This window comes from Asticcacaulis sp., assembly GCF_051956075.1.
Lineage (GTDB): Bacteria > Pseudomonadota > Alphaproteobacteria > Caulobacterales > Caulobacteraceae > Asticcacaulis.
Window position 1 is genome coordinate 56,490 of sequence record NZ_JBQCGA010000009.1, and the last position, 55,988, is coordinate 112,477.

Annotated in this window: 51 protein-coding genes and 1 tRNA gene (2 of these 52 cut by a window edge); 35 read left to right on the plus strand and 17 right to left on the minus strand. The window is 63.4% G+C overall.

Features of this window, described 5'->3' with window-relative positions; translation table 11 throughout:
- The 3 genes in view from ACTHLA_RS02590 to ACTHLA_RS02600 are tightly spaced (each overlapping or abutting the next) and all read left to right on the plus strand, a layout consistent with a single transcriptional unit that may run on beyond the window.
- On the plus strand, positions 1 to 112 hold the 3' end of the coding sequence (locus ACTHLA_RS02590; RefSeq protein WP_440185079.1) for a glycosyltransferase. Its footprint begins 1,193 nt before the window's first position; the window shows 112 of its 1,305 coding nt (coding positions 1,194-1,305); the start codon falls outside the window, past its left edge; its stop codon occupies positions 110 to 112.
- Entirely contained in the window at positions 109 to 282 is a 174-nt protein-coding gene (locus ACTHLA_RS02595; RefSeq protein ID WP_440185082.1) for a MarR family transcriptional regulator, read from the plus strand. The genes ACTHLA_RS02590 and ACTHLA_RS02595 overlap by 4 nt, the downstream gene beginning before the upstream one ends.
- Positions 273 to 425 (plus strand): hypothetical protein, encoded by a 153-nt coding sequence (locus ACTHLA_RS02600; RefSeq protein ID WP_440185085.1) that lies wholly within the window; start codon positions 273 to 275, stop codon positions 423 to 425. Before ACTHLA_RS02595 ends, ACTHLA_RS02600 begins: the two co-directional genes overlap by 10 nt.
- A 2-nt stretch (positions 426 to 427) precedes the next feature.
- Here the strand turns inward: ACTHLA_RS02600 and ACTHLA_RS02605 are convergent, their stop codons facing one another.
- Positions 428 to 2,317, minus strand: a complete 1,890-nt coding sequence (locus tag ACTHLA_RS02605) for a methyl-accepting chemotaxis protein (RefSeq protein ID WP_440185087.1) — start codon at positions 2,315 to 2,317, stop codon at positions 428 to 430.
- Between ACTHLA_RS02605 and ACTHLA_RS02610 the strand changes: the two genes are divergently transcribed.
- From ACTHLA_RS02610 to ACTHLA_RS02620, 3 genes are all read left to right on the plus strand, one after another.
- On the plus strand, positions 2,316 to 2,537 hold the full coding sequence (locus tag ACTHLA_RS02610; RefSeq protein WP_440185090.1) for a hypothetical protein: 222 nt from the start codon (positions 2,316 to 2,318) through the stop codon (positions 2,535 to 2,537). The two genes, ACTHLA_RS02605 and ACTHLA_RS02610, sit on opposite strands and share 2 nt — an antisense overlap.
- A 94-nt stretch (positions 2,538 to 2,631) precedes the next feature.
- Complete coding sequence (locus ACTHLA_RS02615) at positions 2,632 to 3,762, plus strand: acyltransferase family protein (RefSeq protein ID WP_440185092.1); 1,131 nt, start codon at positions 2,632 to 2,634, stop codon at positions 3,760 to 3,762.
- Positions 3,763 to 3,887: 125 nt separating this feature from the next.
- A complete protein-coding gene (locus tag ACTHLA_RS02620) occupies positions 3,888 to 5,384 on the plus strand; it encodes a glycosyl hydrolase family 8 (RefSeq protein WP_440185095.1) in 1,497 nt (498 codons plus the stop codon).
- A 3-nt stretch (positions 5,385 to 5,387) separates the two neighbouring features.
- On the opposite strand, the gene ACTHLA_RS02625 is transcribed toward ACTHLA_RS02620, so the two are convergent.
- Together ACTHLA_RS02625 and polA are read right to left on the minus strand one after the other, a co-directional pair.
- Positions 5,388 to 5,783, minus strand: coding sequence for a VOC family protein (locus ACTHLA_RS02625; RefSeq protein ID WP_440185097.1), 396 nt, complete (start codon positions 5,781 to 5,783; stop codon positions 5,388 to 5,390).
- 1 nt (position 5,784) lies between these two features.
- Entirely contained in the window at positions 5,785 to 8,628 is a 2,844-nt protein-coding gene (gene polA, locus ACTHLA_RS02630; RefSeq protein WP_440185099.1) for a DNA polymerase I, read from the minus strand.
- Positions 8,629 to 8,827: 199 nt separating this feature from the next.
- Here polA and ACTHLA_RS02635 point away from each other — a divergent pair, with 199 nt between their 5' ends.
- From ACTHLA_RS02635 to ACTHLA_RS02645, 3 genes are read left to right on the plus strand one after another with little or no spacing between them, the layout of a single operon-like run.
- Positions 8,828 to 9,703, plus strand: coding sequence for a 3-hydroxybutyryl-CoA dehydrogenase (locus ACTHLA_RS02635; RefSeq protein WP_440185102.1), 876 nt, complete (start codon positions 8,828 to 8,830; stop codon positions 9,701 to 9,703).
- Positions 9,704 to 9,711: 8 nt separating this feature from the next.
- Entirely contained in the window at positions 9,712 to 10,128 is a 417-nt protein-coding gene (locus ACTHLA_RS02640) for a hypothetical protein (RefSeq protein WP_440185104.1), read from the plus strand.
- Positions 10,125 to 11,285, plus strand: coding sequence for a DUF418 domain-containing protein (locus ACTHLA_RS02645; RefSeq protein ID WP_440185107.1), 1,161 nt, complete (start codon positions 10,125 to 10,127; stop codon positions 11,283 to 11,285). The genes ACTHLA_RS02640 and ACTHLA_RS02645 overlap by 4 nt, the downstream gene beginning before the upstream one ends.
- Here the strand turns inward: ACTHLA_RS02645 and ACTHLA_RS02650 are convergent.
- Entirely contained in the window at positions 11,275 to 12,039 is a 765-nt protein-coding gene (locus tag ACTHLA_RS02650) for a redoxin domain-containing protein (protein ID WP_440185110.1), read from the minus strand. The two genes, ACTHLA_RS02645 and ACTHLA_RS02650, sit on opposite strands and share 11 nt — an antisense overlap.
- On the opposite strand from ACTHLA_RS02650, the gene argH reads away from it, so the two are divergent.
- Genes argH through ACTHLA_RS02670 form a run of 4 tightly spaced genes read left to right on the plus strand, consistent with a single transcriptional unit; the run spans position 12,038 to position 15,627 of the window.
- Complete coding sequence (gene argH / locus ACTHLA_RS02655; protein ID WP_440185112.1) at positions 12,038 to 13,456, plus strand: argininosuccinate lyase; 1,419 nt, start codon at positions 12,038 to 12,040, stop codon at positions 13,454 to 13,456. The two genes, ACTHLA_RS02650 and argH, sit on opposite strands and share 2 nt — an antisense overlap.
- The gene (locus tag ACTHLA_RS02660; protein WP_440185115.1) at positions 13,453 to 13,776 is read left to right on the plus strand and encodes a hypothetical protein; all 324 of its coding nucleotides are present in this window, start codon (positions 13,453 to 13,455) and stop codon (positions 13,774 to 13,776) included. Before argH ends, ACTHLA_RS02660 begins: the two co-directional genes overlap by 4 nt.
- 8 nt (positions 13,777 to 13,784) lie before the next feature.
- Complete coding sequence (lysA, locus tag ACTHLA_RS02665; RefSeq protein ID WP_440185117.1) at positions 13,785 to 15,080, plus strand: diaminopimelate decarboxylase; 1,296 nt, start codon at positions 13,785 to 13,787, stop codon at positions 15,078 to 15,080.
- Positions 15,081 to 15,102: 22 nt separating this feature from the next.
- Positions 15,103 to 15,627, plus strand: coding sequence for a DUF4175 family protein (locus ACTHLA_RS02670; protein WP_440185120.1), 525 nt, complete (start codon positions 15,103 to 15,105; stop codon positions 15,625 to 15,627).
- A gap of 108 nt (positions 15,628 to 15,735) precedes the next feature.
- Here the strand turns inward: ACTHLA_RS02670 and ACTHLA_RS02675 are convergent.
- The 7 genes from ACTHLA_RS02675 to ACTHLA_RS02705 form a co-directional block, all read right to left on the minus strand.
- A tRNA-Met gene (locus tag ACTHLA_RS02675) sits at positions 15,736 to 15,812 on the minus strand.
- 83 nt (positions 15,813 to 15,895) lie between these two features.
- Positions 15,896 to 16,945 (minus strand): pseudaminic acid synthase, encoded by a 1,050-nt coding sequence (gene pseI, locus ACTHLA_RS02680; RefSeq protein ID WP_440185122.1) that lies wholly within the window; start codon positions 16,943 to 16,945, stop codon positions 15,896 to 15,898.
- On the minus strand, positions 16,935 to 18,110 hold the full coding sequence (gene pseC / locus ACTHLA_RS02685; protein WP_440185125.1) for a UDP-4-amino-4,6-dideoxy-N-acetyl-beta-L-altrosamine transaminase: 1,176 nt from the start codon (positions 18,108 to 18,110) through the stop codon (positions 16,935 to 16,937). The genes pseI and pseC overlap by 11 nt, the downstream gene beginning before the upstream one ends.
- The gene (gene pseB / locus ACTHLA_RS02690) at positions 18,107 to 19,174 is read right to left on the minus strand and encodes a UDP-N-acetylglucosamine 4,6-dehydratase (inverting) (protein WP_440185128.1); all 1,068 of its coding nucleotides are present in this window, start codon (positions 19,172 to 19,174) and stop codon (positions 18,107 to 18,109) included. Before pseB ends, pseC begins: the two co-directional genes overlap by 4 nt.
- 60 nt (positions 19,175 to 19,234) lie before the next feature.
- Positions 19,235 to 20,032, minus strand: a complete 798-nt coding sequence (locus ACTHLA_RS02695; protein WP_440185131.1) for a WecB/TagA/CpsF family glycosyltransferase — start codon at positions 20,030 to 20,032, stop codon at positions 19,235 to 19,237.
- 63 nt (positions 20,033 to 20,095) lie between these two features.
- Positions 20,096 to 20,770, minus strand: coding sequence for an OmpA family protein (locus tag ACTHLA_RS02700; RefSeq protein WP_440185134.1), 675 nt, complete (start codon positions 20,768 to 20,770; stop codon positions 20,096 to 20,098).
- A 196-nt stretch (positions 20,771 to 20,966) separates the two neighbouring features.
- Positions 20,967 to 22,775, minus strand: a complete 1,809-nt coding sequence (locus tag ACTHLA_RS02705; RefSeq protein ID WP_440185137.1) for a S1C family serine protease — start codon at positions 22,773 to 22,775, stop codon at positions 20,967 to 20,969.
- Positions 22,776 to 22,980: 205 nt separating this feature from the next.
- Between ACTHLA_RS02705 and ACTHLA_RS02710 the strand changes: the two genes are divergently transcribed.
- Positions 22,981 to 23,955: an isopenicillin N synthase family dioxygenase gene (locus tag ACTHLA_RS02710; RefSeq protein ID WP_440185139.1), complete on the plus strand. Its 975-nt coding sequence runs from the start codon at positions 22,981 to 22,983 to the stop codon at positions 23,953 to 23,955.
- A gap of 114 nt (positions 23,956 to 24,069) precedes the next feature.
- Here ACTHLA_RS02710 and ACTHLA_RS02715 read toward each other — a convergent pair whose 3' ends face one another.
- The gene (locus ACTHLA_RS02715) at positions 24,070 to 24,414 is read right to left on the minus strand and encodes a DUF2794 domain-containing protein (RefSeq protein WP_440185142.1); all 345 of its coding nucleotides are present in this window, start codon (positions 24,412 to 24,414) and stop codon (positions 24,070 to 24,072) included.
- Between the two features lie 404 nt (positions 24,415 to 24,818).
- The gene (locus ACTHLA_RS02720) at positions 24,819 to 25,871 is read right to left on the minus strand and encodes a ribonucleotide-diphosphate reductase subunit beta (RefSeq protein ID WP_440185145.1); all 1,053 of its coding nucleotides are present in this window, start codon (positions 25,869 to 25,871) and stop codon (positions 24,819 to 24,821) included.
- Between the two features lie 416 nt (positions 25,872 to 26,287).
- Here ACTHLA_RS02720 and rpsT point away from each other — a divergent pair, with 416 nt between their 5' ends.
- The 8 genes from rpsT (at position 26,288) to ACTHLA_RS02760 (ending at position 35,043) form a co-directional block, all read left to right on the plus strand.
- Positions 26,288 to 26,557: a 30S ribosomal protein S20 gene (rpsT, locus tag ACTHLA_RS02725; protein ID WP_440185148.1), complete on the plus strand. Its 270-nt coding sequence runs from the start codon at positions 26,288 to 26,290 to the stop codon at positions 26,555 to 26,557.
- An 877-nt stretch (positions 26,558 to 27,434) separates the two neighbouring features.
- Complete coding sequence (dnaA, locus tag ACTHLA_RS02730; RefSeq protein ID WP_440185151.1) at positions 27,435 to 28,829, plus strand: chromosomal replication initiator protein DnaA; 1,395 nt, start codon at positions 27,435 to 27,437, stop codon at positions 28,827 to 28,829.
- A gap of 191 nt (positions 28,830 to 29,020) precedes the next feature.
- Positions 29,021 to 30,142: a DNA polymerase III subunit beta gene (dnaN, locus tag ACTHLA_RS02735; RefSeq protein ID WP_440185153.1), complete on the plus strand. Its 1,122-nt coding sequence runs from the start codon at positions 29,021 to 29,023 to the stop codon at positions 30,140 to 30,142.
- Positions 30,143 to 30,270: 128 nt separating this feature from the next.
- A complete protein-coding gene (recF, locus tag ACTHLA_RS02740) occupies positions 30,271 to 31,383 on the plus strand; it encodes a DNA replication/repair protein RecF (protein WP_440185155.1) in 1,113 nt (370 codons plus the stop codon).
- Positions 31,384 to 31,397: 14 nt separating this feature from the next.
- Entirely contained in the window at positions 31,398 to 33,860 is a 2,463-nt protein-coding gene (gene gyrB, locus ACTHLA_RS02745; protein ID WP_440185157.1) for a DNA topoisomerase (ATP-hydrolyzing) subunit B, read from the plus strand.
- Between the two features lie 97 nt (positions 33,861 to 33,957).
- Positions 33,958 to 34,230 carry a type II toxin-antitoxin system ParD family antitoxin gene (locus ACTHLA_RS02750; RefSeq protein WP_440185160.1) on the plus strand — a complete coding sequence of 91 codons (273 nt, stop codon included), beginning with the start codon at positions 33,958 to 33,960 and terminating at the stop codon, positions 34,228 to 34,230.
- Positions 34,227 to 34,520, plus strand: a complete 294-nt coding sequence (locus tag ACTHLA_RS02755; RefSeq protein WP_440185163.1) for a type II toxin-antitoxin system RelE/ParE family toxin — start codon at positions 34,227 to 34,229, stop codon at positions 34,518 to 34,520. Before ACTHLA_RS02750 ends, ACTHLA_RS02755 begins: the two co-directional genes overlap by 4 nt.
- Positions 34,510 to 35,043: an NUDIX domain-containing protein gene (locus ACTHLA_RS02760; RefSeq protein WP_440185165.1), complete on the plus strand. Its 534-nt coding sequence runs from the start codon at positions 34,510 to 34,512 to the stop codon at positions 35,041 to 35,043. Before ACTHLA_RS02755 ends, ACTHLA_RS02760 begins: the two co-directional genes overlap by 11 nt.
- A 162-nt stretch (positions 35,044 to 35,205) precedes the next feature.
- Here ACTHLA_RS02760 and purH read toward each other — a convergent pair whose 3' ends face one another.
- Both purH and ACTHLA_RS02770 read right to left on the minus strand, forming a co-directional pair.
- Positions 35,206 to 36,819: a bifunctional phosphoribosylaminoimidazolecarboxamide formyltransferase/IMP cyclohydrolase gene (gene purH / locus ACTHLA_RS02765; RefSeq protein WP_440185168.1), complete on the minus strand. Its 1,614-nt coding sequence runs from the start codon at positions 36,817 to 36,819 to the stop codon at positions 35,206 to 35,208.
- Between the two features lie 106 nt (positions 36,820 to 36,925).
- Positions 36,926 to 39,211: an NADP-dependent malic enzyme gene (locus ACTHLA_RS02770; protein ID WP_440185171.1), complete on the minus strand. Its 2,286-nt coding sequence runs from the start codon at positions 39,209 to 39,211 to the stop codon at positions 36,926 to 36,928.
- 282 nt (positions 39,212 to 39,493) lie between these two features.
- Here ACTHLA_RS02770 and mutS point away from each other — a divergent pair, with 282 nt between their 5' ends.
- On the plus strand, positions 39,494 to 42,205 hold the full coding sequence (gene mutS, locus ACTHLA_RS02775) for a DNA mismatch repair protein MutS (RefSeq protein ID WP_440185174.1): 2,712 nt from the start codon (positions 39,494 to 39,496) through the stop codon (positions 42,203 to 42,205).
- A 16-nt stretch (positions 42,206 to 42,221) separates the two neighbouring features.
- Positions 42,222 to 45,056: a [protein-PII] uridylyltransferase gene (locus tag ACTHLA_RS02780; protein WP_440185177.1), complete on the plus strand. Its 2,835-nt coding sequence runs from the start codon at positions 42,222 to 42,224 to the stop codon at positions 45,054 to 45,056.
- Here the strand turns inward: ACTHLA_RS02780 and ACTHLA_RS02785 are convergent, their stop codons facing one another.
- The gene (locus ACTHLA_RS02785) at positions 45,057 to 45,779 is read right to left on the minus strand and encodes a MarC family protein (RefSeq protein WP_440185180.1); all 723 of its coding nucleotides are present in this window, start codon (positions 45,777 to 45,779) and stop codon (positions 45,057 to 45,059) included.
- 79 nt (positions 45,780 to 45,858) lie between these two features.
- On the opposite strand from ACTHLA_RS02785, the gene pyrF reads away from it, so the two are divergent.
- Positions 45,859 to 46,569: an orotidine-5'-phosphate decarboxylase gene (pyrF, locus tag ACTHLA_RS02790; protein ID WP_440185182.1), complete on the plus strand. Its 711-nt coding sequence runs from the start codon at positions 45,859 to 45,861 to the stop codon at positions 46,567 to 46,569.
- Between the two features lie 60 nt (positions 46,570 to 46,629).
- On the opposite strand, the gene ACTHLA_RS02795 is transcribed toward pyrF, so the two are convergent.
- The gene (locus tag ACTHLA_RS02795; protein WP_440185185.1) at positions 46,630 to 46,842 is read right to left on the minus strand and encodes a DUF1674 domain-containing protein; all 213 of its coding nucleotides are present in this window, start codon (positions 46,840 to 46,842) and stop codon (positions 46,630 to 46,632) included.
- Positions 46,843 to 46,933: 91 nt separating this feature from the next.
- Between ACTHLA_RS02795 and ACTHLA_RS02800 the strand changes: the two genes are divergently transcribed.
- From ACTHLA_RS02800 to ACTHLA_RS02845, 10 genes are all read left to right on the plus strand, one after another.
- Positions 46,934 to 48,271: an RsmB/NOP family class I SAM-dependent RNA methyltransferase gene (locus ACTHLA_RS02800; protein ID WP_440185188.1), complete on the plus strand. Its 1,338-nt coding sequence runs from the start codon at positions 46,934 to 46,936 to the stop codon at positions 48,269 to 48,271.
- Positions 48,272 to 48,352: 81 nt separating this feature from the next.
- Positions 48,353 to 49,306 (plus strand): nucleoside hydrolase, encoded by a 954-nt coding sequence (locus tag ACTHLA_RS02805; protein WP_440185190.1) that lies wholly within the window; start codon positions 48,353 to 48,355, stop codon positions 49,304 to 49,306.
- 11 nt (positions 49,307 to 49,317) lie between these two features.
- Positions 49,318 to 50,229: a ribokinase gene (locus ACTHLA_RS02810; RefSeq protein ID WP_440185192.1), complete on the plus strand. Its 912-nt coding sequence runs from the start codon at positions 49,318 to 49,320 to the stop codon at positions 50,227 to 50,229.
- Between the two features lie 208 nt (positions 50,230 to 50,437).
- On the plus strand, positions 50,438 to 50,758 hold the full coding sequence (locus tag ACTHLA_RS02815) for a DUF883 family protein (RefSeq protein WP_440185195.1): 321 nt from the start codon (positions 50,438 to 50,440) through the stop codon (positions 50,756 to 50,758).
- Between the two features lie 188 nt (positions 50,759 to 50,946).
- Entirely contained in the window at positions 50,947 to 51,369 is a 423-nt protein-coding gene (locus ACTHLA_RS02820) for a hypothetical protein (protein ID WP_440185198.1), read from the plus strand.
- A gap of 193 nt (positions 51,370 to 51,562) precedes the next feature.
- Positions 51,563 to 53,419 carry a sensor histidine kinase gene (locus ACTHLA_RS02825; RefSeq protein ID WP_440185201.1) on the plus strand — a complete coding sequence of 619 codons (1,857 nt, stop codon included), beginning with the start codon at positions 51,563 to 51,565 and terminating at the stop codon, positions 53,417 to 53,419.
- Positions 53,416 to 53,853, plus strand: coding sequence for a response regulator (locus ACTHLA_RS02830; RefSeq protein ID WP_440185203.1), 438 nt, complete (start codon positions 53,416 to 53,418; stop codon positions 53,851 to 53,853). Before ACTHLA_RS02825 ends, ACTHLA_RS02830 begins: the two co-directional genes overlap by 4 nt.
- A gap of 8 nt (positions 53,854 to 53,861) precedes the next feature.
- On the plus strand, positions 53,862 to 55,490 hold the full coding sequence (locus ACTHLA_RS02835; RefSeq protein ID WP_440185206.1) for a response regulator: 1,629 nt from the start codon (positions 53,862 to 53,864) through the stop codon (positions 55,488 to 55,490).
- 107 nt (positions 55,491 to 55,597) lie between these two features.
- A complete protein-coding gene (locus ACTHLA_RS02840; RefSeq protein WP_440185209.1) occupies positions 55,598 to 55,777 on the plus strand; it encodes a hypothetical protein in 180 nt (59 codons plus the stop codon).
- 25 nt (positions 55,778 to 55,802) lie between these two features.
- On the plus strand, positions 55,803 to 55,988 hold the 5' portion of the coding sequence (locus tag ACTHLA_RS02845) for a hypothetical protein (RefSeq protein WP_440185212.1). 9 nt of this gene lie beyond the right edge of the window; 186 of the gene's 195 nt are visible here — the first part of the coding sequence; the start codon lies at positions 55,803 to 55,805; the stop codon falls past the right edge of the window.

Consider the following 55,988-nt stretch of genomic DNA (forward strand, 5'->3'; position numbering starts at 1 on the left):
CGAAGCTTGGCGGCGCGAAAGGCTGGACGCCCTGCCGTTCAGGGGTTTTTTGCCGGTCGCGTCGCCATCGCCCACGCCCAGCCCAGAAAAAGCGCGAACGCGGCGGCGATGACGGCGTGTGCGGGCAGGTCCGCGGCGCCGTGCAGGTCGCGGTCGGTGTTGTCCAAGGTCACTGGCATCGAAAAATCGTCCGTCGTGCTGTTTCTCGATGCGCTGGAAAAAGACGGCTGGGTCGAACGGCGCCCACACCCAGGCGACCGCCGCGCCCATCGGTGCATCTGACCGAAAATGGGCGCGCGCGCTTCACGCAGATCGGCCTGAAGCTCAAAACGGCGCAGGACGAGGCTCTGTCCGTGTTTGCGCCCGACGAGCGTGAGGCGTTTGAGCGCTACCTCCTGCGTTTGATAGAGGGGTTGAGCCGCTGACCCTAGGCGGCGCGCACGGACTGAAGGAAGTCCGCCGCCGTCGTTTTCAGCAGGCGCGTCTGGTCTCTCAAGGCCTGGGCCTCGGACAGAGCCTCTTCGGCCTCCTGACGCGTGCTCTGGGCGGTTCCGGCGACCTCCGACAGAGCGTCGTTGATGCCATGCGCCGCGCTGGCGACTTCTGAGGTTGAGCGGGAAATCTCTCCGACCGCCGCTGTCTGCTGGGTGACCGCTGCGGAAATGCTGGTCGAGATGTCGCGCATCGCCATGACCATGTCCGCAATCGCCGTCATAGCCTCGCCCGCTTCGCGCGTCGCCGTCTGGACATTGCGAATCTGGACGCCGATTTCGTCTGTAGCCTTGGCGGTCTGCTGCGCCAGTTGCTTGACCTCGGTGGCGACGACGCTGAAGCCGCGTCCGGCATCGCCTGCGCGCGCAGCCTCAATGGTGGCGTTCAGCGCCAGCAGATTGGTTTGCGACGCGATGCCAGCGATCAGGTTGAGCGTATCGCCGATACGGTTGGCCGCTTCGGTCAGCACGCCCACCTTTGACGTCGCGTCCTGAGCGCGCGCGGCCGCTGAGGTCGAGGCCTCGGCGGCGTGCTCGGCCTGTCCGGCGATGGCGTTGCTGGAGGCGGCCATTTCTTCGGTGGCGCCCGCGACGGACTGGACATTGCCGTTGCTGATCTCCATGGCCTGAGCGACGTCCTGCGTGCGCGCCCGCGTCTGCTCGGCGTGGGTCGACAGACCGGACGCGGTCAGGCTCAGTGCGTGCGCGGCGCGATCAAGGCGTTCGACAATGCTCATGACCGACGATTCAAACGCATCGGCCATGTGCATCATGGCGGCGCGACGCTGATTGATTCCGTCTTCTTCGAGTCGATGCTGCATCAAACGCATGCGCTCGGTCTCCGCCAGATTGTCTTTGAAGGCCAGCAGGGTCGCAACGATCACGCCGGTTTCATGACGGTCTGTCTGATACGGAATCTCGCCCACAGCTTCGCCGCGCGTCAGTTGCGTCATCAGGCCGGACAGCCGCTTCAAGCGCTGCGTCAGGCCCAGCGCGATCACGCTCGTGAACGCCAGCGCGGCCAGAAGGACGGCCGCCGCCCCGCCGAGTTCGGCGAACATGATTTCACGCGCATGGTTGATGCGCGTGCTTAAAAGCCCGACAAGATCGCGCTGCGCCGGAGCGAACAGGGCGTTGGTCGCCGTCAGAAAAGCGTCGTAACTGGCCGGATCGGGCGCATTGCGGAATGCGTTTGCGTTTGTCTTCAATCGGGCCAGGGCCTCGGCGGTGTCTTGGGGCAGACTTTTCGACGGCATATAGCCGCCGGACTTGCTCAGAGAATCGTCGATGGATGCAATGGCGCCGTCAAACGCCGCCAGCGCCATCTCTTTGCGCGCATCGTCGGCGTTGGTTTGCGCCGTCAGCCATTCGCGCCCGGCTAGGACGAGCGCTGGCGCTTTCACCGCCGTGGCGTCCATCATATAGAAGCTGTCCAGATCCGGATCGAGGATCAGGCCGGAAGCGTCGGTGATCCGCGCCATGCTCGCATTACCGGCGTCCATCAGGTCGCGTCCGGTCAGGCGGTCGAACCGAGGCGTCTCGGAACCCCCGAGCAGATCTTTATGCGATACGGCGTAGTCGTTCAGTGCGCGCACATCCTCCGCGCTCGGCGCGCGATGCGCGGCGCCTGCCAGCATCAGCGGCCATACCTTTTGCAAATAAACGGCGCCGGCGCGCTCACGACTGGCGAAATGGATCGTTCGCTCATGAGTCTGGAACAACAGCCATCCGGTCAAAAGAACCGGGAAAACCATCAGGAGGCTGAGCAGACGCATGCGCCCGGCCAAACTTATACGCGCATTGACGCCATCCAGAAATTGCAACATGTGCGCCACGCAACCTATTGTTTTTACCGAAATTTCAAATGTAACAGTCGAAATGCTACGTCGTGGCTTAAAAGTTCGTAAAAAAAATGCGGCAGCAAAAAATTTCCATAAATTTATCATGGAAATCAAAATGTCGGAAATTTTCCTATCGAGCCTTAACACTGCCGCAAATGGTCAGCGCCACTCTGCGCTGCTCGCGCGCGGAGAGGCATGGCGATGAGGCCGCGCATCGGGAAGGGAGCGCTTCCAGCCGATTTGACAATCTGCCGCGACGGCGGCGATAAGAAGCAAACAACCACAACACATGGGATGAAATGTCACACACCGCCGCCCCAATACAGGACGCCCCAGCGCCTGACGCCACCGCAACCGGCAAACCGCATTATGAGGTTCTGGACGGGCTGCGCGGCACGGCCGCCGTGCTGGTCGTGCTGTTTCATATCATGGGCATGACCGCTAACTGGTCGGATAACGGCCAGTTGGTGCATCACGGCCATCTGGCGGTCGATTTCTTCTTCACCCTGTCGGGCTTTGTGATCGGCTACGCCTATAATGACCGCTGGGGGCGGATGGGCCTTAAACAGTTCTTCCTGACGCGGCTGGTGCGGTTGCATCCGCTGGTGCTGCTGGGGGCGGTGCTGGGCGTGCTGAGTTTTGTGTTTGACCCGTTCGCAGGCGCCACCCAGTCCGTGATCCCTTTACGCACCGTCGCTATCGACTTTGTGCTGATTGCGTTTCTGTTGCCGCATTCGCCGCTGCCGAACCGCTGGACCGACACGCACAGCCTGAACAGTCCGGCCTGGTCTTTGTTACAGGAATATATCGGCAATATCGCCTATGCGCTGATCCTGCGCCGCCTCAAGGCGCGCTGGTTGTTCGCGATCCTGATCGTCACCGGCGCAGGTCTGATCTGGTGCGCGGCGCAAAACAACAGCATGGACATGGGCTCAGATTTCGGCAGTTATTGGCGCGGCACATTGCGCATGGCGTTTTCATTCACGCTGGGCCTGTGGCTCTATCGCATGCATGACCGATTCCCGAAGCTGCGTCCCGGCTGGATCGTCCTCAGCCTGGTTCTGATCGCAGCCATGTGCGCGCCGCGCATCCCGCAGAGCGTGGCGCACGCCAATGGTCTGCTGGAAGTGGCGATGGTGATCCTGCTGTTTCCGCTGATCGTGCTTTTAGGCGCGCATTCTCAGATCGGACGCGCCGAGATGGCGGCGTGCAAGTTTGCGGGCCATATTTCCTACCCGATCTACATTCTGCACTACCCGTTCCTGTTCATCTATATGAACTACGTCAATTTCCGCCATCCGCCGATGCAGGACCGGCTGTTATGGGCCAGCGTCGCCTTTATCGTGGTGGTCGGGTTTGCCTGGTCGGCGCTGAAACTCTATGACGAGCCGATCCGCCGGGCGCTGAAGCCCCTTACGCTGAAACGCTGACCCTCAAACGCAGACGCGCGGCTGACTTGTCAGGCGGCGGGAAGCTGTATAGCCTTCGGTCATAAGCGGCGCGTCGCCAAAGCGATGACAGGCCGCAGGACCAGGTCTCAGGAAGGATTGGAACCATGCGCACAGGAAGTCTCGCTCTGATGGCGAGTGTTACCGCTATCATGCTGGCGGCCCTGCCCGCCTATGCCCAGCAAAAGGCGGCCTCGACCCCACCGCCGATGACCGCGAACACCGCCTATGTCGATGCGCCGCAGCCGCCCTTCGCGCACCATCCCGGCGACGGCAAGGGCGCCTATGCGACGGGCCATTATCATAATCTGTTCGCAGAGCGCCTTGGCGTCAGCCCGGCTCAGACGCATCAGAGGATCGAAGACGCCTTCCGGCAGCTTTTCCACGGCGACGGTCAGGAAGAGCGCGTCTATTTCGAGACCGGCGCCAACGCCAACGGAACCCTGGCCTATATCACCGACTGGGCCAATAATGATGCGCGCACCGAGGGCATGAGCTACGGCATGATGATCGCCGTGCAGCTCAATAAGAAGCGCGAATTCGACGCCCTGTGGAACTGGGCGCATACCTATATGCTGATCACTGACCCGAACAATCCGTCGCGCGGCTATTTCGCCTGGTCGATGGGCACGGATGGGTCGCCGCGTTCGGTCAGCGCCGCGCCGGACGGTGAGGAATATTTCGTCATGGCCCTCTATTTCGCCGCCAATCGCTGGGGCAATGGCAAGGGCATCTATAATTATAAGGCCGAAGCCGACAAAATCCTGCGCGGTATGCGCCACCATCCGGTTTTGACTGGAACAACGCCGTTCCGCATCCACCCTGACGATGCGCCCTTCGTTCCGCCCGCGACGCCGTGGCCCAGCCCGAACAACCGCGCCATGCAGGCTCAGGCGGAAAAAGACGGCAAACCTCTGCCCTCCTTTCATTTCAGCAATGCGCCGCGCCCGGTTACGGTCGGACCGATGGTCGATGAAGCCCACACCATGATCCGCTTCGTACCCGAAACCAATGTCACCGGCACGGACGCCTCCTATCATCTGCCCGCTTTTTATGAGTTGTGGTCGCGCTGGGGGCCGAAAGAGGATCGCGCCTTCTGGGCCAGGGCGGCCGATGTCAGCCGCGACTTTTTCGACCGTGTGACCGATCCGAAGACGGGTCTTGCGCCCGACCGCAGCCATTTCGACGGCTCGACGCTGCTGACCTGGGACGGCCAGCCCGATCCGTTCGGTTACGATAGCTGGCGCACGATCAGCAATTGGTCGGTCGATTATAGCTGGTGGGGCAAGGCGGCGAACGAAACGACGCTCAGCGACCGCCAGCAGAACTTCCTCTATGCTCAGGGCGTGGATCGTTTCGCCGATCGTTACACCCTGGACGGCAAGCCCCTGTCCACGCGCTATTCGGTCGGCATGGCTTCGACTGCGGCAGTCGGCAGTCTGGCGGCGACGCCAGGCGCGACTTCGGACGCCTTCCTTAAAGCCCTGTGGGACACGCCGACCCCTTCGGGCGAGCAGCGCTATTTCGACGGCATGCTGTACCTGATGAGCCTGATGCACGTAAGCGGAGAGTTCCGCATCATCATGCCGCATACAGGGAAATAAGCGTCAGGGGCTGCGGAAGTTCAGTTCCAGCAGCACATTGTTGGGATCGGTGACGAACAGTTGTTTGAGGCCGATCTCCGACAGGTCGGCAAAGCCGTAATCGAGGCCCATCGTCTTGATCCTGGCTTCGCAGGCGTCGAAATCGGCGCATTCGAAGGCGACATGGTGGATCGCGCCCGTGGCCGCGCCGGGCTGGACGTCGCGCGGCACGGTATTGTCCGTGCCAAACAGATTGAGATGGATGACCACCTTGTCGCCCGCATAGAGCCATTGCCGTTGCGATGGATCGCGCCTTGGCGCAGCCTTCGCCTCAAGCCCCAGCAAATCGCGATAAAAGGCGATGGTCTGCGCCATGTCGCGCGTCTGGATATTGATATGGTCGAGATGAAGAGCGGTCATGTCAATGCGCCTCGTCCCAGTTGTCGGCGGCGTGGGCTTCGACGACCAGAGGCACGCTGATCTGGTAGGCGGGCAGGGCGGCGTTCGACATCACCTCGCGGATCAGCGGCATGACCGCCTCGACCTCGGCTTCGGGGGCCTCGAATATCAGCTCGTCATGCACCTGTAATAGCATGGTTGTGGTGTAACCCGCATCGCGCAGAGCGCCCGGCATCCGCATCATGGCGCGGCGGATGATATCGGCGGCGGTGCCTTGAATCGGCGCATTGATGGCGGCGCGTTCAGCAAAGGCTTTCTGCGCGCCCTTGCCGTTGATTTCAGGGATATGAATCTTGCGCCCCATCAAGGTGGTGACATAGCCATTGGCCGCCACGAACGCCTTGGTCGCGTCCATATAGGCCTTGATGCCGGGGAAGCGCTCGAAATAAGTCTCGATATAGCGCCCGGCCTCGCCGCGCTCGATGCCGAGCTGGTTCGACAGGCCGAAGGCGGAAATGCCGTAAATGATGCCGAAATTGATCGCCTTGGCGCGGCGACGGATCTCCGAGGTCATCTGATCCATCGGCACCTCGAACATTTCCGACGCCGTCATGGCGTGAATATCGTCGCCACGCGCGAAGGCGTCTTTCAATTGCGGAATGTCGCCGATATGGGCCAGCAGGCGCAGCTCGATCTGCGAATAGTCGGCGCTGATCAGCCTGTGCCCCGGCTTGGCGATAAAGGCCCGGCGAATCTTGCGGCCTTCGGCGGTGCGGATCGGGATGTTTTGCAGGTTCGGCTCATTGGACGACAGACGCCCGGTCGGCGTCGCGGCCAGATGGAAGCTGGTGTGGATGCGCTGGGTGTTCGGATCGGCGTGGCCGGTCAGATTGTCGGTATAGGTGCCTTTCAGCTTGGCCATCTGGCGATAGTCGAGCAGCAGTTTCGCCAGCGGCTGGCCCTTTTCCGCCAGGTCTTCGAGAACCTTCACATCGGTGGCCCACTGGCCGGACGCCGTGCGCTTGCCGCCGGGCAGGGCCATTTCGTCGAAGAAGATCTGGCCCAGTTGCTGAGGACTGTTGAGATTGAACGGGCGGCCGACAAGCGCGTGCGCCTCGGCCTCGATCTCGCTCATGCGTACGCCAAAATCGTGCGACAGGGCTTGCAGAACCTGTGGGTCGATGCGGATGCCGGCCAGCTCCATCTCCGACAGGACGCCAGGCATGCCGCGCTCCAGCGTCTCATAGACGGTGACGAGGCCCTCACGCGCCAGACGCGGTTTCAACACCTGCCAAAGGCGTAAGGTCACATCGGCGTCCTCGGCGGCGTAGCGTGTGGCGGGCGCCAGTTCGACATGTTTAAACGATTTCAGGCTCTTGCCGGACCCGCAGACCTCCTTGAACGGGATCGGCGTATGGCCGAGATGCAGTTGGGATAGCTCATCCATGCCGTGTCCGTGCAGCCCGCCCTCCAGCACATAGGAGATCAGCATGGTGTCGTCGAACGGCGCGACATCGACGCCGTAACGATGCAGGACGGACAGGTCGTATTTGATATTCTGACCCACTTTAAGAATATTCGGGTCTTCCAGCAGCGGCTTCAGCGCATGGAGGGCCTGATCGAGCGGAATCTGCGTCAGGCCCGCCCCGTCGCCGAAATCGAGGCCGTCGGACGCCGCGTGGCCAAGCGGGATGTAGCCGGCGCGGTTCGCACCCGTCGCCAGCGACACGCCGCAGAGCTTGGCGTGCGAGGCCGACAGATCGTCGGTTTCGGTGTCGATGGCGATCACCTGCGCAGCATAGGCTTCCGCGATCCAGGCGTTGAGGTCGTCCAGCGTCTGGACGCAGGCATAGGCGTCGAGATTGAACGGCACGGTCGCCGCCTCGGCGGGGCTGGCCGGTTTCACGCCATAGAGCGGACGCAGGATCGGCGCGGTCGGCACCTTATCAATGGCGGTGGATGACTGCATGGCGCTGAGCGTTCCGCCGACGCGCCGCGCCAGCGAGGCGAACTCCATCGTGGTCAGAAAGGCGGTCAGCACCTCGCCGTCAGCGTCCTTCAGCACAAAGTCGTCGATCGGGGCTGGCGGCTCGACATCGCAGCGCAGGCGGACCAGCTCGCGCGACATCAGGATTTGTTCGCGGAAATCGATCAGGGTCTGGCGGCGCTTCTCCTGCCTGATTTCCGAAGCGCGCGATAAAACACCGTCGAGGTCGCCGAAATCGGTCAGCAATTGCGCGGCGGTCTTGACGCCGATGCCGGGCGCGCCCGGCACATTGTCCGACGAATCGCCGATCAGGGCCTGGGCGTCCACCACCAGTTCGGGCGGCACGCCAAACTTTTCCACCACCTGCGCGGCGTGAACCGGCGTCGATTTGACCGGGTCCATCAAGCGGACGTGTCTGGCGTCATCGACAAGCTGCATCAGGTCCTTGTCCGACGAGACGATGGTGACCGCCATGCCCGCCTCGACCGCCATCTTGGTATAGGTGCAGATCAGGTCGTCGGCTTCGAAGCCCTGCAATTCGATGGCGGGCAGGCCGAAGGCGCGCGTCGCCTCGCGGATCAGCGGGAACTGCGGAATCAGGTCTTCGGGCGCGGGCGGGCGATGCGCCTTGTACTGATCATAGATTTCGTTGCGGAAGGTCTTGGCCCCGGCGTCGAAAATGACCGCCAGATGCGACGGCGCATCGTCGCCGCGATGCTCCTTGATCAGCTTGTAGAGCATGTTGCAAAAGCCCGCCACCGCCCCGACCGGCAGCCCGTCCGACTTGCGCGTCAGAGGCGGCAGGCCGTGATAGGCGCGGAAAATATAGCCCGACCCGTCGATCAGAACGAGATGTTGCGGGGTTGTGGCGTCGGGCATGAGCGTCTCTCGGTTCGGCATAGGCGCTGTTCATAGCGGCATATGGGGAGGCTGCCAAATCAAAGCGACAGGGAATGGCAGGGGAACTTATCCACATCTTCGGCGAAACCCGCCTTCAAGCCGTCCGCCGCGCCTTGCCTTTGCGTGAAATTTGCGCCCTAATCGGCCTCAAACAGGCATTTCCGCAAGGATATATAGTATGACAATCCAATCCGTAGGCGTGATCGGCGCTGGCCAGATGGGCGCCGGCATTGCGCAGGTGTGCGCGCAGAGCGGCTATGAGGTCAAGCTGTTCGACCAGTCGCCTGATGCGGTCAGGGCCGCTTTGGGCCGCATCGAAAGGGGGCTGAACCGTCTGGTCGAAAAAGAGGCGATCAGCGACGCCGACGCCAAGGCCGCGCTCGGTCGTCTGAGCGCCGCCGATGCGGTGACGGGCCTTGCCGATTGCGACCTCGTCATCGAGGCGGCGACCGAGAACGAAGCGGTCAAGAACGCCATCTTCAAATCGGTGTGCGAGCATCTGAAACCCGACGCGCTGCTGGCCTCCAACACCTCGTCGATCTCGATCACGCGTCTGGCCGCCGCCACCGACCGGCCCGGCAAGTTCATCGGCCTGCACTTCATGAATCCGGTGCCGGTGATGAAGCTGGTCGAGATCATTCGCGGCATCGCCACCGAGCCGGAAACCTACGCCACGGCGGTCGCCTTCGCCCAGTCGCTCGGCAAGGTCACGGCCAATGCCGAGGATTTTCCGGCCTTTATCGTCAACCGCGTCCTGATCCCGATGATCAATGAAGCGGTCTATACCCTTTATGAAGGCGTCGGCACGGTCGAGGCCATCGACACCGGCATGAAGCTGGGGACCAATCACCCGATGGGGCCGCTGGAGCTGGCCGATTTTATCGGGCTGGACACCGTGCTGGCGATCATGAACGTCCTCTATGACGGGCTGGCCGATTCCAAGTACCGGCCGTGTCCGCTGCTGGTCAAATATGTCGAGGCGGGCTGGTACGGGCGCAAGACCGGACGCGGCTTCTACGATTATCGCGGCGAAAAGCCGGTTCCGACCCGGTGAGTTTGCGGTTGCGGCAACCCGACGGTCTGTGGCTGGTCGTCGCAGGCGCCATTGCCCTGTGCGTTCACGGGGCGGTGTGGCTGGCGGCGCGCGTCCTGACCGGTGATGCGGGCGCCGTCGCCGAGGCGCTGCGTCAGATGGCGCTGGCGCTCGGCTGGATGGCGTGCGCGCTGATCCTGTGGAAGATCAGACCGCCAACATCGCGCCTGCACGCGGTCGCCAGCGTCTTCGTCTGCGCGCTGGCCGTGACGGTGCTGGGCTCGCTGGCGGCGCTGGCGCGGTTGGTGGTCATCGACCATTATGCGGCGTCGCAGGAGCTTATATCTTCATTTACGCTTCTGAGTCTGGTGCTGATGATCGGTCATCTGGTTCTGGCCTTGCCCGCCATGCTGGTCATGCAGGCGGCGGCGCTGACGCGGCGATGAGCGCGCCCCGCGTCGCGGCGCTCGATCATCTGCGCGGTCTCAGCATACTCGGCATCCTGCTGGTCAATGCGATCGCCTTCGCCCAGCCGTTCGACGTCTATTCGCTGCCCAACCTGTCGCCACTGAAGTTGACAGCGGCGGACCGGCTGACCTGGTGGATCAGTACGACCTTCTTTGAAAACAAGTTCGTCACCGCCTTTACGCTGTTGTTCGGCGTCAGCATGTTTCTGGTCGGACGCGATGACCGGCCACATCTGCCGCTGTGGGAGCAGCCCCTGTTTCGACGGTTGGCGTGGCTGGCCATATTCGGCCTGCTTCACGGCGCACTGATCTGGCACGGGGACATCCTGCTGGCCTATGCGGTCACCGGCGCCTTCTTCTGGCGCTGGCGCGGGGCAGATGTGAAACTGCTGCTCGGTTTTGGCCTGTTTCTGTTTATCGCAGGCAATCTGGTCGTGGTCTGGCCGATGCTGGCCGCCGCGCCGGTGATCGCCGATCCTGAGCCCGTTCTGGCGACCGTGGCGAAGATGCAGGCGGGGTTTATGTCTTCGCTGGCTGAAAACGTCCGCGTCTGGGCGCAGGGCGAGTGGGGCGAGCTGGTCCAGTTCTTGCCACTCACCCTGGGCCTGATGATGATCGGGTTGGGGTTGTACAAGACCGGCTGGCTGCGCGGCGAAGCGCGCCCGCGCCTCTATATCCTGGCCGTGCTGGCGGCGATTCCGTGTCTGATTCTGTCCGGTGGATCGGCCTTTCTGGCGCAGGCGCAGGGCTTTCCGTTTCCTGAGACCCTCGGCCTCTATGATCTGGCCGGACGGTTCCTGTGCCTGCCCATCACGCTCGGCTATGCGGCGGCTCTGATCCTGCTAGCGCGCGCGTCCTTCGGGGCGTGGCTGTTGCACCCGCTGGCCTGCGCGGGGCGCATGGCGTTCAGTAACTATCTCATGCAGTCGCTGATCATGACCATGATCTTCTACGGAGGGCGCGGTCCCGGTCTTTTCGGAACGATGAATCACGCCGCGCTGCTTCCCATTGTTATCGCGATCTGGGCCGGGCAACTGGTTTTCAGCACGCTCTGGCTGCGCTATTTCCGCTACGGCCCGTTCGAGTGGGGCTGGCGCAGCCTGACCTACAACAAGCGGCTGCCGATTACTCGCTGAGCAGCCTATCGACCAGCGCCTGAACCTCCGGCGTGTCCCACGTCGCCTCACCGTCCAGACGCGCAACCTCGCGGCCCTGTTTGTCGAGGATCAGCGTCACCGGCATGCCGGAAATATTGTACATCTGCGGCGCCTGAAATTCCTGATCGGCATAGACCTCCAGCGGCTGCTGCACGTCGATGAAGGATTTGACGTCGGCGAACTTGTCCTCGGTATCGACGCTGAGTGGCAGCACCTTGAACGCCTTCCCCGCATTATTGGCCTGCAATTTCGCCAGGGTCGGCATCTCGAAACGGCACGGCGCGCACCAGGTCGCCCAGACATTGAGCACCACCACCTTGCCCTTGAAATCGCTCAGGCGCACCGGCTTCTTGTCGCCGTCGATAAAGCCGATATCGCCAATCTTTTGCGGCGTCGCGAAGGTTTGCAGATGCGCGAGAGAGCCCTTTGCGTAGGCCGCCAGCGGCCCGACCGCCTTGCCGGCGCTGGCGCTCGCCACAGTCGAATCCGCTGCGGGCGCCGCATTTTTCGCCAGCATCATCCGCCCGATCCCCGTCGCCAGCGCGCCGAGCAGCACCAGCACGACGGCGCCGACGATCAGCACGGCGGGCAGGGGCGGGCGGCGCCGCTTCGCCGTCTTGACGGAAGGTGAATTTTCCGCCGTTTGCGGGTTGGGTTCCGGCGCGGCCTCGGCTATAGGCTGGTCCGGCTTTCGCTCCGCCTGATTGTCTTCGTTCTTCGCAGGTTCCGTCATGTCCGACTCTTCCGACGCCCAATCCCCCGCTCATGGCGCGGGCCAGAAAATGTGGGGCGGTCGATTCAATGCCCGTCCCGATGAGATCATGCAAGCCATCAATGTCTCCATTGATGTCGATCAGCGCATGTGGCGGCAGGATCTGGCCGGATCGAAGGCCCACGCCGCCATGCTGGCGCAGCAAGCTATCATAACATCCGAGGACGCCCAAACGATCCTTGACGGGCTGGCGACCATTGAAGCCGAGCTGGAGGCCGGAACCTTCCCGTTCCGCGCCGAGTTCGAGGACATTCACATGAATGTCGAGGCGCGCCTGCGCGAACTGGTCGGGCCGGTGTCGGGCCGCCTGCACACGGCGCGTTCGCGCAACGATCAGGTGGCGACCGATTTCCGCCTGTGGGTGCGCGACGCGGTGGACCGCACACTTGCGCAGCTCGACGACCTGCAAGCGGCTCTGGTCGAACGCGCGGAGCAATATGCGGACGCCCTGATGCCGGGCTTCACCCATTTGCAGCCCGCCCAGCCCGTGACTTTCGGCCATCATCTGATGGCCTATGTCGAAATGTTCGGGCGTGACCGTTCGCGCTTTGCCGACGCGCGCGCGCGCATGAACGAGAATCCTTTGGGCTCGGCGGCCCTGGCCGGATCGCCGTTCCCCATCGACCGTTTCGCTACGGCCAAGGCGCTCGGCTTCGACCGACCGATGCACAATTCTCTGGACGGCGTCTCGGCGCGCGATTTCGCGCTGGAATCCTTGAGCGACGCCTCGATCTGCGCGGGTCATCTCAGCCGTCTGGCCGAGGAGATCGTCATCTGGACGACGCCCTATTTCGGTTTTATTCGCCTGTCGGACGCCTTCTCGACCGGCTCGTCCATCATGCCGCAGAAGCGCAATCCCGACGCCGCCGAGCTGGTGCGCGCCAAGACGGGCCGCATCAATGGCGCGCTGATCGCCCTGACCACGGTGATGAAGGGCCTGCCTCTGGCCTATTCCAAGGACATGCAGGAGGACAAGCCGCCGGTGTTCGAAGCCTTCGACGCGCTCGATCTGGCCCTGCGCGCCATGACCGGCATGGTGCGCGATCTGGTCGCCAATACCGAGCGGATGCGCGCGGCGGCAGGTGCGGGTTTCTCGACTGCGACAGACCTGGCCGATTGGCTGGTTCGCACCCTGAACATCCCGTTCCGTGACGCGCACCACATTACCGGCGCCGCCGTCAAGCTGGCTGAGGGCAAGGGTGTGGACCTGGCGCAACTGTCGCTGACCGAGCTGCAAAATCTGGAAGCCAGAATTACGGATGATGTGTATAAGGTTCTGACTCCTGAGGCCTCGGCGGCTTCGCGCCAATCCTATGGCGGCACGGCGCCCGATCAGGTTCGCTTGCAAATCCAGCGCTGGAAGGACCAACGCACATGATGAACCGCAACAAATTGCTGGCCGCCGCCGCCCTGACCGGCGCCCTGATCGCCGCGTCGCTGGCTTTGAGCGCCTGCGGCAAGGTCGGTGATCTGAAGCAGGCGCCGCCGATGTTCAATCACAAGGCGGAGCTGTCCTGGTCGACTTCGCAGAATAGCGACGGCGGCACGACCACCACCACCGACGATTCCCGCTCGGCCGATTCCGAAAAGGCCAAGCCCGACGCCAATGACGTGAACCGGGTGCCCAACCCCTATGTCGGCAACAAGTCCATTTCTGACGCCCCGCTGGAAGGCTTCGGCAACGCCGAACATCATTAAGATAAGCGATGAACCATTTTGACTACCGCGACGGCGAGATGTGCGCCGAAGGCGTTGCCTTGCGCGAACTGGCCGAGAAGGTCGGCACGCCCTTCTACGTCTATTCGTCGGCGACGCTGGAGCGGCACTTCAACGTCTTTTCGCAGGCCGTGTCCGCGCCGCCGGAACTGAAAAGTCCCAAGGGCGAGGCGCCGCTGGTCGCCTTTGCCTGCAAGGCCAATTCCAACATGGCGGTGCTGGCGACATTGGCGCAAGTCGGCGCGGGCGCCGACACCGTGTCTGAAGGCGAAATCCGTAAAGCTCTGGCGGCGGGCGTTCCGGCGTCGAAAATCGTTTTTTCCGGCGTCGGCAAGACCGATGACGAAATGGCGTTCGCGCTCAAGGCGGGCATTTATCAGCTCAATGTCGAATCGCGCCCCGAACTGGAGCGGCTGGCGCGCGTCGCGGCCTCGCTGAACCGGGTCGCGCCGTTCGTGATCCGCATCAATCCCGGCGTCGGCGCGGGCGGGCACGCCAAGATCACCACCGGCGGCGCCAAGGACAAGTTCGGCATTTCGGCTGAGGAGGCGCTGGCCCTCTATGCCGACGCCGCCGCGCATCCCAATCTGGCCCCGGTCGGCCTGGCCTGCCATATCGGCAGCCAGATCACCGATCTGACGCCCATGCAGGCCGCGTTCGCCAAGATGCGCGGCTGGGTCATGGAGCTGCGCGCGCAGGGTCTGTCGGTCGAGCGCGTGGACTTAGGCGGCGGCCTAGGCGTTCCCTATTTCAACCAGCCCGAACCGCCGTCGCCGCAGGACTTCGCCGAAATGGTCGCCCTGACCATGGGCGACCTCAAGGTGCGCTATACGTTCGAGCCGGGACGTCTGATCGCCGCCAATGCGGGCGCGCTGATTTCGCGCGTCATCCATGTGCATGAGCGGCAGGATTCGGGGCAGCAGTTTCTCGTCATCGACGCAGCAATGAACGATCTGATCCGCCCGGCGCTCTATGACGCCTATCACGACATCCGCCCGGTGGCGAAGCCGTCCGGCAATGCGCATGCGACCTATGATGTCGTGGGCCCGATCTGCGAGACCGGCGACACCTTTTCGCGCGGGCGCGACCTGCCGGAGCAGAAGGCGGGCGACCTGATCGCCTTTATGTCGGCGGGCGCCTATGGCGCGGTCATGGGCAGCGAGTACAACAGCCGCCCGCTCGCGCCTGAGGTGTTGGTGCGTGACGCAGACTGGTTTATCGTGCGACCCAGACCCAGCTATGAGGATATGATCGCCCGCGAACCCGTGCCGGGCTGGCTCAAATAGGCTGTGCGAAGGGGGAGATGACATGACGCCGAGCAACCGATCGCCGTTCGCGCCGCTGAACCGTGGCCTTTTTCTTACCCGGCTGGTCATGATCTGGGAGCGTCTGCTGCCCGCCCTGTCGCCCTTTGTCGTGCTGGTTCTGCTCATCTCGGTCGCGGGGCAATGGGGCCTGTTCGAGCGCCTGCCCACGCCGTCCGCCCACGCGGCCGCGCTGATCGTCGGCTTCGTGCTGGCCCTGATCGCCGCCATCCGGGCGCTGCGGCGCTTTCGCATGCCAGGCTTTACCGAGATCAATGCGCGGCTGGCGCTGGATAATGGTCTGAAGCCGGAAAAGCTCCTCGCCATGCGCCATATGAAGGACCAGCCCCGCCTCAAGGTCGGCAAGCCCAAGGCCGGTCTGGCGCAAGGCGATCCGTTCGCCCTGCGCTATATCGCCCTGACGGCGGCGATTTTCGGCTTCGTCCTGCTGGGGCCGGTCCCGCTGTCGAAGATCGAAGCGGCCTTCTGCCCAGCGGCGCACAGCCTGATGTTGGCCAGCCGGAATTAAGGACAGATTTGCGTTTTCTTCCGTGAGCTGCCGCAGGAGCCGCATCTCGGACGGCATCAGGCCGACATACTTTTCCCGGGCAAGTCCAGCACAGCTTCCAAGAAGGACTGGTGGTTGGAGGCGGGATCGAACCGCCGACCTGTGGGTTATGAATCCACCGCTCTAACCATCTGAGCTACCCAACCGAACCAGGGCCTCGACCCGCGCGCGGCGGGGAGGCTGGCCCTATAGCCAATCTGCGGGACGGGTTCAAGCGTCTTTCGCAAATTTAGCCGAACATGTCGTCCTGCAGCGGTTCGCCGCGTTGCAGATCGCGCGTCGCGCTTTTGCCGAGGACGGACCACAGCCGCGCCGGAGGCAAGCCGAGGCCGGGGCGGATCGAGCGGATATTGTCCTTGCTCAGAGGCTCGCCTGCCTTGACGTCCCTGACCACATAGAGCGAACGGCGGAAGGTCTTGGAGCCAGCTTCCGTGCCGAGCGTATCGTAATGGACATGGCCGAGCGCCTTCCAGGCGTCCTTGCAGTCGCGCACCAAAGCCGCAAACTCCTGCGGCTCCAGCGAAAAGGAGGCGTCCGGGCCACCGTCCGCCCGCGCCAGCGTGAAGTGCTTTTCGATCACCGCGCCGCCCAGAGCGATCGCCGCCACCGAGGCCGCGACGCCGTGCGTATGGTCGGATAGGCCGGGCACGCAAGCGTATTTGGCTCCGAGGTCCGGCACGGTGCGCACATGGGCGTCGGTTATGTCCGCCGGATAGTTGGACACGCAATGCAAAAGGATGATCTCGCCGGAGCCGAACTTGCGCGCGGTCTGCACGGCGGCCTCGATCTCGGACGCATTGGCCATGCCGGTGGACATGATCAGCGGCTTGCCCTTGGAGGCGGCGTAGGCGACCAGCGGCAGATCGACCAGCTCGAACGAGGCGATCTTGTAGGCGGGGGCGCCCAGGCTTTCGAGCAGATAGACCGCCGTGTCGTCGAACGGCGAGGAGAATATGGTTACGCCATGCGATTTCGCGCGTTCGAACAGGGCGGCGTGCCAGTCCCACGGCGTATGCGCTTCCTGATAGAGCTTGTGCAGCGAATAGCCGTCCCACGGTCCGCCATGAATGAAGAATTCCGGGCGATCGGACTCCATCGTGATGGTGTCGGCGGTATAGGTTTGCAACTTGATCGCGTCGCAACCGGTTGCGGCGGCGGCGTCGACCAGTTGCAGAGCGCGGTCGAGCGAGCCGTTATGGTTCCCCGACAGTTCGCAGATAATATAGGGTTCGTGGTCGGCGCCGATCTTACGGCCCGCAATGGTGACCTCAAGCGCCATGCAGCACCTCCGTCAGGGCGGCGATGAGGCGCGCCGGGTCTTCGTCGGCCATGTCGGGATAGAGCGGCAGGCTCAGGGTCATATCATAAAAGGCCTGAGCGCCGGGCAGGGGGCGCTGTCCGAGCGCCTGGGTTCGCCAGTAGGGCATGTCAGGGACCGGGATATAATGCACCTGCGTGCCGATCTCGCGCTCACGCAAACCCGCCATGACGCCTTCGCGCGTCAGTCCGAGCGCGGCGAAGTCGATGGCGACGGCGAACAGGTGGAAGACTGGATCGTGATCAGGCGCGGCCCAGCGCACGGGCAGGTTCGCCGCGCCCAACGCCTCGCGATAGGCGCCGATCAGCGCCTTGCGCCTCGCGATGAAGTGCGGCAGCCGCGCAAGTTGCGACAGGCCGAGCGCGCAGTTGAGGTCCGGCAGGCGGTAATTATAACCCAGCTCCTGCATCTCATAGACCCACGGGCCGCGCATCTCGCCGGTAAACTGCGCCGGGTCGCGCTCAATGCCGTGCGAGCGCAGGCGGCGCAGGCGGCGCGCGCGTTCCGGGTCGTTCAGCGTGATCGCCCCGCCCTCGCCCGTGGTCAGGGTCTTGACCGGATGGAAGGAGAAGCAGGCCATGTCGGAGATTTTGCAGGCGCCGACCGGGCCTTGCGCGCCGACGGAGCCGAGCGCGTGGCAGGCGTCTTCGATGACAAAGGCGCCGTGCGTTCCGGCGACCTCAGCGATGTGGGTCAGGTCGATGACGCGCCCGGCGTAATGCACGGGGATCACGCCTGCAAAGCGATGGTCGGGATAGGCGCGAGCAATCAGCTCAAGCGCCTCATTGAAGCTGTCGTCCGTCATCAGGCCGGTGAGCGGATTGACATCGGCGAACAGAACCTGCGCGCCGCAATAGGCGACGCAGTTGGCCGAGGCGGCGAAGGTGACGGCGGGGACGACGACCACATCCTTTGGGCCGAGGTCTTCGCTCAGGACAGCCAGATGCAGGGCCGCCGTGCCGTTGGCGACCACCACCGCTTCCTGCGCGCCAACGGCCTGCGCCAGCTCACGCTCGAAGCGATCGACCAGCGGGCCGGTGGTCAGGAAGTCGGAGGTCAGGGCGGCGGTCACCGCGTCGATATCGCTCTGGTCGATCGACTGGCGGCCATAGGGCAGGAAGGTCATGCCAAATAGGCGTCCATCGCCGCGCGGATGCCGCCGGCGTCGAGCCGTTCGGGATTGTTGTCTGAGGCGTAGGAAAAGCCCTCGGCGACCTTTTGCGCGCCGCGCACCTTATCGAAGCTCTTGCGCTGATATTCGACGAATTCCGGCTCGATGACATAGCGGTCGTCCAGTTCGATGGTCGAGCGCGCATCGTCGGCGGAGATCATCATTTCGTGCAGCTTTTCGCCGGGCCGGATGCCGATCATGCGGTGGCTGGCGTCGGGGGCCATCGCCAGGGCCAGATCGGTGACCAGGGTGGCGGGAATCTTCGGCACGAAGATTTCGCCGCCCTGCATGATCTCAAGGCTGGACAGTACGAAAACGACGCCCTGATCGAGCGAAATCCAGAAGCGCGTCATGCGCGCGTCGGTGATCGGCAGCTCCGTGGCGCCGCCCGCCAGCAGACGTTTGAAATAGGGGACGACCGAGCCGCGCGAGCCGACGACATTGCCGTAGCGCACCGCGCAGAAGCGCGTGCCGATATCGCCCGCCAGATTGTTGGCCGCGACGAAAATCTTGTCCGAGGCTAGTTTGGTGGCGCCATAGAGATTGACCGGCGAACACGCCTTGTCGGTCGAAAGCGCCACCACGCGCTGAACACGATTATGCAGACAAGCCCAGACGACGTTTTCAGCGCCATTGATATTGGTGGCGATACATTCGGATGGATTATATTCGGCGGCGGGCACCTGTTTGAGCGCGGCGGCGTGGATCACAATATCGACGCCGCGAAAGGCCAGTTGCAGGCGTTGCCGGTCGCGCACATCGCCGAGGAAGAAGCGCAGCTTCGCCATCTTGTGCGCGTCGAACCGCTCCTCCAGATCGCAGCGCATCTCATACTGCTTCAGCTCGTCACGCGACAGGATGATGATCTTTTTCGGATCGTGGCGCGTCAGCAGGGTCTGGACCAGACGGCGTCCGAACGAGCCGGTGCCGCCGGTGATCAGCACGACCTTGTTCTGAACGGGGTCGATGCGCGGGGCGAAGTCGCGGAAGGACGCGATGGTGGGCTGGCTGGCGGACATGACGGCGTTTAACTCTGATCCTACTGGCGCCGAGTGTCGGTTGGTGCGCTTAATGCGCCGTTAATGCGCGTCCTGAGCTGGCCCTGAGGCGTGGCGGGGCCGGATCAGATCGCCGAGCGCCTGCGGAATCAGCGCCCACGGCTCGATAAAGTAGCGGCTGAACAGGCGGCGCGGCTCATGCACGAAGCGCACCAGCCATTCCAGCCCGATCCGCCCGCTCCAGCGCGGCGGCGTGTACATCGCGCCCGCCTCGTAATCGAAGGCGGCGCCCACCGGCAGGATGACGCAGGGCGGCAGGCGGTCGAGATTTTGCAGGATCCACAGCTCCTGACGCGGCATGCCCATGCCGACCAACAGCACCTGCGGTCGCAGGGCCTGTAAATCCTTGATCAGCGCGTCATTGTCCGGGCCGTCGATGTCGAAATAGCCGGTGCGGACCTCCAGGCTGACGCCCGGATGGCGGCGCAGGATGGCGGCTTTCGAGGCGGCGTTGTGTTCGCGCGCCCCGCCGATGTGGCAGACGCGCCAGTTCATCGCCTGCGCGCGCGCCCAGAAGTCTTCGCGGTAGTCGAGATAGGTGCAGCGATGCTGACGGCTGAGATCGTAACCAAGCAGCCGCCCCCAGGCGATCATCGGCGTCGAATCAATCTCGATCAGATCGGCGCGTGCATAGAAGTCGCGCATGGCGGCGCTTTTGCGATAGAGATAAAGGCTGTGCAGATTGTGGTTGGCCACGACGCCGCCACGGCCTTGCGCGACGCGCGCGGCGACGAAGTCGAGCATCTGATCCGGGGTGATCGCATCGACCTCGGCGCCCAGAAGGGCATGGCGGCCCATATGGCGGCATGATGTGTCCATGCCGCCATACTAAGTCCGCGAATTTGAGATTCCCTCAAAAGAGAGGGTGAATCGGGCCTTAACCTATTCGACCGGACGCAGGGTGATTTCGACGCGGCGGTTCTGGGCGCGGCCTTCGGGTGTGGCGTTAGTCGCGATCGGATTGGCTTCGCCCATGCCCGCGACATAGATGCGCTCGGCCTTGACCTTCTGGCCGACCAGATAACCGGCCACCGCATTGGCGCGGCGGTTGGACAGGTCGAGATTATAGGCGTCCGAGCCCTGACTGTCGGCATAGCCGACCACGTCGATATAGGTGGAAGGGTACTGGTTCAGAATGGTGGCGACATCGTTCAGCACCGGCATGAAGCCCGCATTGAGATCGGCGCTGCCCGACGAGAAGGTCACGTCGCCCGGCATGTTGAGGACGATATTGTCGCCCTGACGGGTGATATAGACGCCGTGGCCTTCCAGCTTGGCGCGCAAGTCCTTGTTCTGGCGGTCCATATAGGCGCCGACGCCCGCCCCGGCCAGGGCGCCGATGCCGGCGCCAAGCACGGCGTTCTTGCGCGCCTGCTCGCCCTTCTTGTTGCTGAGCGCGCCCGCGGCGGCGCCCGCGACCGCGCCGATCAGGGCGCCAGTCTGGGTGTTGGAGCGGGTCTTCAGCCCGTTCGAGGTGTCGGTGGTTTCGCAACCGGCCAGAACGACTGCAAAGGCCGCCGTGGCCAGCAGGATATGAGCGGATAAGATTTTACGCATATGAGTTCCTCAGATGAAAAGGGTGCGTCCTTTTTAGCCCATCTTGCCGCGTGCGGTATAAGAAGTGCGCCCGAAACGGCGTGACGGGATATCAGAATTCGATAAGCGCGGCCTGTAACCCTAAACCGGATCAGGACGCAAAACCGGTATAGGGTTGTGAAACGGAACGCAGGATGAAAGGCGACTCTACAGGCGGTTAAGGCGTCGCCTTATGACACGACCAGACGGTCTGGCTTTCCGGCGGCACGGTCAGGTAGGACTGCGACAAAAGCCGCACACGCGCCAGATTGTCATTCAGCGCCGCCACCGCGCCCGCATCGTCATGCGCCGAACAGCGCAGCGAACCCAGCGCCGTGCGCTGCGCCAGAAAGGTCTTGTACGACGCCGGATCGAGCCGGTAGTCGTAGCGGCGGAACACCGACCCGTCGGCGGACAGCTCCATGCGCGCGGCCACCGGATCGCTGTCGCCGAGGGTGAAGCGGACCAGGGTTCCGTCCGGCTGGCGCTCATACGGGGTGCGGCCGTTGACGCAGGCGTGTTTGGCGTCGAACTCGAACTCGACCGGCCCCGCGCCCGCCAGCGGATGCGACGAGGCGGCGGCATTGACCTGACAGACCATATGCACGCTGGCGTCCATCGCCACGGGTGTCGGCGCCTTGGGCTGGGTCAGGCGCTTATAGATGTCGCGGTCCTTGATCAGGAACCCGGCGACGGCGACGACGATGATCAGGCCCAGCAGGATCCAGCCCCACGGAATCGGGTGGCGCAGGCGCGGGCGCGGCACGCGCAGCGGCTTTTCGACCTTGAGCTTTTCGGCCTTGACGGGCTTCGCCTTTTCCGGCGGCGTCTCGTCCGAGAAGGCGGTCGGGGCGTCGGGTTCGCGATGTGCGTGCAGCTCGGCGCGGTGGCGCATTTCGCGGCGCACGATCAGCGCGATCAGCACCAGAACCAGCATCGACAGAATGACCATGGCGCCCAGTTGCAGGCGCTCCATGACGGCGCGGTCGGACTCGGCCTTGCGCTGTTCGTCCAGCCGCGCCGCCTGCGCCGAGGCGGCGGCGGTCAGGGCCTTGGTCAGGGCGTCGTCCTTGACGATCTCGTCCTCGGTCTTGGCGTAGCATGGGGTCGAGACAATGCTGGGCTTGATGCCCGCCGAGGCCAGAAAGGTGTTGAGCGCCGAGACGTGGGTGGCGACGAACTGCCCCGCCGCCACATCGAGATCGCCGCCCGCCGAGACGCTGGACGGCGCGGTCCAGGTGTTGACGCCGACGACCTGACCGCATTCGTTAAGCAGAGGGCCACCGGAATTGCCGTGATTGATCGGCGCGGTGTGGAACAGGGTGTCGACGCGCGAGCCGTCCGGGTTGGACGAGGCGAACAGGGCGATCGAACCTTGCGTCACATAGGCGTCGGCGGGCTCCAGCAGCGCCGTGCCGGAGCGATTGAGCAGGTGGTCGGTGACGTCGGGATAGCCCATGGCCACGACGCGCTCATTTTTATAGGGCGTCAGATAGAGCGACAGGGGGTCGATCTTGAGATTCGGCGCGGCCAGCAGGGCTAGGTCGCCCTCGACCCACGGCTTGACCAGCTTGACCTGCTGATAAGCGGCGCCAGTGTCCTTGTGCGGTACAATATAGATATCGACCGACGAGGCTTCGGGCGGGGCCTCGACGACGTGATAATTGGTGACGATATAGCCGGGCGCGACCACGAAGCCCGACCCCATGCCAACCGTGTCGAGCGGCTGGCCGCCGAAGCCGCGATAGACGACGAGGACGCGCACCACCGACTGCTCGGCGGTTTTCAGCGCCTTGGTCGAATTGACCGGTTGCAGCCCGGCGTCAACCATATCGGTCAGGGAGCCGCTCGACGAATCGGCGCCGCCGTCCTGCGCGTGGGCGCAAACGCCCGCCAGCAGAAGAGTCAGGCAGGCCAGAGCGACGACCGCGACAAGACGCCACGACCGCTGTAAAGGTTGCGATATTGCCGCCCCAGCTCGATGCACGATATTCCGTTCCGCGCCGGTCCATCCGGCGTTTTGCGTTTCATAGCGGAGATCGTTACAAAAATCATCCCCTGCGCTGAAATTGCGCGAGGTTTAAAAAGGCCTGTGATATTTTGGCGCGGCGCGTTAAGCGCCCTTGTTCGCCGCCCCGTGACGCCGTACTCTTTACATCCGTAACCTTTTGACCGCCCGCAAAGACCCCGACATGCCTGATTCTGCTCACAAAGCCTCCGCCATCACGCCCGTTCCCCTGTCCTTGTACAATCAGGACCGTGCGGCCTTTGCGCAGGCCCTGGGCGCCTCGTTCGAGCGTTACGGTTTTGCGGTGCTGAGCGGCCTGTTCGATCCCGACGGCGCGGGTCTGGATGAGGCTCTGGTGGCGCGCGCCTATGCCGACGCCAAGGCGTTCTTCGCCCTACCGACCGACATCAAGATGCAGTACCGCCCGGAAAACAGCCGCGGCCAACGCGGCTATACGCCGTTCGGCGTCGAGACCGCCAAGGGCCACACTGCCTCCGACCTCAAGGAATTCTGGCATGTCGGGCGCGACCTGCCCGCCGGCCATCCCTATCGCGACCATATGGCCGACAATGTCTGGCCGAGCGAGGTTGCCGATTTCAAGCCGATCGTCTCGGCCCTCTATGCCGGGCTCGACGCGCTGGGCAAAAAGGTGCTGGAGGGCATCGCCCTCTATCTGAAGCTCGACCCGCACTATTTCGACGAAAAGGTGAAGGACGGCAATTCGATCCTGCGCCTGCTGCACTATCCGCCGGTCGATAATCCTGGCGAGAGCGTGCGCGCCGGAGCGCATGGCGACATCAACGCGATCACGCTTTTAATGGGCGCCGAGGAGCCGGGCCTGCAACTGCTCGACCGCGACGGGACATGGCTGCCGATCACTCCGCCGGAGGGCTGCATCGTGATCAATATTGGCGATATGCTGTCGCGCCTGACCAACCACGTCCTGCCCTCGACACAGCACCGCGTCATCAATCCCGCCGAGGCGCGCAAGGGCTTTTCGCGTTATTCGATGCCGTTCTTCCTGCATTTCGAATCGCCCTTCCTGATCGAGACCCTGCCCGGCTGCGTGTCCGAGGACCATCCCGATCAGTATGCGGGTCAGCCGATCACCGCGCACGACTTCCTGCAACAGCGCCTGCGTGAGATCAAGCTGGCGTAAGGCTTAGAGCGCTTTTCGATCTGATTCCATCAGATCGAAAAGCGCTCTAAGTTTTTGCTTTGTCGCTCTTCCTTATCCAAAAAGTGGAACCACTTTTTGGGGAAACGCTCTAGGTCACAGCACGTCGAAACGGCGCTTATCCAGCACGTTCAGCACCGGCCCCAGTTCGCGCCCGCGTTTCAGGATCATGCCGGACTGGTTGAACACCGCAAAGGCGCCCTGTTTGCGCGCCAGGGCCGGGCGCTTTTCGATGCGATAGATCGGCGCCTCAGAGGTCCGGCGATAGATGTTGAAGCTGACCGCGTCGGGGAACTGGTCGATGGCGTAATCGCGCCTTTCGCCGGCGCCGACCTGCTGGCCGTATAGTCGGAGGATCAGGTTCAACTCCTTGCGGTCGAAAAACACCGGCCCGCGCGCAGGCTGAGACCCGGCATTTTCGCTGACATCCTGGATCGCCATGGCTGACGCGACTCCTCTGACACGCCTGTGATTAAGCCAATGATTAGGCCTGAGACGTCCGCTTCGCGCAAGATCCTGACGCCGCGTTTATGACAGGGGCGCCACGGTTTATCTCCGGTTCAGCTTTCCGCCGCGATAAGACCTTATTTCCGCCCTTCGCCCGCCGCGTTGCGCCGCCAATATCTCAATGTCAGCCAAGGCGGTCGGCTCGGGTTCCTCCCTGAACAGCCCCCCAGCCCCCCTGGAATTCAAGCGGATCCCTTGGTTGACAGAATTTCCTCCCTGAGAGTCATGTCTGACGCCGCTACGTTGTCCCCTCCCGTAGCGGCGTCTTTTTTTGTGCGCCTGCGCAGCAAAAAGCCGCCCCGGTCGGAGCGGCTTTTGCGTCTTCCGGTGGAGGGTGTTTACACCCCCGCCTTCATGCCTTCGGCGCGCTTTTTCATCAACTGGTCGAAAGCGCCCCAGACGCCCGCGTCGCCGGTCCACTGGCCCTTGGTCGCGGCCTTGGAATATTCGGTGGCGCGCGCCTCGAAGAAGTTGGCGTGCTCGACGCCCGATAGCAGCACCTGCAGCCAGGGCAGCGGATTTTCCTTCGGCGCGTCGAAGACCTGCGGCAGCTCAAGCTGCTTTAAGCGCCAGTCGGCGATGTAGCGGATATAGGATTTGATGTCTTCGGGGGTCATGCCCTGCACCGGCCCCATTTCGAAGGCCAGGTCGATGAACTTGTCCTCCATGCCCACCACGGTCTTGCAGCAGTCGATAATGTCGTCCGCCACCGCCTTGGTCACGGCGCCGGTTTCGCGATTGAAGGCGTGGTACAGCTTGATAATGCCTTCGCAGTGCAAGGATTCGTCGCGCACCGACCACGACACGATCTGGCCCATGCCCTTCATCTTGTTGAAGCGCGGGAAGTTCATTAGCATGGCGAAGGAGGCGAACAGTTGCAGCCCTTCGGTGAAGCCGCCGAACATGGCCAGGGTGCGGCAGACATCCGCCTCGGTGTCCATGCCGAAGGTCTGCATATAGTCGTGCTTGTCGCGCATGGCCTGGTAGTCCATGAAGGCGCCGAACTCCGATTCCGGCATGCCGATGGTTTCCAGCAGCAGCGCATAGGCCGCGATATGGATCGTCTCCATATTGGTGAAGGCCGACAGCATCATCTTCACCTCGGTGGGGCGGAAGACGTGGCTGTAGCGTTCGAGATAATTGTCCTGCACCTCGATGTCGGACTGGGTGAAGAAGCGGAAGATCTGCGTCAGCAGGTTGCGTTCGCCGTCATTGAGTTTGGCCGCCCAGTCCTTGCAGTCCTCGCCCAGCGGCACCTCTTCGGGAATCCAGTGGACCTGTTGCTGCTTGCGCCAGAATTCGAACGCCCACGGATAGCGGAAGGGCTTATAGGCGTGCGACGCCTTCAGCAAACCGGCCTGAGAATCGGCAAGGAGGATGGAGCTGCTCATGGTGAATCCCGAATCGAACTGAACGCGAAAGCCTGACCGGCATTTCACCACTTATTGTGGTTAAGGCCAGCTTAATAACAAGATGTGGTAGATGGTTTTTGGGGATAATTCCATCCCGCGCAGGCTGCGACGTATCGACGCCGTTAACCCTGAGCCAGCTATAGCACCGCAAGCGCGAGTCGCGGAGTCGAAATACGGGATGGCGAAAAATGTGACGCCGCCATTACTATGGGCGTATGAAAGCCGCCATTGTCCCGCCATGTGCATAAAATTCGCGCAACGTGTTCAGATTCAGGGGCGCGGCGCATTGACCGGGCGGGGATCATCGGTTATAGCCCGCCCTCTTGAAAATTCACGTCTCCGCGCCGTGTCCGGCGTGGCGGCTTTCTTTTTACACTCGTCAGTTTAGGTGATGAATGGCCAATAATCCCGGCGCCCGTAAAGCGATCCGCAAGATCGCCCGCCGCACCGAAGTCAATACGTCGCGCCGCTCGCGCGTGCGTACCTTCGTGCGTAAATTCGAAGAAGCGATCACGAGCGGCGACGCCGCCGTCGCCAAGGCGGCGTTTGTTGAGGCGCAGTCCGAACTGATGCGCGCGGTCTCCAAGGGCGTGGTCCACAAGAATACCGGCGCGCGCAAGGTGTCGCGTCTGGCGGCTCGCCTGAAGAAGCTGAGCCTGGCCTAAGCCGCCCTAGCCGCACGATCGCCTGGCGGCGCGCGGTATAATTTCGTCGACGAAAAGATAAAGCCCACGCACGCAGTTTGCGGGCGAGGGCTTTCTGTTGCCTGCGAGTCGCTTCGGCGGCGCGCGGGCGGCGCGACAAAATGACTTCCTTAAAATAGCCTTAATTTCTCTTTGCGGGCGAACGGCTTATCGGAGTCAACAGAAATATCCGACCATGGGGATAATTTCCCGCATTGACCGGCGCGAGCAGCGCGCTAATTTGTCTTTCTCCCCGCCCAACTCATCCCGGAACGGACGATTTGGGCGGCGTTCGGAACCGAACCGCAACCTGCGGCTCAAGGCCTTGAAACCTTGGCGCTATCTTGTGGATCGGCGTTCGGAAGGCCGGTAAATTACTGGTTTTGCGGCTCCTGTACAGGGCGCTGCGCTTCGAACGGCGTCGACGCGATGGAAGCTTCCGTCGCCGGTGACGATCCGAACGCGAGAGTTCAGCTTTATGCAACGGGTGACGGAACCTGACTTTCGTCTGTCCGGCGGGCTTGCGTCCGCAGGCCGGGGCCTTTTTGTCTCGATTTTCGGGATGAAAAGCCGAGGCTTGCATGGCGACGCCGAAGCGGAGTTTTCGCGTCAGACGCGAATTCGACGACGTAGAGCTTGACTCTTGGTGAGGCGTCGCCGCCGTCCGGTCGCGCGACAGAAACGACGCAACGGCGCCTGACCCCTTAAATCCTGAGGGACGGGCGCAAGGGGTGGGTCCAGCCGCAGGCGGGACCATAATGAGCAGCGGTTCGCGGCGGTGGTCGCGAGGGCGGATCAGTGGAGTGGCGTAATGAGTGGGTTAAGGGCACAAGATCGGGGCGAAACAATAATGCCAGGCATGACAAGCTGGTCGCCGATCCTACCTGAAACGGTATGGACCAAGGTGGCGTCGATACTACGCAGGGAATTGGGCGAAGGGCCGTACAATTCTTATGTGGCGCCGTCGAGCGTCAAACCGGGGCCTTATGGCGATCCCGTGCTGGTGACGCCGACCGTTTACGCCCGTGACTGGATTGCGCGCAACGCGCTGCGCCGCGCTCAGGAATTGTGGAATGAGCATGACGGCGAGGCGCGCGTGCTGGACGTCAAGGCGCGTATCGAGTTCGATGACGCCGCCGTCGCGGCGCAGCAGCCTGCGAAGGAGCCTGCGCCCGTCATAGCCGTCGCCGCGCCGCAGGGCCGGGTCACCGGCCTGCAGGAGCGCCTGACCTTCGACAGCTTCGTCGCCGGCCGCGGCAATGAGTTCGCCTATTCGATGTCGCGTCAGGTGGCGAGCTGGGCTGACGGGCATTTCAACCCGGTCTTCCTGCATGGCCCCTATGGCTACGGCAAGACCCACCTTCTCAACGCCATCGGCTGGGAGGCGCAGGCGCGTCGCCCGGAGGCGAAAATCGTCTATCTGACGGCGGAAAAGTTCACCTCGACCTTTGTCAAGGCGATCATGGACCGCTCGACCGCCGCCTTCAAGGACGAGGTGCGCGGCGCCGATCTCCTGCTGGTCGATGACGTGCATTTTATCGGCGGCAAGACCTCCTCGCAGGAGGAGCTGTTTCACACCCTGACGACGCTGATCGAGAACAATCACCGCGTCGTCTTCACCGCCGACCGTCCGCCATCGCAACTGACCGAGATCGAGGCGCGCCTGCGTTCGCACCTGTCGTCGGGTCTGGTGTGCGCGCTGGATGTGGCGGATCAAAATCTTCGTATGGGCATTGTCGAACGCAAGCTGGACCAGCTTCAGCAGCGTCTTGGCGCGTCCGGTCTGGCGCATCCGCGCGCCGATGTTTTACATTTTCTGGCCGAGCGTGTGCCGGGGTCGATCCGTGAGCTTGAGGGCGCGGTGAACACCCTGGTGGCGTCCGCTGGGCCGCGTCTTGGGAGTTTGACTTTGGAAGAAGCTATGGCCTTGCTGCAACCGAACCTGAAGGTCGCCGTCGAGCGTCGCGTGACGGTGGACGAAATTCAGAAGCTGACGGCGGACCATTTCGGTTTGAAACAGGCCGATCTTCTGTCGGAGCGCCGCACGCGCTCGGTGGCGCGTCCGCGTCAGGTGGCGATGTGGCTGTGCAAGCAGCATACGACGCGCTCCTATCCCGATATCGGACGCCGGTTCGGCGGCCGCGACCACACGACCGTGCTGCACGCGGTCAAGAAGATCGAGGAACTGCTGACCAGCGACGACCAGATTGCGCGCGACGTCGAGGCGCTCACCCGGAAACTCAGGAATGCGTAAGGGGCGTGGGGGCGATTGCCCCCACATCTTCTTTCCTTCCCGCATCCCGCCTGAAGGCGGGTGCGAGAAGGAAAAGGAAGACTTGGGGCCAACTGGCCCCAAACCCCGTACGTATTCTTGATCTTTCCGCTTGATCGTCTAATGTCCGCCTCCCGGCTGTCGCCGATCCTTTTCCGACTCAGGACTGCAAGATGCAATTCACCATTGAACGCGGCGCTCTGTTGAAGGCCCTGGGCCATGTGCAGAATGTGGTCGAACGCCGCAACACCATCCCCATCCTGTCCAACGTCCTATTGTCCGCCGAAGGCCACACGGTCTCCTTCTCGGCCACCGATCTCGACATGGAGATCGTCGATACCGCCGAAGCCATCGTCAATGCGCCGGGCCAGATCACCGCGCCCGCCCATACGCTGTATGAAATCGTGCGCAAGCTGCCCGAAGGCGCCGATGTCGAGCTGAAATTCTCCGCCGGTGACGATCCGCGCCTGGCCGTCTCAGCGGGCCGCTCGCGCTTCGCCCTGCCGGTGCTGCCCGCCGGCGATTTTCCGATCATGTCGAACGAGAATGACGGCGTCACCTTCGCCATACTGCGCGACGACCTGAAACGCCTGATTGACAAGACGCGCTTCGCCGTCTCGACCGAGGAAACGCGCTACTATCTCAACGGCATGTTCCTGCACACGCTGAGCGAGGACGGCTCCAACTACTTACGCGCCGTCGCCACCGACGGTCACCGCCTGGCCCTGGCCGAAATGCCCGCGCCCGACGGTGCGATCGGTGGTCCCGGCGTCATCATACCGCGCAAGACCATCGACCAGGCGCGCCGCCTGCTCGATGACGGCACCGGCTATGTCGACCTGACCATCAGCCCGGCCAAGATCCGCTTCCAGTTCGGTGACGCCTCGCTGACCTCGAAAATCATCGACGGCTCCTTCCCCGACTATGGCCGGGTGATCCCGAAGAATAACGACAAGACGATGATGATCGACACCGGGGTGCTGGCCAAGGCCGTGGACCGCGTCTCGACCATCTCGGCGGAAAAGTCGCGCTCGGTGAAGATGGCGATTGAGCCGGGCCGCCTGACCCTGTCGGTGCGCAATATCGAAGCCGGTCAGGCCGTTGAAGAGGCCGAAATCGACTATGACAACGAAGCCCTCGATATCGGCTTCAACGCCCGCTATATCCTGGACGTCATGGGCCAGATCGGCGGCGATACGGTCGAACTGCGCTTCTCCGACGCCTCCTCGCCGACCCTGGTGCTCGACCCGGTCGATAATGGCGTCCAGTATGTGCTGATGCCTTTACGCGTGTAAGAAGTCCCTCGGCTTCGCCTCAGTGTACTTTTCACACGGGTCAATAGAGACGGAGAAAAATTCCCTTGGGGCGGCCCAACGGGAATTTTTCGCTTTTTAGCGGCAGGTTAATCTATAGATCGAGACACATGACCGCGCCCGCCAACCATGCCCTGCAAAATCTGTCCCTGACCGAGTTCCGTTCCTATGAACGGCTCGACTTCGACGTGGCCGGGCGCAGCGTCTATCTCTACGGCCCCAATGGCGCGGGCAAGACCAATCTTCTCGAAGCCCTCAGCGTCCTCAATCCCGGCAAGGGACTGCGCGGGGCGGCCTTCGCCGATCTGGGCCGCCGCCTGCCCGATGAGGCGCGCGGGCGGGCCTGGGGCGTGGCGGCGCGCTTCTATCAGGGTGAGGACGAGACGCGCCTTGCCACCGGCTCCGATCCGCGCGACCTGAATAAGCGCGCCGTGCGCATCGACGGCGAGACGGTCCCCGCCGCACGGCTTCTGGAGCATGTGCGGCTGATCTGGCTGACCCCGGCGCAGGACCGCCTGTTCATCGAGGCGCGCGCCGAGCGGCTGCGCTTCTTCGATCGGCTGGTTTACGCCGCGCAACCGTCGCACGCCGCCACGGTCAGCGCCTATGAAAAGGCTTTGCGCGAACGGCTGCGGCTGCTGACCGAAGGACCGCTGGACGAGGCGTGGCTGAACGTTCTCGAACAGCGCCTTGGCGAACACGGCGCGCGCATGATCGCGGGCCGGCGCGACGCCATGACGGTCCTTCAGGCCGAGATCGAGACGCACCATTCCGCCTTCCCGAAAGCCGATCTGGCCCTGACGGGCGCGCCGGATGAAGCCGCCCTCATCGACGGGTTTCGCCGCGCACGCGACAGGGACACGGCCGCCGGGCGCTCCCTGTTCGGGCCGCATCGCACCGATCTCGCCGTCACGCATCGCGAGAAAAACCGCCCCGCCGCCGACTGTTCGACCGGCGAGCAGAAGGCGCTTTTGCTCAACATCGTGCTTGCGCAGGGGGCCAGGTTGGCCGCCTTGCCGAACCTGGCGAATCCCATTCTTCTCCTCGATGAAGTGGCGGCCCATCTCGACCCCTTGCGACGGCAGGCATTGTTTGACGAGACCCATGCTTTGGGCCTACAAACCTTCTTTACAGGCACGGATTTGAGCCTGTTCGACGGCCTTTCGGGCCGCGCGCTCGGTGCGCGAATAGAAGCCGGGCAAATGATTGATTTTATTGAGTGAATGGACACCTCCGCATGAGCGAAGACACGCCTGAGACCGAAACCGAAACCGTGCGCGAATATGGCGCTGATTCGATCAAGGTTCTGAAAGGTCTCGACGCGGTGCGCAAACGCCCCGGCATGTATATCGGCGACACCGATGACGGCTCCGGCCTGCACCACATGGTCTATGAAGTGGTGGACAACGCCATCGACGAAGCCCTGGCCGGACACGCCACGCGCGTCGAGGTGATCATCAATGCCGACGGCTCGTGCTCGGTCAGCGATGACGGGCGCGGCATGCCGGTCGATATCCACGAAGGCGAAGGCGTCTCCGCCGCCGAGGTCATCATGACCCAGCTCCATGCGGGCGGCAAGTTCGACCAGAACAGCTATAAGGTGTCCGGCGGCCTGCACGGCGTCGGCGTCTCGGTCGTCAATGCGCTTTCCGACTATGTAGCGCTGAAAATCTATCGCAATGGCAAGACCTATGAGGGCCGTTTCGAGCTGGGCGATACGGTGGAATCGATCCACGTCACCGGCGATGCGCCGATCCGCTCAGAGGGGCCGCGCGCGGGCGAGCCGCTGACCGGCACGGTCGTGACCTTCCTGCCCAGCCTGAAGACCGGCCCGGATACCGGCACCTTCGCCTTCATCGACTTTGACCGCAAGACGCTGGAACACCGCCTGCGTGAGCTGGCCTTCCTGAACTCGGGTGTGCATATCCGTTTCGCCGACTATCGCGAGGCCGAGCCCTACGAAATCATCCTGCACTATGATGGCGGTGTGATCGAATTCGTCAGGCACCTCGACAAGGCCAAGACCGCGATCATGAAGGAGCCGATCGCGGTGCGCGGACTGCGCGACAAGATCGAGGTCGATCTGGCCCTGCAATGGAACGACTCGTACCACGAGACCATGCTGTGCTTCACCAACAATATCCCGCAGCGCGACGGCGGCACGCACCTGGCGGCCTTCCGCGGCGCCCTGACGCGCGTCATGGGCCAGTACATGGACTCAAGCGGCGCGGCCAAGCGTGAAAAGGTTTCGATCTCCGGCGAAGACGCGCGCGAAGGCCTGACCTGCGTGCTGTCGGTGAAAGTGCCGGACCCGAAATTCTCGTCCCAGACCAAGGATAAGCTGGTCTCGTCAGAAGTGCGTCCCGCCGTTGAGGGCCTTGTCTATGACAAGCTGTCGCAATGGTTCGAGGAAAACCCCGCCGAGGCCAAACAGATCGTTTCCAAGATCGTCGAGGCCGCCGCCGCCCGCGAAGCGGCGCGCAAGGCGCGCGAACTGACCCGGCGCAAGTCGGCGCTCGACATCAACTCCCTGCCCGGCAAGCTGGCCGACTGTCAGGAACGCGATCCGGCCAAGTCGGAAATCTTCATCGTCGAAGGCGACTCCGCCGGCGGCTCGGCCAAGCAGGGCCGCAATCGCGAAAATCAGGCCATCCTGCCCCTGCGCGGCAAGATCCTGAACGTGGAGCGCGCGCGCTTCGACAAGATGCTGTCCTCGGACATGATCGGCACCCTGATCACGGCCCTGGGCGCAGGCATCGGGCGCGACGACTTCAATATCGACAAGCTGCGCTACCACAAGATCATCATCATGACCGACGCCGATGTCGATGGCGCGCACATCCGTACGCTTTTGCTGACCTTCTTCTATCGCCAGATGCCGGAAGTGATCGAGCGCGGCTATCTCTATATCGCCCAGCCGCCGCTCTATAAGCTGGCCAAGGGCAAGACCGCGCGCTACGTCAAGGATGACGGCGAACTCGACAACTATCTGATCGAGGAAGGCATTTCCGACGCCCACCTCGATCTGCGTAACGGCGAGCGCATCGCCGGACGCGATCTCGACGCCCAGGTGCGCGCCGCCAAGAGCTTCAGGGCGACGGTGGACCGCCTGTCGTCGCGCGCCCCGGCCTTTGCGCTGGAGCAGGCGGCGCTGGGCGGCCTGTTTGGCTCTAAACCCGATCTCGTCAAGGTGGCGGCGCGTCTCGACCGTCTCAACCAGGACGGCGACGGTCCATGGTCGGTCGAAGCGGGCGTGACCGGTCAGGGTGGCTACGTCTTCTCGCGCACCCGCCGCGGCGTGACGGAAAAGATCGTGCTCGACGACGCGCTGCTGCATGCGCAGGACGCGCGCCGTCTCGGCGAACGCGCCGATACGCTGGGCGACCTTTACGACCAGCCGTCGATCTTTACGCGCAAGGAAAAGCCGACCGATATTCGCGGCCCGCTCGACCTCGTCGCCGCCGTTCTGGACGCCGGCCGCAAGGGCATGGCCATCCAGCGCTACAAAGGCCTTGGCGAGATGAACGCCGAGCAGCTCTGGGAAACCACGCTCGACAAGGACGCGCGCACCCTGCTTCAGGTCAAGGTCAACCATGCCGACGAAGCCGACGACATGTTCGCCAAGCTGATGGGCGACCTCGTCGATCCGCGCCGCGACTTCATTCAGGAAAACGCCCTCGACGCCGAGGTGGACGCTTAAGGGTCATCGCTAGACTCATGAGATTGCAACGCGCCCCGTCAAGTGATTGGCGGGGCGTATCCTTTATGATAATAATTATCATCAGGAGGTGGCCGCCATGCCCTCAAGCTATGCGCTCGGCGCACATTTCGAAGCCCTGATGGACGACCTGATCGCATCGGGCCGCTATAACTCCAAAAGCGAAATCCTGCGCGACGGTTTGCGCATTATCGAGGAACGCGAAAGCCGCCGTCAGCTTGAACTCGACGCCTTGCGCAAGGCGATACAGGACGGCATCGACAGCGGACCCGGTTTGCCAGCGGATGAAGTGTTCGGTCGATTGAAAGCCAAGTACAAGGCCATGGCGGACGCGCGGAAAAAGTCGGCGTGAAACTGGTCTTTTCCCGTCTGGCTGAAGACGATCTCGAACAGATCGCCGATTATATTTCGATTGATAATCCGGACCGCGCCTTCAGCTATATCAACGAAATTGAAGCGCACTGTGAGACATTGCTTATGGCGCCCCAGAGCGGTACGCGACGCGATGATCTGGCGCACGGTTTGCGATCCGTGCCGCATGGCGCTTATATTATTTTCTATAGAACTGCTTTCGAAGACTTGCGTATTGAGCGAGTTCTGCATTCCGCGCGGCATTTTCCGGCTATCTTCGATGATCAATAAGAGTTTGCAAGCCTATCTCGCCCGTTATCCGGATGAAACCGATACCATTGAACGCGCCCTGGCGGCCTTGCGTGACACATCCGGGGATGTTTATGCGCGATCCAGCTTTCCCGGCCATGTCACGGCTTCGGCGCTGATCCCGCAGGGCCCAACTCAACACATGGCCTTACTGACCATCTGGCATCCGCTGATCAGGGCGTGGATTCAGCCGGGCGGGCATGTCGATCCGGGCGAGACGCCGGTTGAGGCCGCCTTACGCGAGGCCGCTGAGGAGATCGGCTTCACCTGCGAGCTGATGCAGGACGATGATCTGCCGTTCGATATCGACTGTCATCTGGTTCCCGCCAATCCGAAAAAGGGCGAGCCGGAGCATTACCATATCGACTTCCGTTATCTGATGCGGCCTGTGGCCCCGGCGGGCGAGCCGGAACTGGCCACCGCCTGCATCCCGCTGGCGCATCTCGGCGTGGAGTCGCCGTCTTTGGCGAGATTGGCGCAGAAGATGATAACGGTGGTATTTTAAAGCTTGCGACCTGCGCTCAGAGGTGTAGGCTCATGGTCACGGGTCAAGGCCCGTATTCACTCCCCGAACTGTGGTTCAGGGCTTAGGCACAGGCTCATGTGCCAAATATGAAAAGGCCCCTCAGGCGACTGAGGGGCCTTCATTATTTCCGCTTAATCAGAATTAATGCCGGAAGACGCGCGTACCGGTGAAGACCATCGCGATCCCGGCTTCGTCGGCGGCGTCGATCACCGCCTGATCGCCGATCGAGCCGCCCGGTTGAATCACCGCCGTCGCGCCCGCCGCGACCGCTTCCAACAGGCCGTCAGGGAAGGGGAAGAAGGCTTCCGACGCGCAGGCCGAACCCTTGGCAAGGCTCTCAGACAGCCCCAGCTTTTCAGCGGCCTCGGCGGCGCGCAGGGAGGCGATGCGCGAGGAATCGCGGCGGTTCATCTGGCCTGCGCCGATGCCGACCGAACGGCCTTCCTTCGCATAGACAATGGCGTTCGACTTGACATGCTTGGCGACGGTGAAGGCGAACAGCATGTCCTCGATCTCGGTCGGGGTCGGCTGGCGCTTCGTCACCACCTTGAGGTCGGCAGCGGCAATGCGTGCCGTGTCACGGCTCTGGATCAGCATCCCGCCCGCCACTGAGCGGAAGACCTCGCCCTTGGCCAGCGGATCGGGCAGGGCGCCGGTGACCAGAAGGCGCAGATTCTTCTTGGCAGCGAACACGGCGGCCGCGTCGTCATCGACTTCCGGCGCGACCACGACCTCGGTGAAGATCTCGACGATCTTTTCGGCGGTCGCCTTGTCGAGGCGGCGATTGAGCGCGACGATGCCGCCAAAGGCCGAGACGGAGTCGCATTCCAGCGCGCGCTGATAGGCGGTGATCAGGTCGGGGCCGGTCGCCACGCCGCACGGATTGGCGTGCTTGACGATCACGCAGGCCGCCGAGGACGCCGGGTCGAACTCGGCGACCAGTTCGATGGCCGCGTCGGTGTCGGCGACATTGTTATAGCTGAGTTCCTTGCCCTGAAGCTGCTTCGCCGTGGCGACGCCGGGACGGTCTTCCGAAGTGCGGTAGAAGGCCGCCGACTGGTGCGGATTTTCGCCGTAGCGCATGGTTTGCAGACGCGCGCCCGCAATCGTCCTGCGTTCTGGATACGCGTCGCCCAATTGCGCCGCAAACCAGGTCGAAACGGCGGAATCGTAGGCCGCCGTGCGCGCAAACGCCTTTGCCGCCAGCGATTTGCGCAGGGCCATATCGGTCGCGCCCTTGGTCTTGATCGCGGCCAGAACCTCGTCCATGCCCGCCTTATCGACGCAGATCGCGACGTACGGGTGGTTCTTGGCCGAGGAGCGGATCATGGCCGGGCCACCGATGTCGATATTCTCGATGGCGGCTTCAAAGGCGCCGCCGCCCGCCACCGTCTTCTCGAAGGGGTAGAGGTCGATCCAGACGATGTCGATGGGCTGGATATTATGGTCGCTCAGCGCCCTGGCGTGGTCCGGCGCGTCGCGATAGGCGAGAAGCGCGCCATGCACCATCGGGTGCAGGGTCTTGACGCGGCCGTCCATCATTTCCGGAAAACCGGTTATGTCCGCCACATCCCTGACCGGCAGGCCCGCCTTGTCAATGGCGGCGCGCGTGCCGCCGGTCGAGATCAGTTCGACCCCGGCGGCGACCAGAGCCTGCGCGGCTTCGATCAACCCGGCCTTGTCGGACAGCGATATCAGCGCACGCTTTGGGGTGACGAGATCGGCGGCGGGGGGAAAGTCGGGCGCGGCGGGCATGGCGAAATCCGTAAACTGACAGGGAAGGAATGCCGCGCGGTTTACACGACCGACCCGGCTTTGCCAACCTTTCGGGAGCGTTTCGTCGCCCTCGCCGCCGCGAGACTTAACCGCGCGTATTGGTGGCGCGCACGTCGTAGGCGGCGAAGGTCGCCATGGTCAGGATTTTCGACACCGAATCCGACAACTGACAGATCTGCACCGGCTTGGAGAGGCCCAGCAGCAGCGGGCCGACCACGGTGGCCCCGCCCAAAGCCTCGATCAGCTTGGTCGAGATCGAGGCCGATTGGATGGCGGGCATGACCAGCACATTGGCGGGCGCGGTCAGACGCTGGAACGGATAATTGTCCCAGCGCGCCGGATCGAGCGCCACGTCGGGCGGCATGTCGCCCTCGAACTCGAAATCGACGCCGCGTTGTTCCAGCAGGGCGACCGCCTGCTTGACGCGCGCCGAACGCTCGCCCGACGGATTGCCGAAGGTCGAATAACTCATAAAGCCGACGCGCGGCGTATGGCCCATGGCGCGCACCGCCATCGCCGCCTCAACCGCGATGTCGCCCAGTTCCTCGGGCGACGGCGTTTCGGCGACCGTGGTGTCGGCGATGAACAGGGTGCGGCCCTTGGCCAGCACGATGGAAAGGCCCATGATGCGCCCGTCCGGCGCCGGATCGACGACGCGCAGCACGTCGGTCAGCGCTTGGTCGAAGGCGCGCGTCACGCCGGTCACCATGCCGTCGGCGTGGCCCGACACCACCATGGCGGCGGCGAAGGAGTTGCGGTCGAGATTGATCAGGCGGTCCACATCGCGCTTCAGATAGCCGCTGCGTTGCAGGCGCGAATACAGAAGCTGGGAATAGGCGGCGTTGCGGTGTGACAGACGGGCATTGATGATCTCTATGCCCTCTTCGGTCGGGTCGATGCCCGCGGCACGCATATTGTCCTCGATGAGGTTTTCGCGGCCGCACAGGATCGGCGTGCCCAGACCTTGCAGCTTGAAGGCGTGCGCGGCGCGGATGACGCGGATGTCCTCGCCCTCGGCGAAGACGATGCGGCGCGGCGCGCGTGAGCGCACGCTTGAGGTGATGTTCTGCAAAAAGCCCGCCGACGGATCGAGACGCTGCTCAAGCCGTTTGCGATAGGCGTCCATATCGTCGATCGGCTTGCGCGCCACGCCTGTGTTCATGGCGGCCTGCGCCACGAAGGGCGGCACGTACCAGATCAGGCGCGGATCGAAGGGCGAGGGGATGATATAGTCCTTGCCGAACTTCAGGTGGCGGCCCTGATAGGCGGCGGCGACCTCGTCCGGCACGTCTTCACGCGCCAGTTGCGCCAAGGCGCGCGCGGCGGCCAGCTTCATATCGTCATTGACGCGGCGCGCGCGCACATCCAGCGCGCCGCGGAAGATGTAGGGGAAGCACAGGACGTTATTGACCTGATTGGGATAGTCCGAGCGGCCCGTGGCGACGATGGCGTCCGAGCGCACCCTGGCCACCTCTTCCGGCGCGATTTCCGGGTCGGGATTGGCCATGGCGAAGATGATCGGGTTGGGCGCCATGGTGGCGACCATATCCGGCGTCAGCACGCCCTTGGCCGACATGCCCAGGAACACGTCCGCGCCGACCATGGCTTCGGACAGGGTGCGCTTGGGCGTATTGGTGGCGTGGACAGACTTCCACTGATCCATGTCGATCTGACGGCCTTCATAGACGACGCCGTGAATGTCAACGACCGTAGTGTTCTCCTTGCGCACGCCCAGAGCCTTGACCAGCGACAGGGAGGACAGGCCCGCCGCGCCCGCGCCGCACAGCACGACCTTGATGTCCTCGATCGCCTTGCCGGTGATTTCCAGCGCGTTGATCAGGCCCGCCGCGCAGATGATGGCCGTGCCGTGCTGATCGTCGTGGAAGACCGGAATGTCGGCCATGTCCTGCAGAGCCGATTCGATGATGAAGCATTCCGGCGACTTGATGTCTTCGAGATTGATGCCGCCAAAGGCCGCCGTGATGTTCTTGACGACCGTGATGAATTCGTCGGGGTCTTGCGTCGCGACCTCGATATCGAAGCTGTCGATGTCGGCGAAGCGCTTGAACAGGACGCTCTTGCCCTCCATGACCGGCTTTGAAGCCAGAGCGCCCAGATTGCCGAGGCCGAGAATCGCCGTGCCGTTCGAAATCACCGCCACCATGTTGCGTTTGGCGGTGTAATCATAGGCCGCGTCAGGGTTCTCAGCGATTTTCCGCACCGGCACGGCGACGCCCGGCGAATAGGCCAGGGCCAGGTCGCGCTGCGTCGCCATCGGCTTGGTGGGCGCGAGCGCAATCTTCCCCGGTTGCGGATACTGGTGCAGATTAAGCGCTTCTTCGTCGCTGAAGGTCTGTTTTTCGGTCGGCATTGGCTGATGACTTTCACTCGGGGCCGGTAGAGTCCGGCTCATGATTTTGTATGATAATAACGGGCGTTTTGCGGCTAAGTCTTAGAGCAAGATCAAGGGGTTATAAAGGCACTAAATCTTACAAAAGGTTTCTTTTACCGCCCGTTCAAGACCAAACCTTCCCTAGAGGGAATTAAATTGTCTTACAAGTCTTGCGGCGCGCATTCTCTCCCCTGTGTTTTGCACATATTCCCTATGGCGCGCCCCTTTCCGTCAAGGTTAACACAGGTTAACGTGACGCGCATGAACGCTTCGCAAACCCTCGCTGAACCCGTCCTCGATCTGGAAGGCGCCACGCCCGTCATGGCGCAGTACCTGCAAACCAAGGCGCAGCACCCTGACGCGCTTTTGTTTTTCCGCATGGGCGATTTCTACGAGCTGTTCTTCGAGGACGCGGTGACGGCGGCGCAGGCCCTGTCGCTGGCCCTGACCAAGCGCGGCCAGTTCAAGGGCGAGGACATTCCTCTGGCCGGGGTGCCGTTCCACGCCGCCGACGCCTATATCGCCAAGCTGATCCGGCAGGGTTTTCGCGTGGCGGTGTGCGAGCAGCTTGAAGACCCGGCGGAGGCGAAGAAGCGCGGCTCCAAGTCGGTGGTCAAACGCGGCATTGTGCGCGTCGTGACGCCCGGCACCCTGACCGAGGAGACTCTGCTGGAAGAACGCGGCGCCAACCGTCTGGTCTCTATCGCATCGCGGGGCGGACGTGTAGCGCTGGGCATGGTTGAGCTGTCCACCGGCGATGTCGAAGTCGCCGAGATCGCGCCGGAGCAGATCCCTGCGCAACTGGCGGCTTTGCGACCGTCGGAAAGTCTGATTGCCGATCGGGTGTTGCAGGACGAAGACCTCTACGCGCAGGTCAAACTCTATGGCGGCGTGGTTCAGCCGCAGGCGCCGTCCCTGTCCGACCCTGCGGCGGGCGAGGCGCGGCTTTTAAAGCTTTACGGCGTGCAGACGCTTGACGGTTTCGGCGCCTTTTCGTCGGCGGAAATTTCGGCGCTTGGCATGCTGGCCGCCTATATCGACGTCACCCAGGCAGGGAAAATTCCGGCGTTGAAGCCGCCCGCGCGCGTCATTTCCAACAACCACCTCAGCATCGACGCCGCCACGCGCAATTCTCTGGAGATCGACCGCACGCAACAGGGCCGCCGCGAGGGCAGTCTGATCGCCGCCCTGGACGGCACCGTCACCTCGGCGGGCGGGCGGCTCCTCCTGTCGCGGCTGTCGCGGCCCTTAAGTCAGCCCGATCTGATCAACGCCCGGCTGGATACGGTCGCCTGGCTGATCGAGCGCCGCGATCTGCGTAACGCCTTGCGCCAGCAGATGCGCGCTCTTTCCGATCAGGCGCGCGCCCTGTCGCGTCTGTCGTTGAACCGCGGCGGGCCGCGCGATCTGGTGGTGATCCGCGAGGCTTTGGGCATCGGCGAACATCTCGCCGCCCTCCTGAACGACGCCTGCCATCAGTCGCATCCCGATCTGATCGCCTCATGCCCGTCCGAGATCGAGACCATCATGTCGGCCCTGATCCCGTCGCCGCCGCTCAGCGCCCTGCGCGACCGGCTGACGCGCGCCGTGGTCGATGAACCCTCGCTGTCCTTACGCGACGGCGGTTATGTCCGCGAAGGCTTCAGCGCCGATCTCGACGAAGCGCGCGCGCTTCGCGACGACAGCCGACAGGTCATTCTGGCGCTGGAGCAGAGGCTGGCCGCCGAGACGGGGATCGCCATCCGCATCAAGTTCAACAATGTGCTCGGCTATTTCATCGAACTGTCCAGCAAACTGGCCGAACAGCTACAGGCGCAGGATGCGCAAAAGCAATTCATCCACCGTCAGAGTCTGGCCAATCAGGTGCGTTTCGTCACCACCGAACTGGTCGAACTGGACGGACGCATCCAGCGCGCGGCGTCGCAGGGTCTGGCGCTGGAACAGGAGATTTTCGAGACCTTGCGCGATGAGGTCCGCGCCAACGCCGCCGGGATTCAGGCCGCGCACGACGCCATCTGCGCGCTCGACGTCGCCTGCGGCAACGCCCACTGGGCTGAAGACCATGACGCGACGCGGCCCGTCATTGACGATTCCACAGTTCTGGAGATTTCGAGGGGACGCCATCCGGTCGTGGCGGCGGCGCTGCGGGCGCAGGGCAAGCCGTTCACGCCCAACGATGTCGAACTGGACGCCTCGGGCGAAACCGCCCCGCGCCTCAGCCTCGTCACCGGCCCGAACATGGCCGGTAAATCGACCTATCTGCGGCAGAACGCGCTGCTGATCATCATGGCGCAGGCGGGTCTGTTCGTCCCGGCCAAGGCCATGCGGCTTGGCGTGGTCGACCGATTGTTCTCGCGCGTCGGCGCGGGCGACGATCTGGCGCAGGGGCGCTCGACCTTCATGATGGAAATGGTCGAGACCGCCGCCATCCTGTCGCAGGCCACGCAGCGCTCCTTTGTGGTGCTGGACGAGATCGGGCGCGGCACGGCCACCTATGACGGCCTGGCCATCGCCTGGGCCTGCACCGAGCACCTGCACGAGGTCATCGGCGCGCGCACCCTGTTCGCCACCCCTTATCACGAACTGTCCGATCTCGAACAACGTCTGGCGCATGTCAGCAATCTCAGCCTGACCGCGCGCGAACATAATGGCGAGCTGATCTTTCTGCACGAGGCGAAAAAAGGCGCCGCCGACCGCTCCTATGGCGTGCAGGTGGCGCGGCTGGCCGGGATGCCGGGCCATGTGGTCGAGCGCGCGCGCGACATTCTGCACCGGCTGGAGGCGGACAACCACACCGAATTGCGCCTCGACGACCTGCCGCTGTTTTCGCAGGTCGCGGCGCCCATAGCGGTCACGCGCGACCTTTCAAAGGCGGAAACCCTGCTCAAAAGTCTCAATCCGGACGATTTAAGTCCGAAAGAGGCTCTTGAACTCATCTATAATTTACACAAATTGGTTAAGGACGGGGGTTAGGTTTCAAGCGTCCTTCATGAGCGATCTCCTCCCCATGCTCAATCAGACCCATCCCAACGCCCCGGCCTACCGGATCGACGGCGCGCAACTGCGTCAGGCCCTGACCGCGGCCTATGAAGAGTCGAATGGCGATACGCTCGATCTGCGCCGTCGCGCTGTGGCGATTCTGAAAGAGTCATGGGATCTGGCGCGCGCCGCCCTGTTCGACCGCATCGACGAGCAAAAGGGCGGCACCAGCACGGCGCGCGCTTTGGCCAAATGCGCCGACGAAATCGTCTCGGCCCTGTGGGATTTCACGCTCACCCACGTCTATCGCGCACGCAATCCGACCGAAGGCGAACGTCTGGCCCTGCTGGCGGTCGGCGGCTATGGGCGCGGCGAGCTGGCGCCGTTTTCCGATCTTGATCTTCTGTTCCTGCGCGCCGGGAAGGAGACGCCGCACTCCGAATCGGTGATCGAGTTCATCCTCTATACGCTGTGGGATCTCGGCCTGAAGGTCGGCCACGCCTCGCGCACGCTTGATGAGGCGATCAGATACGCCAAGGGCGATCACACCATCATGACCGCGCTTTTAGAGCATCGCCGCATCGCGGGCGACAAGGCGCTGGTGCAGGATTTCGACGACAAGCTGGCGAAGGACGGGCTGAAAACCGCCGCCTTCGACTTCGTCGCCGCCAAGCTGGAGGAACGCGACGCGCGCCACGTCAAGGCCGGCGCCACGCGTTTCGTCGTCGAACCGAACCTGAAAGAGGGTAAGGGGGGCTTGCGCGACCTGCACACCCTGTTCTGGATCGCCAGATACCTGTCAGGCGAGGCGGCCAAGTCCAGAGGCGGCTGGGGCGCGCTCGACGCTATCCTGACCGATAAGGAGCGCGGCGTCTTCAAACGCGCCTTCGACTTTCTGTGGAAGGTGCGCATCCTGGTCCATATCGTCTCCGGGCGCGCCGAGGAGCGCCTGAGCTTCGATCTGCAACCGGAAATCGCCCGTCGCATGGGCTTTATGGACCGCAATGGCGAGCCGAATGTCGAGCGCTTCATGCGCCGCTACTTCATCACCGCCAAGGAGGTCGGCGCTCTAACGCGCGCCTTCTGCGCCAAGCTGGAGGAGCAACGCGCCAAGCCGCTGGCCCGTCTGTCCAGCCTGATCCAGTCGGGGCTGATGAATCTGACGCGCGCCGATCATCCGGGCTTTGTCGTGGTTGGCGGGCGCTTAAGCGTTCAGTCGCCGGACATTTTCGTCAAATCGCCGGTGGCGATGTTCCTGCTGTTCAAGATGGCGGACCGGCTGGAAATCGACCTGCACCCGGACGCCTTCACCGCCATTGCGCGCCATCTCGACCTGATCACGCCGTCCTTGCGCCGCAACGCCGAGGCGTCGCGCCTGTTTCTCGATCTTCTGGTGCGCGGCAAGACTCCGTACCGGACCTTGAGCCTGATGGCGGAGACGGGGCTGCTGGGCCGGTATATCCCCGAATTCGGCCGCATCGTCGCCCAGACCCAGTTCAACATGTATCACGCCTATACGGTCGACGAGCACACCCTGCGCGCCATCGACATCATTCACGGCATAGATACCGGACGTTATCGCGACGATCATCCACTGGCCACCTCAATCATGCCGCATCTTGCCGACAAGGAGACCCTCTATCTGGCCATGCTGCTGCACGACACCGGCAAGGGCGGCGAGGACGGGCAGGAGATCGGCGGCGAGATCGCGGCGCGCAAGGCGTGCGAGCGGCTGGGCCTGGAAGACTGGAAGGTCGAGCAGGTCGCCTGGCTGGTGCGCCACCACCTCGTCCTCAGCGACTATGCGCAGAAACGCGACGTTTCCGATCCAGAGACGGTCGCGGCCTTTGCGCGCATCGTCGAAACGCCGGAGCGCCTGCGCCAATTGCTGATCCTGACCGTAGCCGACATCCGCGCCGTCGGGCCGGGCGTGTGGAACGGCTGGAAGGGCCAGTTGATGCGCGACCTGTTCGCGGCGACCGAAAGCGCGTTTCGCGGCGGGCGCAATTCCGACGCTCTGAGCGGCATCCGCGAAGAACTCAACGAACGCGCCGAGGCGCGCCGCGCCATCCTGTCGGACGACAAGACCGATATGGCGATCTGGCTGGCGACCATGGACGACACCTATCTGTTCTCTTTCACCCCGGATGAAATCCGTCAGCACGCCGCTCTGGTGTGGTCGAGCTTTGAGTCCGAGCCGGCGGTCAAGGCGCATATCGACGCGCAGCGCAACGCCACCGCCTTCCTGATCTCCGCCGACGACCGGCCCGGCCTGTTCGCCGATGTGTCGCGCGCCTTCGCCAATTTAGGCGGCAATGTCGTCGGCGCGCAGGTCTATACGTCGAAGACGGGGCACGCGCTTGACATCATTTACGTACAGGACGCGCAAGGCCTGCCGTTCGGCCATGACGACGCGGCGCGCGTGAAAGACGCCGAGACTCAGCTTGAGGCCGCCGCCAAGGGCCAGTTGCCGCCCGCCGTGCGCTGGACGTCGAGTCTGGCCAATCGCGCCGCCGCCTTCGCCATCGCGCCGACCGTGACCTTTGACGACGACGCCAACGCCGCCGCCACCATTGTCGAGGTGTCGGGCCGCGACCGTCCGGGCCTGCTGGCCGACATTGTCGAAGCCATCGCCAAGGCGCATCTCGACATCGCGTCGGCGCACATCGACTGTTACGGCGAGCGCGCGGTGGACGCCTTCTATGTCACCGACCATTTCCGTAAGGCGCAATTGTCCGGCGGGCAGAAACAGGCTTTGAAAAAGGCGTTGCTGGCTGTGCTGGATCAGGCGCCTGTCGCGCCCAAGCGTCATCTGGCGCGCGCCCGCGCCTCCACAGCCCGCTGACTATTTGTGATGATCGGCGTAAGGATGCGCCGCCGACGGCAGGATGATATTGTGGGTGATCTCGCTGACCGCCGAGATGATGATCTGCACCGACAGTGCGCACAGGATCAGACCCAGCACGCGCACCACCACCACCATGCCGACGCGCCCGAACAGGCGTGAGATTGAGTTGGAGAACAAAAGCGTGACCAGAATCGCCGCCGCCGTGGTCAGGATCGCCGCGACGCCGACGGCATAGCCGACCAGACCGAAATCCTTGGCGAAACCGGCTTGAATCACCACGGTCGAAATGGTGCCGGGGCCAACCATGAGCGGAAAGGCGAAGGGCACGACCAGCTTTTCGAAGCTTTTTTTGGCGCTCTCGCGATGGCCGAGCGGCTTGACGCCGATGGCGTCGCCGCCCTCTTTAACCTCCTCAGCGTGGCTGAAGGTTTCCAGAAAATCGCCGCGCGCCATGTCCAGCCCCATCAGGAACAGCAGAAGACCGCCCGCAATGCGGAAGGCGTCCATGGAAATACCGAAGAATTTCAGGATGTTCAGGCCCGCGAAAAAGAACAGAGTCAGGATGAGGGCGGTGAAGATCGAGATATAGATGGACAGCCAGCGCCGCGAGGACGGGCTCTGGCTCTGGGTCGCCGCCGCATAGATGGGGACATTGCCGATCGGGTCGATCAGCGCGAAAAGCGTAATGAAGAAGTTGACGTAGAACGCAACGAGGGTCATGAGACGCTTCTGCTGGCTGAGAGGTGACGACTCACCCTTGATACCACAGCCTCCGTTACAGTTGAAACCGGGAAGTCCCATGACCTTCAAAGCCGATCCGCGCCTGATCGTGGCGCTCGACGAACCGAACCTTGAAGCGGCGCGCGCCCTGATCGCGACGCTGGGCGACATGGTCAGCTTCTACAAGATCGGCCTGACCCTGCTGGCGCAGAATGACGCAAAGGGCGGTGGGCTGGCGCTGTGCGAAGACCTGGCGGCGGACGGACGCATGATCTTTCAGGACTGGAAGCTGCACGATATCGGCGCGCAGGTTGAGGGCGCGGCGCGCGCGGCCTCATCGGGCGCCTGTCATCTGCTGACCGTCCACGCCGAGCCGCAGGTGATGAAGGCCGCCGTCGCGGGGCGTGACAATCCCGATTGCAAGATTATCGGCGTGACGGTGCTGACCAGTCTGAACCAGGGCGATCTCGATGAGATGGGCTATGGACTGGACCTGCGCGACCTGATTATGCGCCGCGTCGATCAGGCGGTGGCCTGCGGGCTTGACGGCGTGGTCGCCAGCCCTCAGGAGGCCGAAATGATCCGCGCGCGTGTGCCGGAAGACTTCCTGATCGTAACGCCCGGCGTGCGCCCGGTTGGCGCGGCGCTCGACGATCAGCAGCGCGTGGCGACGCCGCAGGAAGCCCTGCTCAACGGCGCCTCGCATGTCGTGGTCGGGCGTCCGATCACCCGCGCGCCGGACCCGCGCGAAGCCGCCCAGAACATTCTGGCGGCGATCCATAACGTCTAGAGTGTTTGCTTTGTCGCTCTTCCTAACCCAAAAAGTGGAACCACTTTTTGGGGAAACGCTTTAAAAATCGACCGCGATCCCTTTACGCTCCCAGTCGCCATAGCGCGTCGGCTCCGGGCCGTCGGGGCCGCCTTCTTCCTTCGCGCGCTGCGCCTCAGCCTCAGCCTTCGCGCGGCGCTCGGCGGCCTCGGCCAGAGCGCGCTGCGCCTCGGGCGTCAGAACCTTTTTCGGTTCGAGCGCGGACAGGTCATCTGGGGCGGCGGCGTCGGTCATAGGCGGATTTTAAGGCCGCCCGCGCATGGACTCAAGCGGTAAAAGCGCTTATGACGCGCGGCTTCCTTCCCAGCATCTTCGAGCCCGCATCATGTCCAAGCCCGACACATCCGAATCGCCCGACATCGGCATGAAGGCGCGCATCGCCGCGCTCGACCTGATCCGCGCCGCGCAAGCCAAGCGCTCCGGCTTCGATGAAGCGGTGGCCAATCCGGCCTTTCTGGCGCTGAGCGAAGGCGAACGCAGTTTCGCGCGCGCCATGGCGCTGCTGCTGCTGCGTCGCCTCGGCCAGATCGACCATGTGATCGACAAACGCCTGAAAAAAGAGCCGAACGATGAGGTCATCGACCTGTTGCGGCTGGGCCTTGTGCAGATCGGCTATATGAATGTCCCGGACTTCGCCGCCGTCTCAACCACGGTCAAGCTGGCCGAACGCACCAATGCGACGCGGCCCTATAAGGGTCTGATCAACGCCATCCTGCGCGGCGTTTTGCGTGACCGTGCGGCGGGCCGCGACCCGCTGACGAAGCCGGACGCGACGAAGCTGGTTCCCGACTGGCTGTTTCAGCGCTGGAAGATCGCCTATGGCGAGGATGAGGCGCGCGGCATGGCGCTGGTCCTGACCGAGGAGCCCGCCACCGATCTCAGCTTCAAGACGGCCCCGGACATGGCGCGGTTACAGGAGGCTTTGCAGGGCGAAGCGTTGGCGCCAAGCGTCCTGCGCAGTTCTTTGCGCGGCGATGTGCGCGACTGGGCGGGCTATGGCGAAGGCGTGTGGTGGGTGCAGGACGCCTCGGCCTCCACGCCGGTCAACCTGCTTGGCGACCTTACGGATAAGACCGTCATCGACCTGTGCGCCGCGCCGGGGGGCAAGACGCTGCAACTGCTGGCGGCGGGCGCGACGGTAGTCGCGCTCGACCGCTCGAAGAACCGGCTCAAGCGCATTGATGAGAATCTCGCGCGTATCGGCTATCAGGCCGAACTGCATATGGCCGACGCTGAAGGCTTCGACGATTCCAGAAAGTTCGACATTGTTCTGCTCGACGCGCCGTGCAGCGCCACCGGCACCTATCGCCGCCAGCCCGACGTGCTGTGGGCGACGCGACCGGCTGATATCGCCAAGCTGGCCGACGTCCAGCATCGCCTGCTCGACTCGGCGGCGGACCGCGTCGCCAATGGTGGCGAGCTGGTCTATTGCACCTGCTCGCTGGAACGTGAGGAGGGCGAGACGCAGGTGCTGGCCTTCCTGCGCCGTCATAAGGATTTCGAGCTGGTGAAGATGACGCCGGAAGACGCTGCTGCGCATGGCGCTCCCGCGGCCAGCGTGCGCCCGGAAGGCTGGCTGCGTCTTCTGCCGCATCAGCGCTCCGGCGGTCAGGACGGTTTCTTTATCGCGCGGTTGAAACGGAGCCCCAGCCGTCAGGGATGATGTCCGGGGCAAAAAATCATTTCCACCGCAACCGGAATGCGCCTAGTCTCCGCTCCCCCGCACAGGAGCCGACCGCGCATAATGCCCAATCAGACGCCGAGAAAGATCATTATCGACACCGATCCCGGTCAGGACGACGCCATCGCCCTGTTGCTGGCTCTGGCCTCGCCGGACGAGCTTGATGTGCTGGGCGTGATTGCGGTGGCGGGCAATGTGCCGCTGCATCATACGCTCAACAACGCCCGTCGCGTGGTTGAGCTGTCCGGACGCGCGGATGTGCCGGTGTTCGCCGGATCGGAACGCCCCCTGCGCCGCACGCTGGTCACCGCCGAACAGGTGCATGGCGTCACCGGTCTCGACGGCGTCGATCTGCCGCCGCCGTCCCTGCCGGAACAGGCGCAAGGCGGCGTCGATTTTCTGATCGAAACCTTGCGCGCCGCCGAGGATGGCGAGATCACTCTGGTCACGCTGGGCGCGATGACCGATCTCGGTCATGCCTTTACGCGCGCGCCGGACGTGGTGGCCAAGGTGCGCGAGGTCGTGCTGATGGGCGGCTCGTGGCATGAGGGCGGCAACATCACCCCGGCGGCGGAGTTCAACATCTATGTCGATCCCGACGCCGCGGACATCGTGTTCAAAAGCGGCGTTCCGCTGGTCATGCTGCCGCTCGACGCCACGCACGGCGTGCGCTCGACGCCGGAGCGGATGGCGCGTTTGCGCGCCCTGCCCAATCGCTGCGGGCCGATGGCGGCGCAGATTCTGAAGGCGTCAGAGGCCTGGGATCTGGCCAAGTTCGGCTGGGACGGCGCGCCTTTGCACGACCCCTGCACCATCGCTTATCTTTTGCAGCCGGAGCTGTTTTCCGGGCGGCGCGTCAATGTCGAGATTGAGACGCAGAGCGAGCTGACCCTCGGCATGACCGTGGTGGACTGGTGGAGGGCGACCGGGCGCGCGCCCAACGCCCTGTTCCTCAATCAGGCCGACGCCGATGGCTTCTACGCCCTGCTAAGCGAGCGCCTGAGCCGACTGCCATAAAGGAAAGCGCCATGAAACCCGTCGTCGTCGTCGGCAGCGTCAATATCGACTTCTCAATCTGCGTCGCAGAGCTGCCGCGCCCGCATGAGACCCTGCTGGGCGGCGATCTTGAGGTGCGCGTCGGCGGCAAGGGGCTCAATCAGGCGACAGCCTGCGCGCGGCTGGGGCTGGAGACGCATCTGATCGGCGCCGTCGGCTCCGACGCCTTCGCCGAACAGGCGCTGGCGCATCTGAAAACGCGCGGCGTCCTGGCGCATCACGTCCACCGTCTGCACTGCGCCACCGGCGCGGCTTCGATCTGCGTGGCGCCGGACGGCGCCAATATGATCGTGGTCGCGCCGGGCGCCAATGCCCGCCTGACGCCGCAGCATGTCGAACAGGCCGAAGCGCTGATCCGCGAGGCGTCGGCGGTCGTCGCGCAGCTTGAGACGCCACTGGCGACGGTCAAGGCGGCGCTGGAGATCGCGCGCCGACATGCGGTCCTGACCGTGCTCAATCCGGCGCCGGTCGATGCGCGCGTGCTGGACCTGCTGCCGCTGGTCGATCTGGTCACGCCGAACGAGACGGAGCTGGTGCGCCTGACCGGCGTGACGGGCCAGGACGATGCGGCTTTGCGCGAAGGTCTGAGCCGCCTGCTGGCGGCGGGCGCCGAGCGCGCCGTGGTGACACTGGGCCGGCAGGGTTGCGCCGCGCTGATCGACGGCGAACTGCTGCGAATTCCCGCCTTTGCCGTTGAGGCGGTCGATGCGGTCGGGGCGGGCGATGTCTTCAACGTCGCCCTGATCAGCCGCATCCTGCGCGGTCATGAGCTACCGGAGGCCATGCGCTTCGCAGCGGCGGCGGCGGCGCTTTCGGTCACTCGCCCCGGCGCCGATGGCGCGCCATCCGAAGCCGAGGTCGCGGCTTTTCTCGCAGGCGCCTGAATTCGCCTGGCGGGCGTTTTTACCGCAAATTTACGCGCTGCGGCGCGGCGCCGCATGGCTTCCTTAAAGGGCTTGCGAGACAGTGCGGCCATCGCGTTCACGACGGATGCGCCCGCCGCCCTTACCGCCCCCCCTAGCCCAAGGGTTTCTGGCCGCCGGACGTGAACGCGATCCCCATAACCCATTTTCGTCTCAACAGGAGACTCCCATGCTTTCGTCCGCCACCAAGGCTGCCGCCAACGTCACCAAGAAGCTGGCTGAGAACGACATCCGCAACAGCGCCCGCGACGCTGTGGATGACGCCGCCGACGCGCTGGACGGCAAGGCGCATCACATGATGGACCGCGTCAATGATTACGCGCATGACGCCGGCGCCAAGGTGCGCGATCTTTACGACCGCACCCGCGACACCACCAGCCGCGTCAGCCATGACGTCGAAACCGAAATCAAGTCCAACCCGGTGCGCTCGTCGCTGATCGCGCTCGGCGCCGGTTTCATCCTCGGCGCCCTGTTCGCCAACCGTCGCTAGAGCGCTTTTCGATCTGAACTCAGATCGGCGCTCTAAGTTTTTGTTTTGTCGCTTTTGCTTGTCCAAAAAGTGGAGCCACTTTTTTGGGGAAACGCTCTCTGCGATAACGCTGCGCGCCGAAGCCCCCGAGCGTCGCGCGGCGCCTGCGTCCCGAATACGTTCAGGAGAAACGCCAACCGGAGCCTGTCATGCTGTTGCTCACACGACTGATCGAGTTGCTGTCCGTCAACAGACGCCTGAAAACATCCAGACCCTATGTTCTCAGCGCTCTGACAGGTTTCGCCGTGCTGGCCCTTCTGGGCGTATTCGGGACGATACTTTGCGCGCTGATCGTCAGCGGCCTGTTGTGGCTGAGTTTTGATCAGATGCTGGCGGCGGGCCTGGGCGTCGGCGCTTCGGCGATAGCCACGACGATGATCGCTGTTGTCGTATTGATGTTCGTCGGCCTGACGGCGTCGCGTGTGTGGCGGGGCGTGCGGGCGGATATCGGCCAGGTTATCGACGGTCAGGCCCCGCTGATCGCGCCGGTGATCGACAAGACGAGCGATGTGCTGGGCGGGCTGGCCAACGCCTTCGCCAGCGGATTGAAAAAACACGCGGACAAGCGCTGAAATACGCTTGTAACGTGATCACGTAAGTCGGCGTTTACGCCATACTTACACCTTTTTCCCCGCCTCTTATTGTTCCATTACCGACCGCGCAGTAAGGTCCACAGACACGGTCCGGCGACGACCTGTGATCATGTCGGCGCTTATCAGGTGGAGACGACGGCGCCCGCGCCGCGCAAACGGGTTTGGTTAGTCAATGCGGATGCCCTGGGGCCTGAGCGTCAAGCATGTGTATCTCGCCTTTTTCAGCCTGATATCCATCGCCCTGTGCGCCTTCAGCCTGATCATTTTCAGCCAGTACAAGATATCTCAGAATCTCAACGAATATACGCGCTACCAGTACGAAAACATCCGGCTGAGCAAGATCATCCTGTTGGACGTGGTCAATATGGAGACCGGGGCGCGCGGCTATATTCTGTCCGGCGACAAGACCTATCTGCAACCCTATGAGCAGGCGTCAGAGCGCTTGCAGGATGAGGTGCTATCCTTACGCAACGCCACCTATTACGAAGACAATTCCTTCGCCGAGACCAACGCCTGGCTCGACCGTATCGACACCATCCAGACCCTGTTGCAGAACCAGATCGCCTATGCGCGCAGCCACGGCGCCGGCAAGCTGGACGTGGCGGATATGAGCAAGTCGAAAACCGCGATGGACGCCCTGCGCGCGACGATCGACGGTTCGATCCAGCAGCGGCTGGACGCGCTGAAACTGCGCATCGACCTGGTGAATCACCAGAAGAACAATCTGATCTGGGTGCTGGTGATCGGCACGGCGGCGGGCATCGCCATCCTGTTGGCCGGCACGGTGATGATCATTCGGCTGGAGGACGAAAACGAGGCCATCGAGGACGAGAACCAGCGCGCCGAACTGCGCTTCCGCACCGTGATGAACGGCATTAATGACGGGGTGTATGAGATCAACTTCGTCAACGAGACCATGTACATGTCCAAGGAGCTGAAAGCCATGCTCGGCTATGGCGAGAGCGAGCTGGACAACGACATCAACGTCATCACCCCGATGATCCATCCCGATGATGTCGAGAGCTTCTTCAAGGTGCGCCACGACTATGTGACGCGCAAGAGCCGCGATTATGTCAACATCTTCCGCCTGCGCCACAAGGACGGCTCCTGGCGCTGGATCATGGCGCGCGGCGTCGGCGCCTGGGACCGGTTCGGCCAGATTCGCACCCTGATCGGCACCCATACCGACATCACCGAGCAGAAAAGGCGCGAGGAGGAGTTGCGCCTGCTCAACGCCGATATGGAGGCCTTCACCTATATAACCTCGCACGATATGCGTTCGCCTCTGGTCAATCTGAAGGGCTTTTCGCACGAATTGCACATCGCGCTCGATCAGGTCCGCGAGGTGCTGAACGGCCAGAAAAAGAAGCTGAGCGCCGCCGCCCAGAGCCAGCTCGATACGCTGTTGCAGCACGATATTCCCGAAAGCCTCGGCTTTATCGGCAACGCGGTCGATCGTATGGACACCCTGACCACGGCCATTCTCGACCTGTCGCGCATCGGCAAGTTCGCCTATCGCGAAACCGCCGTCGATTCGCGCATTATCATCGAAAAATGTCTGGGCGCGCAAAGTTACGAAATCTCGGCCAAGGGCGTTAACGTACACGTCGCCGACATGCCCATTCTGATGACCGACGCCGTGGCGCTGGAACAGATCTTCTCCAACCTGCTCGACAATGCGGTCAAATATCTCAAGCCCGATCGGCCCGGCGAGATCGAGATCGGCTGCCGTGAGACGGCGCGCGACCATGTCTTTTACCTGCGCGATAACGGACGCGGTATCGACCCGGCCGATTCCGACCGCGTATTCAATATCTTCCGGCGCGCGCGCAATGCGGGCGACGTGCGCGGCCTCGGCATCGGCATGGCCTATGTCAAGGCGTCCTTGCGCAAGATGTCCGGCGCCATCTGGTTCGAATCGGCCCTCGACGTCGGCACGACCTTCTTCGTCAGCCTGCCGAAAAAACCGCTGGTCGCGACCGAGGTTGTCCCCGACACCGAGCCCGAAACCGAGGGGTTCGAGGCATGACCGGTTTCAGCGATCCCTTCACCCTGGTGCTGGTTGAGGACGATGAAGGCCACGCGCGCCTGATCAGCCGCAATCTGCAACGCATCGGCGTGCTCAATCCGATTGTGCGGCTGCATAATGGCGAAGAAGCGCTGAGCTGGCTGTTCGGGCCGCGCGACGGGCGCCGGTTTGTGGTCATTCTCGATCTGAACCTGCCCGACATCGACGGGTTCGAGATTTTGCAGCGCCTCAAGGCGGACGCCGCGACCCGGAACGCGCCGGTGATCGTCCTGACCACGACCGATCATCCGAACGATATCGAGCGCTGTTTCGCGCTTGGCTGTGACGGCTTCCTGACCAAGCCGGTCAATCAGGCCGATTTCGCCGCCAGCCTGGGCAAGCTGGGCCTGACGCTCAGCACGGTCCACGTTCCGCATCTACGCGACAGGAGCTAAAGCGCGCCATGCCAACCCCGCCGCCCGCCGACCCCCACGCCGCTGCGACGCCGCACGCCGGTTTGCGCGACATCCTCTATGTCGAGGACGACGCGGCGCTGGCGCGGCTGCTGCAAAAGCGCATGGAGCGCATCGGACTGCGCGTCGATCTGGCCGATACCGCCGAGGACGGCCTTCAGAGGCTGCATGCGCGCGCCTATGATCTGGTGCTGGTCGATTACAACCTGCCGGGCATGAGCGGGCTGGACCTGCTGGACCGGATGAACGAGCTGCCGCTGACCCCGCCCGCCGTCATCCTGACCGTCGGCGGCGATGAGCGCATCGCCCTGGCCGCGCTCGAAAAGGGCGCCGCCGACTATGCGGTCAAGGACGTCAACCAGACCTATCTTGACCTGCTGCCCGCCATCATGGTCGCCGCCTTCACCAAGGAGCGGCTGTTGCGCGAAAACGCCCAGCAGAGCGTCGAGCTGAAACAGGCCAAGGAGCGCGCCGAGGCCGCCAGCCAGGCCAAGAGCCGCTTCCTGGCGACGATGAGCCATGAGATCCGCACGCCGATGAATGTGGTGACGGGGCTGGCCTCGGTGCTGGCGCGCACGCGTCTCGACGATGAGCAGAAGAAGATGGTCGAGACCCTGCGCACCAATGCCGACCTGTTGCTCAAGCTGATCAATGACCTTCTGGATATCAGCCGCATCGAGGACGACCATATCGACCTGGAGAGCATTCCGTACGCCGTGGCGGCGGTGCTGGAGGACATCCGGCTGATGTTCGCGCAGGACATTGAGCGCAAGGGCTTGACCCTGCGCATCGACGACGCCACCCACGGCGTCACCGTGCTGGGCGACCGCTCGCGCCTGCAACAGGTCTTGATGAATCTCGTCTCCAACGCGCTGAAATTCACCGATTCCGGTGAGATCGCCATCGCGGCCCGCGCCGATTGCCAGGATGAGGTCTGCGCGCTCGACATCGTGGTCAGCGACACCGGCATCGGCATTCCCGACGATAAGCTGGCCGTCATCTTCGACAAGTTCACCCAGGCCGACGAAACCATCACCCGCCGCTTCGGCGGTTCGGGTCTGGGCCTGTCGATCGCGCGCTCGCTGGCGCAACTGATGGGCGGCGATATTGCGGTGCGCAGCCAGCGCGGCGAAGGCTCGTCCTTTCACTTGACGCTGACCCTGCCGCGCATCGAAGCGCCCGCCGCAGAGGCTGCGCCGCGGCCCGATTATCGACCCGTCGTTCCGGCGGATGGAGCGCCGCCCTGCGTGCTGATCGTCGAGGACTATGAGCCGAACATCATGGTGCTGTCGCTGATGCTGGAGGAACTGGGCTATGCGACGCGCTCGGCGGGCTCCGGGCCGGAGGCGCTGCGCCTGATCCGCGAGGCGGATCGACCGTTTCACGCCGTGCTGATGGACGTGCAGATGCACGGCATGGACGGGCTGGAATGCACGGGCTGCATCCGCGATCTGGAAGCGGCGGGCGAGACGCCGGACGGCGCGCGCCACACCATTATCGGCGTGACCGCGCACGCCCTGGCCGGCGATCGCGAGCGCTGTCTGGCGGCGGGGATGGACGACTATATCTCCAAGCCCGTCCTGCCCGATATTCTGGCGCAGAAGCTGGCCGGACGGTAAGACCGTCCTTTTACCGCACGTTTATCGCGGTCTTGCGGGTTAAGCACTGAGCCCTTGCAGAGTTTGGCCTACACCTGAAAGCCAGTTCAGTTTTCAGGAGGCGTCCCATGCCGATCACGCCGCAAGCGCCGCAACCCGACCCCAATCCGCAGCCGGATATTCCTCAGCCGACGCCGGAGCCCGGTCTGCCGCAACCGGGCGGGCCGGACGTCAATCCCGCCCCGGAACCGCCGGGCAATCCTGAATTGCCGTCGGAAATTCCTCCTGTCACCCAGCCTGAAATCTGACATCTCGCACACAAGGATCGCCCGCATGCAAAGCCAATCGCAACCGGCCCAGATCATCCCCTTCCCGCGCGCCAAACGCCCGACGCCCGGCAGTTGGCGCGTCACCATCGACGGCGAATATTCCGACGATGACGTGTTGCCGCCGGAAATGTTCGATGACGAGGACGACCGCGATGAACTGGCCGTTTATGTCCAGATAGCGGACCATTGG

Excerpts from the sequence above, each read along its gene's own strand:
- pseB (WP_440185128.1), bottom strand. The coding sequence starts at position 19,174 with ATGTCCGCCAGCCAGCCCACCATCGCGTCCTTCCGCGACTTCGCCCCG.
- ACTHLA_RS02835 (WP_440185206.1), top strand. The coding sequence starts at position 53,862 with ATGCCAACCCCGCCGCCCGCCGACCCCCACGCCGCTGCGACGCCGCAC.
- ACTHLA_RS02660 (WP_440185115.1), top strand. The coding sequence starts at position 13,453 with ATGATGAACCGCAACAAATTGCTGGCCGCCGCCGCCCTGACCGGCGCC.
- rpsT (WP_440185148.1), top strand. The coding sequence starts at position 26,288 with ATGGCCAATAATCCCGGCGCCCGTAAAGCGATCCGCAAGATCGCCCGC.
- ACTHLA_RS02825 (WP_440185201.1), top strand. The coding sequence starts at position 51,563 with ATGCGGATGCCCTGGGGCCTGAGCGTCAAGCATGTGTATCTCGCCTTT.
- ACTHLA_RS02815 (WP_440185195.1), top strand. The coding sequence starts at position 50,438 with ATGCTTTCGTCCGCCACCAAGGCTGCCGCCAACGTCACCAAGAAGCTG.
- pseI (WP_440185122.1), bottom strand. The coding sequence starts at position 16,945 with ATGGCGCTTGAGGTCACCATTGCGGGCCGTAAGATCGGCGCCGACCAC.
- ACTHLA_RS02720 (WP_440185145.1), bottom strand. The coding sequence starts at position 25,871 with ATGAGCAGCTCCATCCTCCTTGCCGATTCTCAGGCCGGTTTGCTGAAG.
- ACTHLA_RS02605 (WP_440185087.1), bottom strand. The coding sequence starts at position 2,317 with ATGTTGCAATTTCTGGATGGCGTCAATGCGCGTATAAGTTTGGCCGGG.
- argH (WP_440185112.1), top strand. The coding sequence starts at position 12,038 with ATGTCCGACTCTTCCGACGCCCAATCCCCCGCTCATGGCGCGGGCCAG.
- dnaN (WP_440185153.1), top strand. The coding sequence starts at position 29,021 with ATGCAATTCACCATTGAACGCGGCGCTCTGTTGAAGGCCCTGGGCCAT.
- ACTHLA_RS02620 (WP_440185095.1), top strand. The coding sequence starts at position 3,888 with ATGCGCACAGGAAGTCTCGCTCTGATGGCGAGTGTTACCGCTATCATG.
- ACTHLA_RS02695 (WP_440185131.1), bottom strand. The coding sequence starts at position 20,032 with ATGGACACATCATGCCGCCATATGGGCCGCCATGCCCTTCTGGGCGCC.
- ACTHLA_RS02830 (WP_440185203.1), top strand. The coding sequence starts at position 53,416 with ATGACCGGTTTCAGCGATCCCTTCACCCTGGTGCTGGTTGAGGACGAT.
- ACTHLA_RS02700 (WP_440185134.1), bottom strand. The coding sequence starts at position 20,770 with ATGCGTAAAATCTTATCCGCTCATATCCTGCTGGCCACGGCGGCCTTT.
- ACTHLA_RS02650 (WP_440185110.1), bottom strand. The coding sequence starts at position 12,039 with ATGACGGAACCTGCGAAGAACGAAGACAATCAGGCGGAGCGAAAGCCG.
- ACTHLA_RS02785 (WP_440185180.1), bottom strand. The coding sequence starts at position 45,779 with ATGACCCTCGTTGCGTTCTACGTCAACTTCTTCATTACGCTTTTCGCG.
- ACTHLA_RS02710 (WP_440185139.1), top strand. The coding sequence starts at position 22,981 with ATGCCTGATTCTGCTCACAAAGCCTCCGCCATCACGCCCGTTCCCCTG.
- purH (WP_440185168.1), bottom strand. The coding sequence starts at position 36,819 with ATGCCCGCCGCGCCCGACTTTCCCCCCGCCGCCGATCTCGTCACCCCA.
- ACTHLA_RS02715 (WP_440185142.1), bottom strand. The coding sequence starts at position 24,414 with ATGGCGATCCAGGATGTCAGCGAAAATGCCGGGTCTCAGCCTGCGCGC.
- mutS (WP_440185174.1), top strand. The coding sequence starts at position 39,494 with ATGAACGCTTCGCAAACCCTCGCTGAACCCGTCCTCGATCTGGAAGGC.
- ACTHLA_RS02645 (WP_440185107.1), top strand. The coding sequence starts at position 10,125 with ATGAGCGCGCCCCGCGTCGCGGCGCTCGATCATCTGCGCGGTCTCAGC.
- lysA (WP_440185117.1), top strand. The coding sequence starts at position 13,785 with ATGAACCATTTTGACTACCGCGACGGCGAGATGTGCGCCGAAGGCGTT.
- pyrF (WP_440185182.1), top strand. The coding sequence starts at position 45,859 with ATGACCTTCAAAGCCGATCCGCGCCTGATCGTGGCGCTCGACGAACCG.
- ACTHLA_RS02750 (WP_440185160.1), top strand. The coding sequence starts at position 33,958 with ATGCCCTCAAGCTATGCGCTCGGCGCACATTTCGAAGCCCTGATGGAC.
- ACTHLA_RS02770 (WP_440185171.1), bottom strand. The coding sequence starts at position 39,211 with ATGCCGACCGAAAAACAGACCTTCAGCGACGAAGAAGCGCTTAATCTG.
- ACTHLA_RS02820 (WP_440185198.1), top strand. The coding sequence starts at position 50,947 with ATGCTGTTGCTCACACGACTGATCGAGTTGCTGTCCGTCAACAGACGC.
- pseC (WP_440185125.1), bottom strand. The coding sequence starts at position 18,110 with ATGACCTTCCTGCCCTATGGCCGCCAGTCGATCGACCAGAGCGATATC.
- ACTHLA_RS02595 (WP_440185082.1), top strand. The coding sequence starts at position 109 with ATGACGGCGTGTGCGGGCAGGTCCGCGGCGCCGTGCAGGTCGCGGTCG.
- ACTHLA_RS02625 (WP_440185097.1), bottom strand. The coding sequence starts at position 5,783 with ATGACCGCTCTTCATCTCGACCATATCAATATCCAGACGCGCGACATG.
- ACTHLA_RS02800 (WP_440185188.1), top strand. The coding sequence starts at position 46,934 with ATGTCCAAGCCCGACACATCCGAATCGCCCGACATCGGCATGAAGGCG.
- ACTHLA_RS02760 (WP_440185165.1), top strand. The coding sequence starts at position 34,510 with ATGATCAATAAGAGTTTGCAAGCCTATCTCGCCCGTTATCCGGATGAA.
- ACTHLA_RS02780 (WP_440185177.1), top strand. The coding sequence starts at position 42,222 with ATGAGCGATCTCCTCCCCATGCTCAATCAGACCCATCCCAACGCCCCG.
- ACTHLA_RS02810 (WP_440185192.1), top strand. The coding sequence starts at position 49,318 with ATGAAACCCGTCGTCGTCGTCGGCAGCGTCAATATCGACTTCTCAATC.
- ACTHLA_RS02615 (WP_440185092.1), top strand. The coding sequence starts at position 2,632 with ATGTCACACACCGCCGCCCCAATACAGGACGCCCCAGCGCCTGACGCC.
- dnaA (WP_440185151.1), top strand. The coding sequence starts at position 27,435 with ATGACAAGCTGGTCGCCGATCCTACCTGAAACGGTATGGACCAAGGTG.
- ACTHLA_RS02840 (WP_440185209.1), top strand. The coding sequence starts at position 55,598 with ATGCCGATCACGCCGCAAGCGCCGCAACCCGACCCCAATCCGCAGCCG.
- ACTHLA_RS02795 (WP_440185185.1), bottom strand. The coding sequence starts at position 46,842 with ATGACCGACGCCGCCGCCCCAGATGACCTGTCCGCGCTCGAACCGAAA.
- gyrB (WP_440185157.1), top strand. The coding sequence starts at position 31,398 with ATGAGCGAAGACACGCCTGAGACCGAAACCGAAACCGTGCGCGAATAT.
- ACTHLA_RS02670 (WP_440185120.1), top strand. The coding sequence starts at position 15,103 with ATGACGCCGAGCAACCGATCGCCGTTCGCGCCGCTGAACCGTGGCCTT.
- ACTHLA_RS02805 (WP_440185190.1), top strand. The coding sequence starts at position 48,353 with ATGCCCAATCAGACGCCGAGAAAGATCATTATCGACACCGATCCCGGT.
- ACTHLA_RS02610 (WP_440185090.1), top strand. The coding sequence starts at position 2,316 with ATGTGCGCCACGCAACCTATTGTTTTTACCGAAATTTCAAATGTAACA.
- recF (WP_440185155.1), top strand. The coding sequence starts at position 30,271 with ATGACCGCGCCCGCCAACCATGCCCTGCAAAATCTGTCCCTGACCGAG.
- polA (WP_440185099.1), bottom strand. The coding sequence starts at position 8,628 with ATGCCCGACGCCACAACCCCGCAACATCTCGTTCTGATCGACGGGTCG.
- ACTHLA_RS02635 (WP_440185102.1), top strand. The coding sequence starts at position 8,828 with ATGACAATCCAATCCGTAGGCGTGATCGGCGCTGGCCAGATGGGCGCC.